Origin of the sequence: Colwellia sp. MB02u-10, assembly GCF_014077185.1 — a bacterium.
Lineage (GTDB): Bacteria > Pseudomonadota > Gammaproteobacteria > Enterobacterales > Alteromonadaceae > Cognaticolwellia.
In genome coordinates this window covers 1-57671 of the sequence record NZ_JACGVK010000132.1, presented here as the reverse complement: position 1 = coordinate 57671, position 57671 = coordinate 1, and the positions used below count along the sequence as shown (strand labels likewise).

Genomic DNA, 57671 nt, shown 5'->3' with positions numbered 1-57671 from the left:
ACACACATTTACCAAAGCCGATACGGTCCAGTATCCAGAAGAAAAACCTTATTTAGCACCCAGATACCGAGGTCGCATTGTGCTGACCCGAGACCCTGATGGCGAAGAGCGCTGCGTTGCCTGTAACCTTTGTGCGGTGGCTTGTCCGGTTGATTGTATTGCCTTGCAACAAGTGGTTGATGACGATGGCCGTAAACGTGCTGATTTTTTTCGTATTAATTTTTCACGTTGTATTTTATGCGGTTTTTGTGAAGAAGCTTGTCCGACCTATGCCATTCAGTTAACCCCTGATGTGGAATTGGCAGAATACGATAGGCAAAACTTAGTCTATGAAAAACAGCACCTACTGATTAATGGTCCAGGTAAATATCCAGATTATAGTTTTTATCAACAATCAGGTATTGCGATTGCAGGTAAAGGCAAGGGACAAGCGGAGCAGGAAAGGCCACCCATTGATATTAAAGGATTAATGCCATGAGTTGCGAACTCTTTATGTTACATAAAGCTAAAGATAGCGCTAAGGAGAGAGAAAATGTTAGCTAATTTAACCTCAATTGAAAGCTTATTTTATCTTGCTGGTTTGGTCGCTGTTATTGCTAGTTTAAAGGTGGTTACTGGTCATAATACCGTGCACGCTTTGTTGTATTTAGTGGTGTCGTTATTAGCTGTTGCGGTTTGCTTTTATTTAATGGGAGCACCCTTTGCTGCTGGCTTAGAAGTGATTGTTTATGCAGGTGCAATCTTAGTATTGTTTGTTTTTGCTGTACTGATGTTTGGCTTAGGTAAAGATGAAACAACAAACGCACCTAAAAATACAGGTTTAGCTAATATGCTGGGCGCGATCTTGTTGGCGCTTGCGCTGTTAGTAGAAATTATCGTTATTATCAATAATGCCGATATGCAGCAAAACTTACAAGCCACGGTTATTAATTCAAAAACGGTGGGAATTATGTTGTATGGCCCTTATTTACTTGCTGTTGAAATTGCTTCATTTCTGCTTTTATCAGGTTTACTCGCTGGTTATCATTATGCAAAACCTGATGTTACTGGGGGGTCATTATGACCACTATTCCCTTGTTTCATGTGCTTATTTTATCAAGTCTATTATTTGCCATTGGCTTTGTTGGTGTGGTGGCAAGAAAAAACACGTTATTTATCTTGATGAGCTTAGAAATTATGCTAAATGCTGTTGGCGTTGCCTTTATCGGTGCAGGCAGTGTTTGGCAACAAGCGGATGGGCAGGTGATGTTTATTTTAATTTTAACGCTTGCCGCTGCCGAGGTTGCCGTAGGGTTAGCGTTATTAATCCGTATGCAAAAAAAATATAACTCTTTAGATATTGATTTGTTAAATCAGATGAAGGGGTAATGATAGTGCTATTAGCGAGTTTACCTTTTTATCCCTTAGTGAGCTTCCTCGTGTTAATTGCTTTTGGCAAAAGACTGTCATGGCGGCTTGCGGCTACCGTTAGTGTCAGTAGCATGGCACTAACGGTATTAGTTAGCGCGATATTATTGTTTGAATTATCCATTAGCCAAAACCAAGTGCTAAGTGTCAATCTTTGGCATTGGTTTGATTTATCTAATCAAATGGGAACGGGTGAAGTTAACGTGCGCTTTTACCTTGATGGCTTATCCGCTGTTATGATCAGTGTTGTTAGCGGTGTGGGTTTTCTTATTCATTTATTTGCTGCTATTTACATGAAAGCTGATGCTAATTTCTCACGTTTTATGGCGTATATGAACCTATTTATTGTCGCTATGTTGATATTGGTCTTAGCGGATAATTTAGTGCTGCTATATTTGGGCTGGGAAGGTGTGGGTTTATGTAGCTTTTTATTGATTGGCTTTTGGTATCAAGAAAAAAACAATGTTTTAGCTGCGCGTAAAGCTTTTATTGTTACCCGTATCGGTGATACCTCGATGGCGATAGGCTTGCTGTTAATGTTTAATACCTTTGGCGAATTAAATATAGCCGCGGTAACAACACTAGCTCAACAAGCCAATATGGTTACTGACCCTAATTCTGTTTCTAGTGCAGAGCAAGCCAAAAATATTTATTGGATTGCCTTATTATTGCTTGGCGGCGCTGTGGGTAAATCAGCACAATTGCCACTGCAAACTTGGCTACCTGATGCTATGGCAGGGCCAACGCCAGTGAGCGCCCTAATACATGCTGCGACTATGGTCACGGCCGGGGTGTATTTAATTGCCCGTATGCATGGCATTTTTTTATTAGCACCTGAAGTAATGAATTATGTCGCTTGGTTGGGTGCACTGACCTTATTACTCGCCGGCGTTGCTGCACTCGCGCAAACTGATATTAAACGAGTTCTAGCCTATTCAACCATGAGCCAAATTGGTTATATGATGCTGGCGCTTGGAGCGGGTGCGTGGTCTGCTGGCGTTTTTCATTTAATGACGCATGCTTTTTTTAAAGCGCTGCTGTTCTTAACGGCAGGTGCGGTTATTTATGCGTTACATCATCAACAAAATCTTTTCAAAATGGGCGGTTTATGGAAGCAGCTACCTTTTGAAACGAGTTTATTTGTGGTGGGTTTAATTTGTTTAATGGCGCTACCTGGTACTTCTGGTTTTTTCTCTAAAGAAGCGATTATTGCCCAGCTTTGGTCGTCCAATACGGCAGGGCCGATGTTATGGTGGTGCGCTATTTTAGGGGCGTTATTAACCAGTATTTATAGTTGTCGGTTATTTTTTCTCGCTTTTCTGGGTACGGAACGCTGCAGTGAAAAACCCCAGGCTGAAAAAAATGTATTGCTGCGCAGTGCATTGATTATTTTGGCCTTGTTATCTTTATTTGGTGGGCTTATTCCGCTTGATCTTACCTTGGTGTTTTCAGCGGCTATTCAAAGACCTTTAGTACAGTTGATTGAGCCTACTTGGTTACATAGCCTTGCCATAATAACGCCATTTGTCGGCATACTATTTTCTTGGTTTTATTTCAAAAATTATCGTCTTTCGCCGCTTAAAGGTACTGAGCATCATATTGAGGCGAGTGAAGGTAAATTTGTGCTGTTCTGTCGTCAAGGATTAGGTTTTGATGCTTTTTATAATGCGCTGTTAGTTAAGCCTTATCAGTGGCTTGCCCAAGTAAATAAACGCGATATTTTTGACCAAATTATTATGCTCAATGCTTGGTATGTTGGGTTATGGCACGATAGCTTGATTCTGGTGCAAAATGGTAGTTTACGCTGGTATTTAGCGGCTTTTGGACTAGCGATAATCTTGCTATTAGGAGTGAGTTTCTTATGACAGTAACTTTAATTATGCTGGCATTAGTTATTGCGGGTGCATTGGCTTGGCGAGGTGAAACATACTGGCAAGGTAGTGCTAAATGGCTAGCGCTAATTAGCTTAGCGTTATTAGCCACAGTTTTTGCGGTCTTTGTTATCGACTACGCTATTAATCACAATAATGACTTTGCGCAGTTACAGGTATTGAGCCGAGTAAATTGGATTCAAACCTTTAATATTCAATATAGTATAGCCCTTGATCAGTTGAGTATTGTATTAATAGCGCTGACCTGGCTGTTAGCGATTATTTGTGTGTTAGTTTCTTGGCATGAAATTAAGCACCATGTTGGTTTTTACTATTTTAATTTACTGTTAACTATTGCGGGCATTATTGGGGTTTTTGTTGCGGTTGATATGTTTCTTTTCTTCTTTTTTTGGGAAGTTATGTTACTGCCGATGACCGCTATTATTGCTATTTGGGGCCATGAAAAAAGACATTTTGCTGCGTTAAAATTTTTCATTTTTACCCAAGTGAGTAGTTTATTGATGCTAGTGGCTATTATTGCCACTGGCTATTTTCATTTATTACAAACGGGGCAGTTAAGTTTTTATTACCTAGATTGGTTGATGTTGGATATACCGCTGTCCATGAGTCAATATTTAATGTTAGGTTTTTTTATTGCTTTTGCGGTTAAGTTACCTTCTGTGCCTTTGCACACTTGGCTACCTGACGCGCATACCCAAGCGCCAACAGCGGGCAGCGTATTACTTGCCGGCGTATTATTAAAAACGGGCGCTTATGGCTTAATTCGTTTTGTTATTTTTTTGTTCCCACAAGCCAGTACGCAATTTGCCCCTATTGCAGCGACATTGGCGGTGGTAAGTATTGTGTATGGTGCGAAAATGGCTTTTGCCCAACAAGATTTTAAACGTTTAGTGGCTTATAGCAGTATTAGCCATATGGGCTTTGTCATGTTGGCACTTTTTGCTTTTAATAGTGCGGCTTATCAAGGGGCTATTGTGACTATGGTTGCGCATGGTCTGAGTAGCGCTGCTTTATTCGCGCTCGCAGGCATGATTTATCAACGTATTCATAGTCGAGATTTGGCCGATATGGGCGGCTTTTGGCAAAGTGCACCTCGTATGGGGGGATTTGCTTTGGCCTTTGCGGGTGCTGCTTTTGGTTTACCGGGTTTAGCTAATTTTATCGGTGAATTTTTCAGTCTAGTGGGTGTTTTTCAAGTCTTGCCTGAATTTGCCATTATTGCTGCTCTTGGGCTTATTGGCTCAGCTATTTATGGCATGGTGCTGTTTCAATCAAGTTTTCAAGGTACGCCAACACAAGACATCATTGATCTACAGCCTAGGGAGCTGATTATTTGTGGCTCATTATTATTGATGCTATTAGCCATTGGTTTATATCCAAGGCTATTGCTTAAATTCTCATTTGGAGTCTAGTGATGATATCTATAGCAAATAACACTCAATCATTGCTAACCACGGCTATGGCAGGTGCAATTTTACCGCAACTGATTATTGCCTTTGGCGTAACATTAGCCTTGTTATTGGTGGCTTGGAAAAGATCGCAACGCACCATTGTACTATTTACCTTTTTTATACTTTTCGTTTCATTGATAGCCAATGTGAGTTTGCTATCAACTCAAGCAAGCCAAGCAACCCAAGTTACACAGCTGTTAAAAGTTGACGGTTACAGTATTTTTGCTTTTAGTTTGATACTGATTTCAGCCATGGTGGTTTTACGCATGAGCCATAGTTTCCTAAAAGTCCATATAGAAGTGCACGACGAGTATTACTTATTATTATTGCTCATGGTACTAGGGGCGGGGATTTTGGTTACTAGCGACCATTTTGCTAGCTTATTTTTGGGCTTTGAGCTGTTAAGCATTAGTTTAGTTGGCTTGGTAGGATATCATCGTGAAAGTAAGTATAGCGTGGAGAGTGGTTTTAAATACTTAGTATTAAGTGCCACAGCCTCGAGTTTTATGTTGTTAGGCATCGCTTTTATTTATAGCGTTACCGGTAATTTGAGTTTTAATGGCGCGATACCCAGCGAAATATATCATCAGCAAGGCTTAGGATTTTTTTTTCAGTTAGGGCTATTGTTATTTGTTTCTGGTATTGCCTTTAAATTATCAATCGCGCCTTTTCACTTCTGGACACCTGATGTTTATCAAGGTGCACCAACACCAGTTACGCTATTGATGGCAACTATTTCGAAAGTCGCTATGTTCGTGGTTTTTCTTAAATGCATTATCGCTCAGCGATATTTATTATTAGAAAATTTTCAAATGTTTTTGATGTCATTCGCCGTAATTTCAATGTTACTGGGCAATGTAATGGCGCTTAAGCAGCAAAACTTGAAGCGCTTGCTAGCTTATTCATCGATCGCCCATATGGGTTATCTACTGATTGTAGTCATTGTTACTTCTGAGCAAAGCTTGGCGTTTACTTGGCAAAGTAGCTTGTTTTATTTAGCGGCTTATACCGTCGCCAACCTGTCCATTTTTATCGTTATTGCCTTAATTCAACAGCAAAACACCCGTCTTTCTTATCAAGAAGATATTTCACTGAACGATTTACAAGGCTTATTTTGGCGAGCACCGAGTTATGCGGTGCTGATGATACTAGGCTTGTTGAGCTTAGCGGGTATTCCTCTAACTATGGGCTTTATTGGTAAGTTTTATATTTTAAGCCAAGCCACCATTGCCCATGCATGGTGGTTAATTACGATGCTTATTATTGGTAGTGGTATTGGTTTAGCTTACTATCTGCCAATGATCTTTAAAATTTTTGCCGATGCGCCTGCAGTTAACGGCAAAACTAATGAAGTCAGAAATCATGTTATAGAAATGGTATTAGTCTATAGCTTCATTACATCAGGCTTGATCTTTGGCATTTTTCCTGAGGTGATTAATCAACTTATCAGTTCTTAGTTATTAATTACGAATTCGCTAATTAATTGTTATTTTAACCAAAACATATCAACTCTGAGTATCTATATAAGAATACTTATTCTTAAATTACTAATAGTATTGTCTTTTATTTTTTGGCGCGATTTTTGATTGTATGGTGCATACAATTAAAATAATCGATAGTTTACCAGGAAATAGACCAATGAAATTAGCTCAAGTATTACTTTTTATATCAGGTGCAACCTTTTTAAGTGGTTGCATTGTTCTAGCAAGCCCTTCTCATGCTAATTACCATAGCCAACAAGAACTAATGATTGATGCCCAAATGCTCACCACATTAAATGTCGAAGCAGGTGCGGGCTCTTTGGTTATTTCGGGATCTGAACATGTGACAGAAATTACTGTGGTTGCTGATATATATGCAGAAGATCGTGATGCAGATGACTATCAATTAACCTTAACTCAGTCAGGCAAAAGTGCGACTTTAGTGGCTAAAATTAGCACTAGTGGTTTTTGGCAGGGTGATTCTCCACATATTGATATTAAAGTAACGATACCAAGCCACCTAATGTTGAAAGTTGATGATGGCTCTGGCGCTATAAACATCAGCAATATTAATGGCGCAGTTGCAGTGAAGGACGGTTCAGGTGAACTGACTATAAAAGGCATTCACAATGATCTTCATGTTAACGATGGTTCAGGTGACCTTTATATTAGTCAGGTAATTGGCAATGTAACTATTGTTGATGGCTCTGGAGAAATAGAGATTAATGACCTTAATGGCAATCTTGATATTGACGATGGCTCGGGTAGCATTTATGTAAAAGGTGTCTCAGGTAATGCTGTTTTTGAAGATGGCTCAGGTGACTTAACCCTGAGAAAAATAGATGGCATAATAACTATTGATGATGGCTCCGGCGATATTGATGTAGAGCAAGCTGGCGGTTTAAAAATACTTGAAAGTGGTTCAGGTGGCTTACGTGTGATAAAGGTAAAAGGTGGCTTTGAAATCGATAGTTAACTGAGAGCACTTAAGTGATCGATTTTCGTACAGAACAGTTTGGAGTGTCTATTATAGATGTTTTAAGCTGTTTTTAATGTTTAATAGCGTTTAACACACATTATAGCTTGTATAAATTAACTGTATCTGTATAATGCGCGCCTCTGTAATCGTCAATCAAAAAAGTTTCCAAGTGAAACTTAGCGAATTACAGAAGTTTAAAATGAGTGGGGTATATCCGCCCATAGACTTGCCCAGTTAACCTTTCAACGTTAACGTATGAATGTGCCTTAAGTCTTCCTGGTGGTTTCCTCGTATATGTACGTAGGAATTTTGGCGCATAGCCAGTTTCTACCATGAGAAGACAAAAATTATATGACTGATCTTAACAACGCCTCTGTAGGCTTTGACGCCCTTGGTTTGCCTGAAAACTTAGTATCTGCTGTAAAAGCACTAGGTTTTGAATCATCTACTGCAATTCAAGCGCAAACAATTCCCCCTTTACTTGCTGGTAAAGACGTCCTTGGTGAAGCGCAAACAGGTACCGGTAAAACGGCTGCATTTGGTTTGCCTGCACTAGCAAAAATTGATGTCACTATTCGTAAACCACAATTAATGGTTTTAGCGCCAACGCGTGAGTTAGCGATTCAAGTAGCAGAAGCAATTGAAACATTTGCACAACACATGAAAGGTTTACGTGTTGCTACTTTATATGGTGGTCAATCGTACCAGCCACAATTTCAACAACTAGAACGTGGTGCACAAGTTGTTGTTGGTACCCCTGGTCGTTTGATGGATCACTTACGTCGTAAGAGCCTTAAACTAGATAACTTATCATTTTGTGTGCTTGATGAAGCTGATGAAATGTTAAACATGGGCTTTTTAGAAGACATTGAGTGGATCCTTGAGCATTTACCAAAAGAAACACAAATGGCATTGTTTTCTGCAACTATGCCAGCGCAAATTCGCAAAGTAGCGAATCGCTTTTTGAAAAATCCTGAGCATATTAAAATTGCGGCAGTGAAAAAAGAAAAAGCCAATATTACTCAATATGCATGGAAAGTTAGCGGCATTAACAAAATGACAGCTTTGGAGCGTATTGCTGAAACTGTTGAATACGATGCGATGCTAATTTTTGTACGTACTCGTAATGATACTATTGACGTTGCTGAAAAATTAGAACGTGCAGGTTATGCTTCTGTTGCCTTAAACGGTGACATGAACCAAGCACAGCGTGAACGTACTGTTGACCAACTTAAATCAGGTGTGTCATCAATTCTTGTAGCAACTGATGTTGTGGCTCGTGGTCTTGATATTCCTCGTCTTTCATTAGTTATTAACTATGATTTACCGGGTGACAACGAAGCTTATGTTCACCGTATTGGTCGTACCGGCCGTGCAGGACGTAGTGGTACAGCAATTTCATTTGTTCGCCCACGTGAAATGTATTCTTTACGTCATTATGAACGTTTAACCTCTGGCACAATTGCTATGTACGACTTACCTAATATTCAAGAAATAGGTAAAGCACGTATTGAGCGCACTTCTACTGAGTTAGCGAGTATTGTTGCTGATAAAGAATTAACCGCAATGCGCGAAATTATTGAAACTATGGCGAGTGAGTCAGAACTTTCAATGACAGATTTAGCGGCAGCGTTACTTTATCACAAACAGTTAAAGCAGCCTCTACAGCCTAAAGAAGATCCAAAGCCTCGTCGTGATGCACGTGAAAGAAATGATCGTGACAGCAAAGGTGGTGAAAGTCGTGGTGCTCGTAATGACAGCCGTGGCGGTCGTAATGAAGCCCGTGGCGGTCGCAGTGAAGCCCGTGGTGATAGTCGTAATGAGAACCGTCCAGAACGCGCTCCTCGTAAAGCGAAAGTTGCACGTTCAGATGTCGATTGGCAGACTTACCGTCTAGAAGTAGGTAAAGAGCACGGTGCACGTCCTGGTGATATCGTTGGTGCTATTGCTAATGAAATTTCATTAGACAGCAGCTACATTGGCGCAATTAACTTACACGACAAACATAGTTATGTGCAATTACCTAAAGGTATGCCTGACAAGTCATTTACGCAATTAAAGCGTGTTCGTGTTCGTCGTCAAGCATTAGAGATTACGGTTTCTGATACTCAGACACCTGCAGCATCGTCTGAGCGTCCACGTAAAGAGCAACATACTAGCAGCTAGTTTATTTAAATAGCATGCTTAAAGCGCTAATTCTTCACTAGAATTGGCGTTTTTTTTGCCTGTAGAATTCAGCTCAAGCAGGGGATCTCTTAATAGCAGTTTCATTAATTATTGGGTCTACTTTATCGGCAGGTAAAACAGCCAAATACAGGCATTTATTTATTAAATAAATAACGCAGTAGTGGGTTGTTTTGATCAGGTGAAATGATCAGAAAATTAGTGAGATTGCTATAAAGAGTAGCTTAATTTCTTTAAGACTTTTTGACGGTTAACTGAACAAATTGTTGAGCCTTAAATTGACTGTAAATATATAGTTACATCTGTGGGTGTTGCTAGCTATAGCTTAGATCCCCATCACTAACAAATCATCTGTTTTGCACGTAAAAATAGATTTACGCCTCAAAAAATGTCAGTTTTTTCATTCACTTCCTCTGCGGTGAATTCGCGGTGATAATCGCTTCATTGCTACAATGAGAGAAACAACTATGACAGAATTAACAAAGACAGAATTAACAAACCCACTTAATTTACGAGGTATTGAATTTATTGAATATGCGTCACCAGATTCTGACTTTATGGAAAATGCGTTTTATGGTTTTGGCTTTTCAAAAACAAAAAAATTCAAAGGCCGTGATATCGATTATTTTAATCAGAACGATATTCATTTTTTATTAAATCATGAACAAGCGGGTTTTTCTAAAGAGTTTGCTAAAAGCCACGGTCCAGCAATTTGTTCAATGGGTTGGCGAGTAGAAGATGCCGAGTTTGCCTTTGAACAAGCCGTTGTTCGTGGTGCAAAGTCAGCGCAAGACGTTGATAATAAATTACCTTACCCCGCTATTTTTGGTATTGGTGATAGCTTAATTTACTTCATTGAGAAATTTGGCGCTAAAGGCTCAATATATAAAGATGATTTCGAAGATATTGCTGAACCCGTATTAGTAAAAGATAAAGGTTTTAAAGCCGTTGATCATTTAACTAATAACGTTTACCAAGGCACAATGGAGCATTGGGCTAATTTTTATAAAAACATCTTTGGTTTTACTGATATTCGCTACTTTGATATTAAAGGGGCAAAATCGGCTTTGGTTTCATACGCTTTACAATCGCCTTGTGGCACTTTCTGCATTCCTATTAATGAAGGGAAAGGTACCAGCAATAACCAAATAGATGAATATTTAAATGAGTATAATGGTCCAGGTGTACAACACTTAGCTTTTATTTCAGATGATTTATTGGGCTCTTTAGATCAATTAGATAAAAACATCATTGATACCTTAAATATCGTACCTGAATATTATGATGATGTGTTTGATCGTATTCCTTGGGTAAAAGAAGATCACCAGCGCATTCGTGATCATCAGGTATTAGTCGATAGCCAAAACGAAAATTCATACTTGTTACAGATATTCACTAAGAATATTTTTGGACCTATTTTTATTGAAATGATCCAACGTGTTGATGACCAAGGTTTTGGCGAAGGTAACTTCACCGCTTTATTCAAGTCAATCGAACTTAACCAGATAGAACGTGGCGTGCTTTAAGCTAATTTATAGCGCTATAATTTATCTAAAAAGCCAGCATTTGCTGGCTTTTTTATGTTCAGGCCGTTCTTGGCATTAGTACATGAGTGTACTAATGCTGGCATGGGTTATTTGTACCCAAGATAAGCTAAGTACCAACATCCGTGTTGGCGATATTACAGCCACAAAGCTGTTTTTTGCCATCGGTGTCTAGGCGTTGTTAGAGTTACTCTATAATGGCTCCTACATTAGTCTAATGAGCTGAATTCATCCATGAAAGTACCTGTTGATATGAAAGAGTCATTATTTTTAGGGCAGCACTCATTACTGGCTAAAACAACCCACTACTGCGTTATTTATTTAATAATTAGAACAACTAGTTATTAAAATAAATGCCTTATATTTGGCCATTTCTCCTACGTATAAAGTAGACCACCTAATTAATGAAATTGGTATAACTGAAATTGTAGAGCTAGATATATACATGCGGTAAATTATATTTTGCAGGTAAAAAAAAAGCGCCAATAGGCGCTTTTAGTCGTAATGTTTAATCTAAGTGTTTGATTACTTATTTAAGGCATTACCTAAATGAGGTCGAATATCTTTTAAAATTTCTTTTGCTAAGCGTGGGCTACTTGCGACAATATTGCCTGAATTACCGTGATTATGGCCACCAACAAAGTCAGTTACTAAACCACCTGCTTCAATGACCATTAATTCACCTGCGGCGCTATTCCAAGGTTTCAAACCAATTTCAAAGTAACCGTCAACACGTCCAGCAGCCACGTAAGCTAAATCTAGAGCGACACAGCCGGCATGACGCATATCAGATGTTTTACCAAAGAGTGTTTTAAACATTTGTAAATAGGCATCTGTGTGTTGCTTATGTTTAAAAGGGAAGCCGGTCGCTAAAATAGAACCATTAAGTTCTTTAGATTGTTTTACGCGGATTCTAAAGCCGTTTAATTGTGCACCTTTACCGCGACTTGCGGTAAATAGCTCACCACGGATTGGGTCATAGATAACTGATTGATCTAATTTCCCTTTCACTTTTAAAGCAATTGACACAGCAAAGTGTGGAATACCTTTAACAAAGTTTGCGGTGCCGTCAAGCGGGTCAATAATCCACTGATAGTCGTTGTCCTTACCTTCAATTAAACCACACTCTTCACCAATAATAGTGTGGTTAGGGTAAGATTTTTGAATTGTTTCAACAATAGCTAGTTCAGCACTTATGTCAACATTAGTAACGATATCGTTAGTACCCTTAGATTCAATTTCAATCTTATCTACTTGTTCAAAAGCGCGCAAAATTACTTTGCCCGCAGCACGCGCAGAGCGCACGGCAATATTTAGCATCGGATGCATTATCGACTACCCTATTTGTTGTAAAATGTCATAAACAGCTATGTAAAAGAACGAGGTTAATGTTGAAAGCCATACTGTAATAAAGCCCCAAAATTAAGCGCGCGAATTATAGCAAACTAATTATTACTTTGCGACACTCTTATTTATCATTAATGAACTGATATCAGTTAGGTTAGATAAAGTTATAACGAATAAGATAAAACTTACCGTATTTTCTTCACCTTATAGACAAAAGAGCTAGGCCATATTGATAAACACTATAAAACTAATATAAAAGCCGTGATTTTTTCTCAGTACAAGGATAATGTTCTGTGTTAACATTATCCGAAATTTTAGCCGTCTAGATAGGTAATGTTGTTAGCTAATTACAGTTATGTTAACTAATTATTACCCTCGAATTTAAGATAAGTGTAGATAATGTCAGATTCTTTATTAAGTAAGGTTCGTATCGTTCTTGTTAATACCTCAGATTGTCGTAATATCGGCTCAGCCGCTCGCGCCATGAAAACAATGGGCTTAACTGATCTCATTTTAGTTGATCCTATTGAAATGCCCAATGGTCAAGCACAGGCTTTAGCTGCTGGCGCAACCGATGTCTTAAAAAATGCCAGAGTAGTGGCAACACTCGAAGAAGCCATTAAAGATTGTGGTTTAGTGGTTGGTACAAGTGCTCGGTCGCGCACGTTACCTTGGCCCATGCTAGAGCCTAGAGGTTGTGGCGAAAAACTGATCACAGAAGCACAAGAATATCCAGTGGCATTAGTATTTGGCCGTGAGAGTAGTGGCTTAACGAATGAAGAACTTCAGTTATGTAACTTTCATGTGCAAATTCCAGCAAATCCAGAATATAGCTCATTGAATTTGGCTATGGCAGTACAAACCTTAAGTTATGAAGTGCGTACAAGCTTCCTAATCCATCAACAACAAGCCTTTACCTTGAGTGAAAGTGAAGAATATCCGCTTGCTGAGGAAACAGAACGCTTTTATCAACATTTTGAAAATGCACTAAAAGCAACGGGCTTTATTATGCCAAGTCACCCAGGTTTAGTGATGACTAAGCTGCGCCGTTTGTTTAACCGCGCACGGCCCGATGTAAAAGAATTGAAAATGATGCGTGGTATTTTAGCCTCAGTTGAACGCGCTGCAAAAGCCTCTAATACTGAAAAAAATAAAGATTAATTATAGCGTTAGTTAGTCACTTAACTCAGTGACTAACTCTGATTACAGCATAGAGAATTAAGGAACGTGGTATGTTTAACCGCATGAAAGAAGATATTAATAGTGTATTTGACCGAGATCCTGCCGCACGTAATGTTTTTGAAGTTTTAACAAATTATCCTGGCCTGCACGCCGTGTGGTTTCATCGTTTAAGTCATCGTTTGTGGAAATTTAATTGTAAATGGTTAGCGCGATCACTCTCAACATTTTCTCGTTGGTTAACGGGTATTGAGATCCACCCAGGTGCGACTATTGGTCGGCGATTTTTTATTGACCACGGTATGGGTGTTGTCATCGGTGGCACTGCTGAAATAGGTGATGATGTCACTTTATACCAAGGGGTTACGTTAGGCGGTACAAGTTGGAAAGAAGGCAAACGCCATCCAACCTTAATGAATAATGTTGTTATTGGTGCCGGAGCTAAAATTTTAGGTCCAATTACCATTGGTAAGAATGGCAAGGTAGGCTCCAACTCCGTTGTGGTAAAAGATGTGCCTGAAAACGGTACAGCTGTTGGCATTCCCGCTCGCATTATTAACGCTAAAAAGGATGATAGTGCCGCTGAAAAACGTGAGAAAGTGGCAAAGAAATATGGCTTTGATGCTTATGCGGTGGCTACTGATAATCCAGATCCCGTCGCTAAAGCGATAGGTCGTTTACTTGACCATATACATTTAATGGAAAATAAAGTTTCTGATTTATGTCGAGAGGTTAATCAGCTTGGTGGTCATGTTTGTCAAGAAGCGCTACCTGAATTAAGGGTGGGTGAGTTTGACGAAGATGAGAAAGCGGCAGCAAAACGTCGAGAAAGCGCAAAAGAATCTTTTGATCCAGCAATTTAGTTCCCGTTTATTTGCAGCTAGAGGTCATTTTGCTGTAAACAAGTATGTAGCTTAGCTATCGATACTAAATTTCCAGTCCAGCCTTACTTTCACTCCGAGGTTATTAAACATTAGAGCGATATAAACTTTAATGTTTCTTCCCTCGTATTGATTAATAATTAAAGGCGCGTAAAATACTTGAGTAAATCAGTCGGGTATTTAGTTGACTAATTTGTAGGGAGATGTAAAATTGCCAACTAATTGATAGGGGTAATATATGAAATTGACGTCTAAAGGCCGATACGCTGTAACAGCAATGCTCGATGTAGCTATTCATGCGATAACAGGACCTGTTCCACTGGCTGATATTTCTGAGCGCCAAGGTATCTCATTATCATATCTAGAGCAACTTTTTTCACGGCTTAGAAAATACGGACTCGTCAATAGTGTTCGTGGGCCAGGTGGCGGTTACCGGTTAGGACAATGTTCAGCGAAAATTACCATTGCTGATGTTATCAATGCTGTTGACGAAAGTATCAATGCCACTAAATGTGGTGGCACAGGTAATTGTCAAGATGGTCAGCAATGCTTAACGCATTATTTATGGACTGATTTAAGCGACAGAATTGAAGACTTTTTAAAAGGCATTTCACTTGCCGAGCTCGTCGAGCAACGAAATGTAAAAATAGTGTCACAACGACAAGATGAAGCTACAGCGAAAGCTCGCAAATCCCCTTCGTTAGAGACCTTAATTACTACTCGCAATATTATGAATGACTGGCATTAATAGCTGGTTCAACTGGAGATTATTAATTAATGAAGCTTCCCATTTATTTTGATTATTCATCGACAACACCGGTAGACAAACGTGTTGCTGAAAAAATGATGCAATATATGACTACTGATGGTTTTTTTGGAAACCCGGCATCACGTTCACACAAATTTGGTTGGCAAGCGGAAGAAGCGGTTGATATCGCTCGTAATCAAATTGCTGATTTGATTAACGCCGACCCACGCGAAATTGTTATTACCTCAGGTGCAACAGAGTCTAATAACCTAGGTATTAAAGGTGCCGCTAAGTTTTACAGTAAAAAAGGTAAGCATATTATTACCTGTAAAACAGAACATAAAGCCGTACTAGATACTTGTCGCGAGTTAGAGCGTCAAGGCTTCGAAGTAACTTACCTTGATCCTGAGAGCAATGGTTTAATTGATTTAGACAAATTAAAAGACGCCATGCGTGAAGACACTGTTCTCGTTAGTATCATGCACCTTAATAACGAAATTGGTGTGATTCAAGATATTGCGGCCATTGGCGAAATGTGTCGCGAACGTAAAATTATTTTTCATGTTGATGCTGCGCAAAGTGCCGGTAAAATTGAAATTGATTTACAAGTTTTAAAAGTGGATTTAATGTCATTTTCTGCCCATAAAATTTATGGTCCAAAAGGCATAGGTGCACTCTATGTTAGTCGTAAACCTCGTGTTCGTCTTGAATCACAAATGCACGGTGGCGGCCATGAACGTGGTATGCGTTCAGGTACACTAGCAACTCACCAAATTGTTGGTATGGGTGAAGCATTTAGAATTGGAAAAGAAGAACTAGTACAAGACGCAATACACGTGACTAAAATGCGTGATCGTTTATGGGCTGGTTTAAACGACATGGAACAAGTTTTTGTTAACGGCGATTTTGACCAACGTTATCCAGGTAACTTAAATGTCAGTTTCAATTTTGTTGAAGGTGAATCGCTTATCATGGCGTTAAAAGACTTAGCAGTATCTTCAGGTTCAGCCTGTACTTCCGCAAGTTTAGAGCCATCGTACGTACTTCGAGCTTTAGGGTTAAATGATGAAATGGCGCACAGCTCAATTCGTTTTAGTTTCGGTCGTTTTACTACAGAAGAAGAAATAGATTATGCCATTGACCTGATTAAAAAGGCAATTGGCCATTTACGTGACATGTCACCGCTTTGGGAAATGTTCAAAGACGGTATCGATTTAGACTCAATAGAATGGGCTGCTCACTAGAGCGCTAGGAGAAATATTATGGCTTATAGCGAAAAAGTAATTGATCATTATGAAAATCCACGCAACGTTGGTTCTTTTGATAAGAATGACACACAAGTTGCTACGGGTATGGTTGGCGCACCTGCATGTGGTGACGTAATGAAGTTACAACTTAAAATTTCAGCGGACGGCATTATTGAAGACGCGAAATTTAAAACTTACGGCTGTGGCTCTGCGATTGCCTCAAGCTCATTGGTAACAGAGTGGGTTAAAGGTAAGTCAATTGATGAAGCCGGCCAAATCAAAAATACGGCGATTGCTGAAGAACTTGCATTACCGCCAGTGAAAATTCACTGTTCAATCTTAGCGGAAGACGCAATTAAAGCGGCAATCGAAGATTACCGTAGTAAGCATAAAGGTTAAGCTGGAGACGTAATATGAGTGTAACGATGACACCTGCTGCATCTGACAGGATAAAATCGTTTATCGAAAACCGGGGCAAGGGCCTCGGTCTACGATTAGGTATTAAAACAACGGGTTGTTCTGGTTTAGCTTATGTACTTGAATTTGTAGATGATCTAAATGACGACGACTCAATGTTTTCAATTAATGATGTTAATATCATTATTGACGGTAAAAGCCTAGTTTATCTTGATGGTATCGAACTTGATTTTATTAAAGAAGGTTTGAACGAAGGCTTTAAATTCACCAACCCAAATGCCAAAGGCGCATGTGGTTGTGGTGAAAGTTTTAATGTTTAATGAGCGATTAATTTCACTGGAGTTGTTGTGAATTATTTTCAGTTATTTGGTTTAGAAATTCAGTTTACTATTGACCTGAATAAGCTTTCAACACTTTATCAAACATTACAAAAAAAAGTACATCCTGATCGCTTTGCACATGGTTCAAACCAAGAGCAAATGCTAGCCGTTAAAAAATCAACCTTGATTAACGATGCCTACCAAACGCTAAAAAAACCCCTAAAACGCGCGCAATATCTCTTAGAATTGCGCGGTATTAGCATGCCTAACGAGCAGGCTTCTTTTGGTGATGTGAGTTTTTTAATGCATCAAATGGAACTGCGAGAAATGCTAGACGAAGTTAAGCATGCTGATGATGTTGATGCAGCTGTGTTTGACGTTTCACAAGTGTTTGAAGCAGAATTCCAGCAACTCTTTAATCAGCTGCAAAGTCAATTGGCAGAAAATACGCTAGAATCCAATGGCTTAGCTTGCGATAACTTAAGAAAACTTAAGTTTTATCAAAAGCTTAATGTTGAGCTAGATAAGCTCGAAGAGTTATTGCTAGACGACTAAACTGTAAAATTAAGACGTTAACAACTACATTGATTTTTCTATGAAAAAACAATGTAGTTGTTAATACAAAATTCGTAAAACTATACCTAACGAGCTTTTACAATGGCATTATTACAAATCGCTGAACCAGGGCAGAGTACAGTTCCTCACGCCCACCGCCTTGCGGCGGGTATTGATCTTGGTACGACAAACTCTTTAATTGCTAGCGTAAAAAGTGGCCTAGCTGAAACTATTGTTGATGATAACGGGGCTGATATTTTACCGTCAGTGGTCAGTTATCAAAGCAAGGGTATACTTGTCGGTCATGACGCAAAAGCGTTAGCCGTGAGTGACCCTGAAAATACTATCGTATCAGCAAAGCGCCTAATTGGCCGCTCTAAAGCTGATATAACGACAAAATATGCCTCACTGCCGTATGCTTTTTCTGGTGATGAAAACCATCCCTCAATAGCAACTCGCACCGGAGAAGTGAATCCGGTACAAGTGTCAGCCGAAATACTTAAAACTTTAGTGAAACGAGCTGAATTATCGCTAGGCGGTGAACTAACGGGTGTAGTTATTACCGTGCCGGCTTATTTTGATGATGCACAACGTCATAGTACGAAAGACGCGGCAAAATTAGCCGGTGTTAATGTCTTACGTTTACTTAACGAACCTACAGCCGCCGCAGTTGCTTATGGTTTAGACACTGAACATCAAGGAAAACAAGAAGGCGTTGTTGCGGTTTATGATTTAGGCGGCGGCACCTTTGATATTTCTATATTACGTCTCAATAAAGGTGTATTTGAAGTGTTAGCTACCGGTGGTGATTCTGCGCTAGGTGGTGATGACTTTGATGGCATGCTGGTTGAACATCTGATCAATAAAGCGGGCTTAGTTCGCCCTTTGTCTACTTCAATGGAACGACAATTAACCCAGCAAGCTTGCTTTGTTAAAGAGCAATTGTCAGACAGTGACAGTGTTGAAATATCACTAACACTTGCCAATGAAAAAACTTGGACCAACATTTTTACCCGAGTTGAGTTTGAGCAGTTGATCGCGCCATTAGTAAAGAAAACACTGCGAGCATGTCGTCGAGCTGTTAAAGATGCAGAGCTAGACATTAGTGATATTATTGAAGTGGTAATGGTTGGTGGTTCCACCCGTGTACCCTTAGTGCGTCAAGAGGTTGAAGGTTTTTTCAAACGACAACCTTTAACTTCAATTGACCCTGATAAAGTTGTTGCTTTAGGTGCAGCTATTCAAGCTGATATTTTGGCGGGTAATAAGCCAGAGAGCGATATTTTGCTACTTGATGTTATTCCTTTATCATTAGGTTTAGAAACCATGGGTGGGCTAGTTGAGAAGGTTATTACGCGCAACACCACCATTCCAGTGGCTAAAGCGCAAGAATTTACCACCTTTAAAGATGGTCAAACGGCGATGGCTTTACATGTATTACAAGGTGAACGTGAGTTAGTTGATGATTGTCGTTCATTAGCACGATTTGAACTTCGTGGTATTCCGGCAATGACCGCTGGTGCTGCACATATTCGTGTCACCTTCAAAGTAGATGCAGACGGTTTGTTAGAAGTATCAGCGATGGAAAAATCAACCGGTGTTGAGTCGAGCATCACGGTCAAACCAAGTTTTGGTTTAGAAGCAGATGAAATCACTAACATGCTAAAAGACTCCATGGAAAATGCTGAGCAAGACATGCAAGTAAGGATGTTGAAAGAGCAGCAAGTTGAAGCGTCACAAGTGATTGAGTCGATTCAAGCGGCGCTTCTTGCGGATAGCGCTTTATTAAATACAGCGGAAATCAGCAAAATAGACAGCGCTATTTCTGCGCTGAAACAAATAAGCCAAACAGGTAATGCCGATGAAGTTGAAGCGGCAATAGCGATATTAAATAATAGCACCGCCACATTTGCTGAACGTAGGATGGATTCATCTATAAGAACAGCATTATCTGGCCATTCAGTAGACGAGGTTTAGTCAAATGCCACAAATTATATTTTTACCCAACGCAGATCTTTGCCCAGAAGGCGCAGTAGTAGAAGCCGAAAAAGGCGAGAGCGTATTAGACGTAGCACTGAGAAACGATATTGGTGTTGAGCATGCATGTGAGAAAGTGTGCGCTTGTACCACGTGTCACATGATCATTCGCGAAGGTTTTGACTCTATCAAAGAGGGCGATGAACTCGAAGAAGATATGCTTGATAAAGCTTGGGGTTTAGAGCCTGAATCACGCCTAGGTTGCCAAGCATTAGTGGGCGATGAAGACTTAGTGGTAGAAATTCCTAAGTACACCGTTAATATGGTCTCTGAAACGCACTAAATAATTCACTTTATAAATATTTAAGGGTAATAACCATGCGGTTATTACCCTTTTTTGATCGCATTAATCGCCCATTGTTACAAGATTGCACAACGAATGCTATTTAATAGACAGAGACTTTGGTTTGACTTTTTACTTTGATAGCTAATCGGCTCGTCAACTTTTTATTACCTAGATAAATAGACAGCTGATTAAAAGTTTGCTCTAATTAATGGAGATTTTCCTGTTGAAATAACTGAATACACAGGTATATATTTGTTAAATAACTTCTAGGCATCATAAAATTGTCAGTACTATCTAAATCACAAACGATAAAAAGTTTAATCATCACTAATCAGTTTGCTACTGATATTTTATTATTAAACACCCCAAATGAAGTTTGGCAGTATTTAGCACAAAATATTGTTGAAAAGCTCGGTTTTGACGATGCCGTTATTTACACTTTAGATGCTGGGGGGGAAACCTTAAGTCGCATGTCGGGCTTTGAAAAGAAAACCTCCTTCAACCGTGATAAAAGCAGTAATATTGAAATAAGAAACACTTCGTCTAACTCGATAGTTATTCCTTTTAATGAAGGTGTTATTGGCAAGGTTGCGGCAACTAAGCAACCAATATTAGTAAAAGATACTCGAGAATTTGACGGATATATTGTTGATGACGAAACCACGCTATCAGAGTTAGCGGTTCCTATTTTATTTAAAGAGCAATTATTAGGTGTTATTGACACCGAAAATGCAAAGGTTGGTTTTTACACTGAATATCACCTGAGAACACTGACCGCATTAGCTTCTCTTGCTGCAATGAAAATATCTCAAATCATCAAAGTTGATGGTTTGGAAGAGGTGATTGAAAATTTAGAATATGCCAATAAAATTCAAGATGCCCTATTTGAGATTACAGAACTTACCTTTACCACTAGAACTATGGGTGATTTTTATCGGAGTTTACATCAATGTATTGGACGTATTACTTTTGCAAAAAACTTTTTCGTTGCCTTACTCAAAGATAACGGTAAAACAATTGAATTTCCTTATGCGGTAGACGAACTTGACCAAGATATTGTTGACGAGTTAGATCAAGGAAAGATATTTGAACAAGTGGCTATTGATCCACAGCATTTAAGTATTACAGGTTATACCCTGTCAAAAGATAAACCTTTTCTATTATATGAAAAAGATATTCAAAGTATGCTTGATAATAAAGAGCTCTATATTTTAGGGAGCATACCCAAAGCATGGTTAGGTGTGCCTTTTGGCAAAGGCGATAACAAAGGTATTGTCGTTGTACAAAGTTATAGCACTGACTTTTTATTCCAAGAAAAAGATAAACAACTGTTATCTTTTGTCGCGAAACATATCCATAATGCCATTGACAGAATGGCAGCTAAGCAGAAGCTTCAGTTTTTAGCATTACATGACCCTTTGACAGACTTACCTAATAGATCGCTTTTTAAAGATAGAATTCAACATGCGTTTTTACATTGTCAGAATAATCGCCAAGACAATTTAGCCATACTGTTTATCGATGTAGATAGATTTAAGCAAGTTAACGACACTTATGGTCACCATGTTGGTGATAAGTTACTTATTGCTATTGTACAATCAATAACGACAACCTTAAGAAACACAGATACATTGGCACGTTTAGGTGGAGATGAATTTGCCATACTGCTTGATGGTAATATTGATTATGAGACTATTTGTCGGATAACTGAAAGTATTATCGAGGCGACATCAGGGGCTTTCACTATCGATGGTTTGAATATTTCTAGTAGTGTCAGTATTGGCATCGCAATTTATAGTGATGCGAGTAAGAGTGCTGATCAATTATTGATTGATGCTGATCATGCTATGTACCAAGCCAAGCTCAAAGGTCGTAATCAGTATGTCTTTTTTGAAGCATTTGAAGAAAAAAATAAATCAACCAATGTTAAAGTTGAGTACGATTTCGATCATGCAGTTAAAAATCTTGAGTTTATCGGCAATTATCAACCGCTAATTGATTTTGATACTGGTGATGTTATTGGAGCTGAAATTTTGGTACGTTGGCAGCATCCTAAATTAGGGCTTTTGTTTCCAGATATTTTTATTCCTATTTTAGAAAGATCAGGGCAAATAGTACAGCTTGATCTTTATATGCTGAAGCTGGCGGTGAGTAACCTAACGCTTTGGGCTGATTGGCTACCAGAAAAATTTAAGCTTAGTGTTAATGTGTCAACATCAGGTTTTGCGTCACAAGACTTTATTAACTATATGCAAACACAGCATCTAGAATGCGCAGAGATCATCGAGCGATTATGTGTAGAAATTACCGAAGAAAGTTTAATTCTGAACGTTGATGCAGTGAAAAAACATTTAGATATTTTGAAACGTCTTAATATTCCAGTAGCATTGGATGATTTTGGTACAGGTTTTTCATCGCTGAGTTATTTACATCAATTTTCTTTAGATTATTTGAAAATAGATAAAAGCTTTGTTGATGACATCAATGAAATGAGCAGTAAGATCTTGATATTAGACGCTGTGGTTAATTTAGCTAAAGCATTGAATATAAAAACCACAGCTGAAGGTATTGAAACGGCAGAGCAATATCAAAAACTTAAAGAAATTGGCTGTGATTTAGGGCAAGGCTATTATATTGCAAAACCGCTACTTGATACTGACTTTAAACGTTTCCTTTTAAACAGAGGATATTAATACCAATCTCACTAATTATCTGATCATTTTTACTGGTTAACATAACCAACTACTGCGTTATTTATTTAATAATTAGAGCAACTAGTTATTAAAATAAATATCTTATATTTGGCCATTTTTCCTGCGTATAAAGTAGACCACCTAATTAATGAAATTGGTATAACTTTAAATGGCTTAATGCCGATTGCCGATACGGCTAACTTAAGGTAATGCTAGGTAAGTATTGAGTTAGGCTATCAATATTTTTAAGCAACACCTTATAGTCATATCTTGAAGCAATATCTTGCAGAAATATCGTTAAGCAGTATTGAGCTTCACTACTTGTTTACCGGTAAAACCGCCGGCTAATTGTTTGTTTAGTGCCGCAGAAATATGCTCGGAATTAAATTCGATTAGGTTAACTTCTGGTACCACTAAATCACCTTTCGCTAAGCTCTCAAGCAGTAAATTACTCATAAAACTCATCCGTTGTTGTGCACATAAACTATTGGCTAACCATGCACCAGCAAGTGAGACAATACTAATGTTCGGCGACTTTCTAAACAGCAATTCATGCTCAAAATTTGGCAAAGGTTTTAAGCAGGCAATACGACCACAAAAACGCATTAATTCGATGTTACGAGCGGTAGTCTCACCGCCGATAGAATCTAATATCGCATCAAAACCTTGCGGACCTAATTCTCGACGAATTTTCTCGCAAAGTTTTTTATCTTTATAATCAAAGACAACATCAGCCCCTAAAGCCTTCACTAATTTATGATTACATTTTGCTGCTGTGGTAAATACATCAGCACCGCGTAGTTTGGCAAATTGAATCGCTATTTGGCCAACAGCACCTGCGCCCGCTTCAACTAATAACGTATCACCTTGAGCAATTTGTAATTTATCAAGTGAAATTAGTGCGGTCATGCCAGCGCAAGGCAGTGTTGCTGCTTGTTCTGGTCTTATATTGTCGGGTACTACCGATACCGCATAGTTGGGGGCTTTGGCGTATTCACTAAGTACACCATGCTCGCCCATACTGGCATGCCACATCACACGTGCACCAATATTAGGATAAAGCCCTTTTGGCGCGTCAACCACAATACCTACAGCATCTAAACCAAGCACATGCGGATATTGCCAATGACAAAATCCAGTTTTAGCGTATTGCGCATCCAAGGGATTAAGGCCAACATATTCAACTTTTATTAACAGTTCATTGTCACTACATTGAGGCACGCTTAGCTCAATATTCTCTAATCGAATATCTTCATTAGCTTCGGGTAGCACAATGGCTCGCATAGTTTTTGCGGCAATAGTTTTATCGACATTAGTTTTCGAGACAATGTTTTCACGTAAAATATCAGTGTTTGGCATTAATATAACTCGACTTATTTAGTATTGTTTAACGCATAGCTCCATTGCCCGTTAAATGACTGGTAGGCATTTACTTTAGCGAGCAAGGAGGAAATCGTTGAATCAACAGCATTTTCTTGCGCTATTAAAACACCCTGACGCGCATCTAACAACTCTAAGTAAGGTATTTGACCTTCTTCGTACATGGCTTGGGCTTGTAAAAATGCTTTATTAGCAAAGAGATAGCGTTCATCAGCAAAATATTTTTGCTGCGCTTGGTTGACCAATAATTGCAGAGAAAGTTCACTTTCACTCAGTGCACTTAGCACCACTTGTTGGTAATCACTATACGCCGCCTCAGTTAAAAATTGCTGTGCATCGCGCTGTGCTAACAAAGCCGGGTAACTCAGTAATGACCATTGTAATTGCGGCGCCACTTGCCATTGCTGTTGGGTATTACTAAAATCATTGCTACCTATGCTGATGACACCCACAAAGCTCGTTAAACTAATGTCAGGCAGTAGTGCTTTGCTAGCTGAAATACTTAAGCTATTTGCTTGGCTAAAGTCATAAAGTGCTCGGCTAATGTCTGGTCGTAGTGCAATCGCTTTATTAGGCTCATTTAATGCAACATTAAATTCATATTCTAAAATAGCTTGCTCGTTGCTTAACTTCAGCTCTTGCGCTAAACGGCCCGTTAAAACAGCGAGAGTCGATAAATCTCGATACTTAGCGTATTCAATTGCTGGCATTAATGCTTGTTGTTGTCTCAGTTGCGCCATGGTGCGGTTTAAGTCAAGATCGTTTGCAACACCTTCATCTACACGTGCTTGTAGCACATCGATGCTTTGCGTCAAGGCTTCTATTTGCAAGGTAAGAATACGTTGTTTCTCTACATTGCCTTGATAACTTACAAAACCTTTAACGACTGATGAAACTACTTCTATTTGTAATAAACGCACTTTTTCGGCTTGGCTCATGGCCGATGCATTTGCAGCATCAACCAAGGCAGTAATACGGCCAAATAAATTCAGTTGCCAATCTAGCGCAACATTCGCACTTGATTGACGACTATTTGTCTCACCTAAACCACTACGCTGAGCGCCAATTTCAACACCACCTTGCGGTAGATACTGTGCTTTTTGCTCACCTAATCGTGCTAAAGCACTTTTCAGCGTTAATTGGCTAGTGTGTAAGTTGTGGTTATTGACTAACGCATCAGTAACTAACTGGTTTAGTTGGCTTGAATCAAGCTTTTGCCACCAGTTTTTTTCATCCACGCCAGTTAAATTCGCATTGAGTTCGCCGCCAAAATCGCCTGCAATATTCGCTTTAGCGACAAACTCACTGACCAGGTTTTGCTCACTGGCAAGATCAATCTTACTTGCACAGCCGGATAAAAACGCTGCTACTAATATCGCCGTGGCAGTCAGGCTAGTGTTAAACTTTACTGATTTAACCGTTTTTACTAATTGCATAGGTTTTACTGATTTCACTGGTTTCAGTTTAGTCATGAGCTATTTCCTGCGCTTTCGCTTTCTTGCTAGTCACTAACATATAAAATACCGGTGTAAATAATAAGCCAAACACTGTGACACCAATCATGCCCGAAAATACTGCGTTACCCATGGCGTGACGCATTTCTGCACCAGCACCGGTGGCTAACACTAATGGCACAACACCCGCAGTAAAGGCAATTGAAGTCATTAAAATTGGACGTAAACGCATACGACAAGCTTCAAGTATTGCTTCTAAATGTGATAAGCCTGAGTCGTGTCTATCTTTAGCAAATTCCACCATCAATATCGCATTTTTCGAGGCCAAGGCCACCAGCACAATTAATGCTATTTGGGTGAATATATTGTTATCGGCACCGACAAACCAGACCCCAAGTAAGGCAGAAAATATGGTCATAGGTACAATTAATATAATCGCCAATGGTAAACGCAAGCTCTCGTATTGAGCGGCAAGCACCATAAATACTAATAAAACAACTAATGGGAAGATATAAACCATCGTATTACCGGCAAGTACTTGCTGATAGGTCACATCGGTCCATTCATATTCAATACCGGCTGGCAAATTGTCAGCAAGCACTTTTTCAATGGCCGCTTGTGCTTGGTCTGAGCTATAACCTGGCGCGGGGCTACCATTAAGCTCGGCACTTGGATAGCCGTTGTAATGCATAACACGGTCTGGACCAATAGTCGGTGTTACGGTTAATACTGAGCCTAATGGCACCATGTTACCGGCACGATTACGTACTTTTAGGTTTAATATTTGATCTGGGTCTAAACGAAAATCTGCATCGGCTTGGGCGTTTACTTGGTAAGTTCGGCCAAACAAGTTGAAGTCGTTTACATATACTGAGCCTAAGTAAATTTGCAGGGCGTCAAAGACTTCATTCAATGGAATACCTTGAATAAGCGCTTGTTCACGGTCAATATCAATATCCATTTGTGGTACTTGAATACGAAAACTTGAGTAAAGGCCCATTAATGCAGGGTCTTGTTGCGCTTTACCAATAACCTTTTGTAGACTGTTAAATAAGGCTTCAAAACCTTTATTAGCTCGGTCTTCAATTTGCAGTTTAAAACCACCTGTTGTGCCTAAACCTTGAATTGGCGGTGGCGGGAATACCGCAACAAATGCTTCATCAATGGCAGCAAAACGTTGATTCAATTGCGCTGCTATCGCCATAGCCGATTGGCTTGGGTCAGTACGTTTATCGAAGCTATCAAGCGGCGTAAATACAATGCCGCTGTTCGGACTGTTGGTAAAACCGTTTACTGATAAGCCAGGAAAAGCTACAGTATGTGCCACGCCTGGTACGTCTAAGGCAATTCTTTGCATTTGCGTCAGCACATCTTCAGTACGATCAAGACTGGCAGCATCAGGTAGTTGTGCAATGGCGACTAAATACTGTTTATCTTGTTGTGGAATAAAGCCACCCGGTACGGTATCAAATAACTTAATGGTTCCGCCCACTAAGGCGAAGTAAGCCACCATAACAACAACCGTCATTCGGATAAGCTTCTGTACTAGTTTTTCATAGCCTTTAGCGCCACGGTTAAACACACGGTTGAAGGGTTTAAATAACCAACGACCGAATAAGGTATTTAATAAGCGAGTGAATGCATCTGGTTTTGCATCATGTGGCTTTAATAATAGTGCCGCTAATGCTGGCGATAATGTCAGTGAGTTAAAGGCTGAAATTATGGTGGAAATAGTAATCGTCAGGGCAAATTGCTTATAAAATTGACCAGATAAACCGGTAATAAAAGCGGTTGGAATAAATACTGCACTTAATACCAAGGCAATCGCAATAATAGGACCCGTTACTTCGCTCATCGCAACACGGGTTGCTTCAAGCGGAGATAAACCTTTTTCGATGTTACGCTCAACGTTTTCAACGACCACAATGGCGTCATCTACCACAATCCCGATGGCGAGTACTAAACCAAATAAAGACAAGGTGTTAATTGATACGCCTAACCATTGCATTACCGCAAAGGTACCAATTAATGAAATAGGTACGGCAATTAATGGAATAATAGAGGCACGCCATGTTTGTAAAAATACAATCACCACGATAACAACTAAGGCAATCGCTTCTAATAAGGTGGTAATAACTGCGTCAATAGAGCCGCGAACAAATACCGTTGGGTCGTAAACAATGTCGTATTCAACACCAGTAGGGAAGTCTTTTGATAAGCGCGCCATGGTTTCACGTACTTGATCAGAAAGCTCAATGGCATTTGAACCTGGGCGTTGGAAAATAGGCATCGCTAATGCAGGTTGGTTATCAAGCTCAGCTCGAAGCGAGTATGAGTCTTGACCTAATTCAACGCGAGCAATATCAGACAAACGTGTTAACTGGCCTTGATCACCCACTTTAACAATGACTTGTTCAAATTCTGCAATACTATTTAAGCGACCCTTAACGTTCAACAGTATTTGAAATTGACTGTCGTTAGAAATGGGTTGGGCGCCTAAGCTACCAGCAGCGACTTGTTGGTTTTGAACACGTAATGCTGTTACCACATCAGTGGCTGTTAATTCACGAGCGGCAAGCGCATCTGGGTTAAGCCATACGCGCATTGCGTATTTACCGCCACCAAATAAGCGAATGTCACCAACGCCAGATAAACGGGCAATTTCATCTTTAATATGTAAATCAGCATAGTTAGATAAATAGGCAGTATCGTGGCTTTTTTCAGGTGAATATAAATGCACCACCATGGTTAAATTAGGTGATGATTTTTCTGCAACCACACCAAGGCGTTGTACTTCCTCTGGTAAACGCGGCAAGGCGCTGTTTACTCGATTTTGTACTTGGACTTGTGCACGGTCTAAATCAGTACCCAAGGCAAAAGTCACCGTTAGTGTCATGCGGCCATCGCTAGTACCTTGTGAAAACATATAAAGCATGTTTTCAGTACCATTAATTTCTTGTTCAAGCGGCGTTGCTACTGTTTGGGCGATTACTGTTGGGTTTGCACCCGGGTAACTAGCTGTTACCACAACCGTTGGTGGTACAACTTCTGGGTATTCACTGATCGGCAGTTGGAATAATGAAATACCACCAGCGAGCAAAATAATGAGTGACAATACGCCCGCGAAAATGGGGCGTTGAATAAAAAAGTGAGAAAAATTCATGATAAGCTCTTAGTATTTAGCGACAAGGCTAACATCGTCAGTTGCAGACAAGGTAAATGCGATATCTGTAGTATCAATCGTTACCGTTGTCGGGTTAACTGGCATACCAGGACCTACACGAGCAGGGCCGTTAACAGCAATAACATCGCCTTTATTTAAACCAGAAGTAATAGCACGGAGTTTTCCGTAACGCTCACCAGTTTCAACTAGCTTGTATACCAGCACGTTGTTCTCATCAACGGTCAGTACAAAGCGATTTTTCAGATCTGTACCTATAGCGCGTTCAGGAATAATAATCTGTTTGGTAATGGCATTAGCCGCTAACTTGATACGGGCAAAAGAGCCAGAACGTAACTGTTCGCCATCTTCAAAAATAGCACGTACACGTAAGGTACCCGTTGAAGCGTTAATACGGTTATCAATAAAGTTAATGTAGCCGTCATGTGCGAAGTTTTGTTGTCCTACTTTTTGCATAACAACTTGTTGTTTGCTTGCTGCCGTCACATCAGAAAATGAGCTATTCCACGTGCGTTCATCAATATCGAAATAAGCATACATTTCATGATTTGAAACAATTGACGTTAAAACACTTTGACCAGCTAACACATTGTTACCACGAGTAATATTTGCTCGTGAAATAACACCATTGATAGGTGAACGAATAGCGGTAAATTCTAAGTCAAGTTGAGCAGAAGTTAGTTGTGCTTGTAATGCAACTAACTGTGCTTGGCGTTGATGTAAAATCGAGGTACGAGACTCAGCTTGCTCTGTTGAGATGGCATTGCGCTCAGTTAAGCGAATAGCACGTTTAGCTTCACTTTTCGCTTGACCTAATGCGGCCTTTGCACTGAGAATTTGTGCTTCTAAGCTAGCAACAACTGCGGCAAAAGGGCGGTCATCAAGTTGAAATAGTAAATCATCTTGCTTTACTTCATCACCTTCTTTAAAAGCGATGCGATCAATAACACCTGAAACACGTGGCATTAAAGCAACTTCTTCAGGAGATTCTAAGCGGCTAGTGTATACATGCCAGCTTTGTACCGGTTTAATTAAAACTTCCGCTACGTCGATTGGTTGTAATGGCTGCTGTGCAGCTGTTTGCGCAGGTTCATCAGCACAACCCGCTATCGCTAAGCTGAGGGTAATGATGGCGGCAATAATAATGTTTTTACTCATATTGATACTCTATTTGCTGGCAATAATACTAATTAAGTTTATGGTCGGCATGATACGGAACTAACTTGTGGATAAAAAGTATAGATTTTTAAATACATTAGTGCCAAAATTGCACCAATGGGTGTGGTACGGAATAAATAATGGATACAACAAGCCGGTTATTAATGTTGTTAGATGTGGTCGAATTGGGCTCATTTACCAGCGCAGCGCAAAGCAGGAACATTGACCGCTCGGTTATTTCAAAACAAATTAGCCGACTTGAAGATGATTTGGGTGTCAGGCTATTAAATAGAACAACCCGGTCTTTTTCACTGACTGCTGCGGGTGCTGAAATGATAAAAAAATCTCGGGAGCTGCGTGAGTTACTTGGACAAACCGTTAGGTTGGCGGAAAATTATCATCAAGAACCACGAGGGGTATTAAAAATTACCTCGCCAACCATCATAGCTAAGCGATACTTACAACCTGTGATCAATGATTTTCAAAAACGTTTTCCGCAAGTTGAAGTTGAACTACGTTTAGATGATCGTGTGATGGATATTGTTGCAGAAGGTTTTGACTTGGCTTTTCGTATTGGCGAACCTAAAGACTCGACCTTGATTGCCCGAAAACTGGCCCGTAATCGCATGATTATTTTGGCGTCACCCGAATTTATCGAAACCTATGGCATGCCGAAAACTATCGATGAACTCGCACTATTGCCGGCGGCAAGCTATACCAGTAATTCGCTACGAGTCACGAGTATTAGCACGATTGATCAACATGGCGATAGGCGTGAAAAAACTATAAAAAGTATCTTTCGAGCGAATGATGCCGAGGTATTGTTATTAAAAGCGCTGTCTGGCACTGCATTTGTGGTAGTGCCAGCGTTGACCGTTGGCAATGAAGTTGCTGATGGACAGTTAGTCCCTCTGCTGACAGATATAAAATTGTCAGATTATAGCGCCATGTATGCGATATATCCTCATCGAGATCTGCCAGTAAGAACGCGACTATTCTTTGATGCGGTTCGAGAATATATTGGTAAAAGCACACCTATTTGGGAAAGTAACATTCCAAATTTTGAGCATTTATATCAAGGCTAATTGAAAATAATTTACATAAATAAAAAAGGTTAATTTTATAGCTTAATCATTGTTGGGTGTGTGGCATATCAACTAACCCTATAGTGATAAAGGTGGCTCGACGCTAATCACCTGCATGGGAGTCGTCAGAACTTGATAGGCATGAAGCATTAACCCGCGTGTTTTCGGTCGTTTGATGGTCTATCTATAAACATGGTTCAGCTTAGGCGGCAATAGATAATCTTTCTTGGCGAGGTGTGGGGTATCATCAACCTCATATTATTTTCACGTATGATTGACGAATTGAGACTTTTCAACTTGATGAAGTGCTTCAAGTGGTCCTGAAAAACATCTACCATTTGGAGTATAAATAGCAAACATAACTCATGTTTGCTTGAAAAGTATCGAATTTATCTTGTTCATAACAAGGTGTTGTGAACAAGATCTGCTGTTGAATTAACGCAATATCAATAGTGCTAGCAAGGAAAATCAGCAATCAGCGTTTCAAATATCACCTGTTTGAGTTGCTTATGAGCTAATTGATTAATATCCATAGATTTAGCAATCGATGAAGCAATTTCTTTTCTGTCATACTCACGTGGAATACAAAATTGGTACGCCTCTTCATTACTCAACATGGAAGATGTTGTTAACACGCGTGTTCGATAAGCGCGCTTTAAAAAATCGCTTTGCTGAGGAGCTGTGCGCTCAATCATTGCCTTGGGCTTTACCACACCACCATCGTTGAGTAATGACGAGTCAATAAAGCCATCTATATATAGCTTACAGGCATTGATTTCACTTTTGTCCTCACCTTGTTGGTAAGCCTTACAAGAACTGATAATGTCAGACTTAAAGTCAGCCTTTACTGCGGTAGACATAGCCAATAGCCCGATTGCAGCCATATTAAGTATTAGAAGTTTTAAATTTTTCATTTTTTTGTCCTTTAGTTACGGTTAATTTGTTTGAAGATCTACTTATTAACCAAGCACCAGCAACGGCTGATATTAATGAACCCACTAACACGCCAACTTTTACTTGGGTTTGATAAGCCAAACCCTGCTCTTCAAAGGCGAGTGAGCCAATAAATAAACTCATCGTAAAGCCTACGCCACAAAGTAAACATACGCCGTATAATTGTGTCCAAGTGGCGTCTTTGGGCAAGCGACATAGTTTTAGTTTCACGGCAATAACACAAGCCGCGAATATACCTAATTGTTTACCAATAAATAATCCACCAATAATACCTATGGATATGGGTGTGAAAAGTTCATTAACTGAAACCCCTGTTAAGCCCACACCCGCATTGGCAAAGGCAAAAAGTGGCAGCACAAAAAACGCTATCCATGGATGTAAGCCATGTTCAATTTGATATGACATAGACTGTGACTTTTCACGGGCGATAGGAATAAACCAAGCTACGGCAAAACCGGCTAAAGTCGCATGTACACCTGATTTTAATACCGCAGCCCAAACGATAATGGACAGTAATATATAAGGCGCTTTGTTCTCTAATTTAAGTCGGTTAAAAATAAAGAGTGTCACTAAACCTATACCCGCGATAATAAGCGAGTTGGTGGCTAGCTCTTGTGAGTAAAATATGGCGATAATAATAATTGCACCAATATCGTCAATAATAGCAACAGATAACAGAAACAGCTTTAAACTAGGGGGTAAGTATTTGCCAAATAAAATAAAAATTCCTAAGGCAAAAGCGATATCTGTTGCTGAAGGAATCGCCCAACCATTCATAGCAACCGCATCTTGATAATTAAAAGCCACATAAATTAATGCTGGGCAAATAATACCGGCAATAGCGGCCAAAAATGGCAATACCACCTGATCAGGACGTGACAACTGACCGTAAAATAATTCACGCTTAATCTCTAAACCAACAACAAAGAAAAATAACGCCATTAAGCCATCGTTGACCCATAACACTAAAGGTTTACTGATAGCAAAAGTGCCTAAAGTAATGCTAACGGGAAACTCAAGGAAGTCATTGTAACTCTGACTAAAAAAACTGTTGGCCATTATCAATGCCAGTACTGCGGCTAAGACTAAAATAATGCCAGAACTCGCATCAGTTTGGATAAACTGTTTCCAACGTTGAACAATAATGTTTTCTGCCATAAAATCTCCTTTGATCTAGCTCATACCCATGTCACTAATTTTCTGCTCATTTCACCTGGTTAAAACAAGCCATTCCTGCGTTATTTAATAATTATCGTTGCATGTATGCAACTTATTAGACCATGCAGGAGCCTATTGTCCTGAACAACGAGTTATTAAAATATATGCCTTGTATTTGGTCATTTTTCCTAGGTATATTCCCCCTAGGTGTAAAGTAGACCCGCAAATTAATTAAACTTGTATTACCCATTTATAGCTAATAATTCAACGCAATGAAAGTCGACTGTAGCTGTGTTTTTATCAACAAAAAGTTGCTAAGGTATAGTGTTAGAAGGCTAAACGGTGACAGGGAAATTAAAGAGGTTATATGGCTAAGCTTAATTATCATCACTTACAGTATTTTCATGCAATAGCAACACATGGCAGTATTGCTCAGGCGGCAAAAATTATGCATATCACACCACAAACGCTGAGCGCTCAACTCAATTTATTAGAAGAACAATTAGGCTACAGCTTATTTGAACGTAAAGGTAAGCGTTTGGTCCTTAATGACATGGGGCGTATTTCTTTTCGTTATACCCAGGAGATATTTAGTTTAGGCGATGAACTGCTGCATTCATTAAAAAATCATTCAACTGACTTTTCTTTTCGTTTTTCCATTGGCGTCACCGATGTTATCGCGAAAGTTTTTTCATTTAATTTATTGAAATCTATCTATGACATAGACAATTCTATCAAGCTAGTGTGTAAAGAAACTAGCTTAGATGTTTTACTTGGAGAGCTTGCGATGAATAAATTGGACGCGGTATTAAGTGATACTCCACTGCCAACAGGTTCACCATTAAAAGCCTATAGTCACTTGATAGGTAAATGTGGCTTAAGCTTTTTTGCTGACAAAAAATTAGCGCAATCATTAAAAGGTGATTTTCCCATGTCACTTGATGGTATGCCTTTTTTTACCGCTGGCGAAGGCTCAAACCAACATTTAAACGTCTTGTCTTGGTTTAATGAATTAGATATTTCACCCAAGGTAATTGGCGAGTTTGATGATTCAGTGTTAACTAAATATTTTGGCCAGGCGGGATACGGTATTTTTTGTGCGCCCACTATGATTGAAAATCATGTTGTTGAGCAGTTTGACGTTAAAATTATTGGTAGAACTAACGATATTATCGAGCATTACTACTTAATATCCCCTGAACGGAAAGTAAAACATCCAGGGGTGCAATATTTATTAACCGAAGGTAAAAAATTATTCAAAAAGCCTATGTCGTAAAAGCTTATGTGGTAAATATTTAGGTTATAAAAGTTAACTTGTTAAGGTTAAAAGATATTGTTAAGCGATGACGAGCGATAATAGATTTTTAAAAGTAATAGCCAAAAAATCATCACTATTAGAAGCATAATTTAATCAATGCCATATGCTTTTACTTCTTCTTGACTGAAATTAATAAAAGGACTTTTTTAGTATTTCACTACAGCGATTCCGCTAATAAGGGTTTGAGCTTGGTTGTTTATTGTGCAAATATGACAGGGTAAGAATGGTCTAGGTATGATAAAAATAATAGAATTAAAAAGGAGTTTGTTTTGAATTATTCAATTAAAAATATAATAAAGCCTATATCAATCATAGGATTATTTTCAATATTATCAGCATGTGGAGGTGGTGACTACACCTATATTGGTACGCCAGAACCTGAAACACCAGAGCCGATTACACCGCCATTTGTCGTTACACCTGTACCCTCATTTGATGGCGATGGCGTATTATCAGCAAATATTCGTTGGACAGATTATGGTGTACCGCACATTACCGCCGACAATTTAGAAAGCATGTCGTATGGTGTGGGTTATGCTTTTGCTAAAGATAATATCTGTATGCTTGCCGATCAAATCCTAAAATATAACTCACAACGGGCAAAGTATTACGGTCCTGATATCGTGCCTAGTTCAGGTGACTCAGCGCATTTAATTAATGACTTTGGTTTTTTAACCTTAGGAATTAGAGCGCATGCAGCACAAAATATAAAGTCACTTTCAAGCAATAGCCAAGCTTTATTGTCAGGCTATGCACAAGGTTATAATAAATACTTAGCCGATACGGGTGTTGCTAATATTGATGGCTCATGTGCCAACATGCCTTGGGTACAGCCGATTAGTGATATTGATATGCTGACTTACACACTAGGTATTGCTTTGTTACCAGGAGCCGCAAACTTTCTTGGCCCGATGTTTTTAGCCGCTCCTCCAGGAGAAAGTTTCGCACCTTACCCACAAAGCGCTGATGTTAATCACTATAAAGTTAATTCAACTCCGGTTGTTACACTCCCTAAAAAGAACCCAAGTGATTTGGGTTCAAACGGTTGGGGCTTAGGTAAGGATAAAACTGAAAACGGTAAAGGCATGGTGTTAGCGAATCCACACTTTCCACATACGGGAAATTTACGCTTTTGGCAATTCCATATCACTATTCCTGAGCATTTGAATGTCATGGGGAGTTCACTCACTGGCATGCCAGGGGTAGTAAACATTGGGTTTAATGAAAATGTGGCTTGGACCCATACTTTTTCATCAGCTGAGCACTTTGTGGTTTATCAGTTGACATTGAATCCAAACGATCCAGCACAAATGTCGCAAGTGATTGACGGAGCAAACCGTTTAATCACAGGTAAAGAAATCGCCATTGATGTTGCTGTGGGGCCAGGTCAGACGATTAAACTCGCGAAAATGACTTACTCAACCCATCATGGCCCTATGGTTGTTGTACCGGGAAATTTTGCATGGGGCCCTGGTGGCAGTGCCTTTGCAATAAAAGATGCTAACCTGGGTAATGTTGATATTATCGACCATTGGTTAGCGATGAATTTAGCGGGTAATATCGCTGAATTTAAACAAGCCTTTGTTGATTATGATGGGGTGATTTTTAACAATACTATGTCAGCAGATAGTGATGGCAATGTTTTCTATATTGATGACTCAACGGTGCCAAATTTAAGCGCTACAGCCATTAATGAAATGACCACAAATCCATTGCTTGTTGGTGCTAAGCAAGCTGCGGGCTTTACTGTTTTACCGGGATTTTTATCCGCATTTGATTTTGACCGCGCTGTACCCTATGAAAACGCACCTCAATACTCTGGCACCGACTCTGTCCAAAATTCAAATGATAGCTATTGGCTTACCAATATTAATGCGCCTATAACAGGTATTTCACCTTTATATGGTGCGGTAGATAATCAGCAGTCTCTACGTTCTCGTCTGGCACAGAAATTATTGGTAGATAGTGCCGGCAGCGATGGTTTATTTAATCCGGCAGAGGTCGAGCAAGCCTTATTGAGTAATCGCAGCTATTTGGCTGAAAATATACTGACTGATCTTTTAAGTATTTGCCAAGCACAAGGCAGTACAGTAGTTAGCCTTGAAACACAGGACGTTGATATCAGTGACGGTTGTGCGGCATTAGCGCTTTGGGATGGTACTTTTAATAGCAATAGTAGTGCGGCACATTTATTTCGAGAGTTTGCCTTTTTATTTGATAAAAAACCACAGTGGCAACAAAGTTTTTCTAAAGATAATGTGTTGACCACACCTAGTGGCTTAATGAATAATGCCACAACATTGGAACAGTTTGCCCAAGCTCAGCTTAATGTTGAATCAGCGGGGTTAGCATTAGATGCTACATTAGGTTCAGTGCAGTTTGTTGAGCGTAGTTTAGCCGATGGTAGTGCCTCAGGTATCAAAATACCTTGGGCAGGCTCTCACAATATAGAAGGTGGCTTTAATGTCTTTGATACGCGCACAGGTAATGACGGTTCATTGTTGCCTCGCCATGTTTACCCAGCACAAAATAGCGATTCTATACTAAGTGCTGAAGGTGGTGGTTATCATATTAATTATGGTAGCAGCTGGATGACAGTAGTGAACTTTACCGATGATGGCCCAGTTGCTAGAGGTTTGCTGAGTTATTCTCAATCTCATGAATATGGCAGCGACCACAGCATAGACCAAACCTTGCTCTATTCACAACAACCGCAACTTAGACCTTTGCGCTTTACCCAAGCGGATATTGAAGCTAATAAAGTCTTTGAAATGACGATTAGTTCTGCTCCAGAGTAAACATTTAGTGCGTTGTAAACAAAAAAGCCAGCAGTAACCTTAAAGGTTATGCTGGCTTTTTATTAGCGGTAATAGGATTAATTATCAAAGTTAGTTGGTGATTGAAGCAAGCTCTAAGGTCACTTGATCTAAGCCTAAATCTGATATTCTACGATTAATTTCAGATTGTTTGCTACTAATTAACGATATACCTTCAACAATCATATCGTAGGCTTTCCACTCTTGCGACTTTGTGTCTTTGCGCATTTGAAAGGTAATATTTATATCTGGCTTGCCGGTGTCGATAATTTTAACATCTACAGAAGCTGATTTCACATTCGCCCTTAGTTGACTTTCTGGTTCAAATAACACTTTCTGATTACTGTATTGCGTTAAAGCGCTAGCATAAGTGCGAACCAAATAAGCGCGCATGGCAGCAATAAATTTTACTCTTTGCTCTGATGTTGTTTGTCGCAAATGTTTACCTAAAATTTTAAACGCAGCATATTGATAATCAATAGATGGCATTAATTCTTCTTCAACAATATCTCGCATCAGATCTGGAAATTTTTTCAAAGCATCTTGATTGTTCGCAATTTTAGTAAATAGGTTATTACCTGTTACAGCGATGACTTGATAAGGAGAAACTGATGGCGTAGCTTCAACTGCCATACTGTTTTGGACAAAACTAGTGAATAACACCAACAGCATTAAGATCTTTTTCATGATGACCCTGTAAGATATAGTTAATTTTAATTGCAGCCATTATACATACCGACCGTGCGGTATGTAAATGCTTTTTAGGCTTAAGATAGAAGATAAAGTGTTAAGAAATGTTAACTCGGTGAAGCGTTAATTTAGCATTAACGTTTTAATTGGCCCATGTATCGGCAAAGCTCTTTGATGACTTTGTCAAACAGCTCTTTGTTTAATGAGCTTTTACTTAAACTTGAAGAGCCGTGAAAGGTTGAGACAATAAAGTAAGCGACCTGGCTAAAATCAAGGCCTGGTTGTAACTGGCTGCTAACCCGCGATAGGTTAGTGGCAATTAATAAGTTTAACTGTTGTTGCATCGCCAGTATGCGAATACGAAAGCCTTCATCAACGCCTGACATTTCCTGACAGAGATTGTTTAAAGGGCATCCACAGACTAGTTCATCACAACTCATTTTTTTAGACATTGAACTGAAAAAATCAGATAAGCCTTGAATGGGATCTTCAGCCTCTACGGGCGGTTGCCAAAACGCAATAAAAGCGGGGGCATAAACTTCCTCAAATACCGCATAGCCAAGTTCCATTTTATTGGAAAAATGATGATATAACGCCCCTTTAGATATTTCACAGCGTGCTAAAATACAAGATAAGCTAGTAGCGTTGAAACCCTTTCGATGAATTTCATCAGCGCTAACTTCTAATATTTTTTGCCGGGTTTGCTCTGGATCTCTCATGGGCTTACCTTAAAATCTATTACAACATAATAGCCATAGTTTAACCGACCGGCAGGTCGGTTGCAAAGATAAAGTATGAAAACCATGTATTGTAATGGTTGCTAGGTATATTGGTAGAATAAAAGCTAAAGCGTTTGCAGCTGAATTAACTTTCCAATTGGATCGTCCAACGATACTGGCGGCATAGTAAACCATTGTGGGCCATTTTTGGTCAGGTAAATACAGTCTTCAAGTCGCACACCAAATTCACCTTGAATATAAATACCTGGCTCATTAGAAAAGCACATGCCTGGTTTTAAACGTTCAGTTTCGCCATGGACAAAGTTGACACTTTCATGTCCTTCCATGCCGATACCGTGCCCGGTTCTGTGCGACAATCCGGGCAATTTGTAGCCAGGACCAAAACCTTTGCTTTGATAAAACTTACGCACGGCATCGTCAACTAAGCCCGCTTGTGTACCAATTTTTGCTTGTTCAAAAGCAATTTCTTGACCTTGTCTAACTGTTTGCCAAACTTCACGCTGGCGCTTACTTGCTTCACCAAAAACAAAAGTACGACTGATATCAGATTGATAACCATGAACATTGCAGCCGCAATCCATTAATACCACCGAACCTTCAGTTAGTATTTGCTTTTGTTTAGTGCCATGCGGGTAAGCACTGGCTTGATTAAATAGCGCCATATTCCATGCACCTTTGCCGCCTAATTGCCCTTGGGCTGTATGCATTAATGATTTTACATCGCTTTGGCTCATGCCTATTTTTAGCTGAGCGAAAACATTAGCGTAGGCAAGTAAAGTCACTTCATTAGCTTTGTGCATTAACTCAAGCTCATGTTGGCTTTTATACATACGACAACCAAGGGTTATAGGCTCGGCACTGACATGCTCCATACTAGAAAGTTGGGCCATAACGCCACTCATCACAAAATAACGCACTGAATTTTCAAAGGCGACTTTGCCTTTATTTAATCCTGAGTCTTTTAATATTTGTTTAATTAAAACGAATGGACTTTCATGCTCTTGCCAAACACGAATGTCATCACCAACCGTTAAACTCTCGCGCACACTTGGCGCTTCAAAAAAAGGACAAACAACAGAAATTTTACCTTCACGTGGGATAATAACCGCTGTTACGCGTTCGCTGCGTCGCCATTGTATACCTGAAAAATAATCCATCGCGGCGCCGGGTTCAAGGATCAAGGCTGATATTTCAAGTTGTTGCATTAATTTTTGTGCTTTGGCTATGCGCTCAAATCGCTCGACTGGATTAATGCCTGTTACCGTACCTGTAATCGATTTAAGTGCTGCCCTTTGGTTTTTATTTTCGCCTTTACTTTGGCTTTTGATATCAGGCTGACTATTTACGGTAGTGGCAAGGGCAGATGACGTCAGGGTTTGCCCGGCAATAGACAGGGTGGCAATGCTTGCACCACTGGCTTTTAAAAAAGTTCTTTTACTGATATTCATGTCTTGTTCCTGTCTATAACCCAGTATAAAAATGCTATCTAGGGTTGAAAGTTATATTAAAGGGTAAAATAATATTGATACTTTACGCTAGCGTTTATTTCCTGAATGAGCAAGCGCTTACTGATAAAAGCCATTGAGCCGTTTTAGTTTAATGTTTGAGGTTATTCAGCCTTGAGGGTAGGTGCAAATAATGATGATTTATTTTGGGGTTAATCTACAAACCGCGAGCGATGGCAAGCGAAGGCTGTACTTTTGTACTCTTTACTCTGGTCCAATTGAGTTAGCTTAAGTTAATGGGGATTGACCGGAATAAGAGGGCATTGATTTGACATCTGCTATTTATCTGTAAGTCGCTTGATACAAACGGCTATTAGGTAATTATGTGGCGCAGGTATAAAACAGGCTCATTTCTGTTATGGTGAGCTAACTAGCTTATTAAGTTTAGATAGTAGCTTTTTATTGTTATAAAATATAACCATTAGCATGAAATATTCATGTGATTTACAGACTAAAAATGACTAAGTACGCTGACATAATTTATGGCAAAACCGAATAAAAAAGGCCCAACAAAAACCATCGATATTTTTTGTGTGGGCTGCAATACCTTGTTATTTAAATACCGAAAGGGCGGCAAAGGAGCTTTAGTCAAAAGTTTTAAAGAAAGGATCAGCCAAGATTATACGGTTGAACCTTGCCTTTGCCCAAAATGCTATAAACCTTTTGCCCGAGATACTTTGATCCGCGGTTTACCTGCTTATAAATTTATTGGTGGCAAAGTTTGGTTTAAATAACTCAGACATCAGGGTAACCACTAACGCGTATTGTGCTGGTTATTATTGCGCGAAAGTGAGGAAGGCAGCGAGTGTTTAGATAAGACTTTGGCGTATTTTAAATACTTGTTAGCACATGATTGATCTCAGGTATTCGAGATTTAGCTCAAGCATTGATGTGTTTAACTATTGTTTAACTATTGTCCAGATAAATTTCAGTTCTATTTCTACCTCGCGATTTCGCTTTATATACCGCATTATCCGCTTGAGTAAATAAATCGATAAATGATATTTGCTCATCACAAATGCTCACGCCAATACTTACGCTTAGCGAACTGTCGCCGACTTTAATTTCAGCGATTAATTTATGTAGTCTACGACAGAGTAATAAGGTATCACTTTGGGTGGTATCAGGTAACATGATCAAAAATTCTTCGCCACCAAAACGAGAGATAAGATCTGTTTTTCGGCCAAAATCTTTTAATAACTGTCCGAGTTTTTTCAGTACTCGGTCACCTTCTAAATGGCCCATGGTGTCATTTATTTTTTTAAAATGATCGACATCTAGCATTAATAAACTTACGGAGTAATGAGATCTTGCTGCTTGCTCCAGCATTAAGCTACTTCGGTATTTCATTTCTCTTCTATTTAATAACTCGGTTAACTCATCAGTTGAGGCCAGTAATTTCAATTTCTCAGCTTGTATCTCAAGTGTTTCTCTGGTTTTTATCAGCTCCTCATAGAGTTTATCTCGTTTAGAAGCATTGAATAAACTCCAAGAAATACCACCATCAGCCCTCAAACTAGCATTCACGGTTATAGGAATACGTCGTCCATCGGCATGAAATATAATGAGCTGCATTTCCTCACACACTTTTTCGTGTAAAAGTGTCGGAATTAAATAACTTTGAAAAAATATTCTTGAGGATAGGGTAAACAGAACATCGACACTTTTACCAATAAGATCATTAGGCTGCCACAATAGTTGCTTGGTAAAGTATGAATTAATATAGGTAATAACTCTTGCGGAATTAGTGACTAAAGCACCACATGGAAAGCTATCAAGAGAGTAATTTACTACCTTGTTATGCTCAATGTTATTTTCCTCCACCTTAATCATTTCGCATATTCTATTATCGAATTCATAATAGCTTCAGGGTGAGTCATGTGTAGACAATGGCCATCAGCGGCTATCACTTTAAGTTTACTGTCAGGCATTTCACGAGCCATGAACTCACCAACAGAGATTGCAGCCAGTGAGTCATTTTCACTTTGTAAAATTAATGATGGCTGTTTAATCGCTTTTAAAAGATAGCGATAATCAGAGTAAAATGTTACTTCAGCAAAATTTCTGGCAATAACCGGGTCGGTAGAACAAAAGCTGCCGGATAGCTCGCCTATAAGATCATCTGAATTAGTTGTGCCCATCACTAATGGCGCTAAATAATTAGCCCAGCCAATATAGTTTTTATCCATAAGGTTTAATAATTCTTTTAGATCTTCTTTGTCAAAACCACCAAAATATTCAGGAGGAAAATTTAAAAAACAGGGCGTAGGGCAAATCATTATTAGCTTAGAGAATAACTCAGGTTTTTGGATGGCAACAATGGCACCAATCATACAACTGACTGAGTGTCCGATGAAAGTAGCGTCAGATAGCGCTAAAATGTCACAAATTTCAATGATATCGTCAGCATATCCTTCAAGTTTACTGTAACGTTTTTTACTGTATTGAGATATGTCAGAAGCACCTGAGCCAACATAATCAAATAATACAATAGTGAAGTGCTTGGACAGTTCTGGCGTTAAAAAGCGCCACATATTTTGATCGCAGCCAAATCCATGGGCAAGAAACAGGGTTTTACTGCCTTGGCCAATTAATTTAACATTATTTCTAATGAGTACATTATTTGTATCTAGCAAGCGTATTTAATCCTTATTCATGAGGTTAACAACAATTAGTGCTGATCGATTTACCTTAGTAAATTTAATTGAATCACTCGAGTTTAGCAAAGTATTTAAAATTAATTCGACATTATACTGAGGTTAATGAGTCAGATAGTAACAAAGGCTATCCTGGTGTATGGCAAGTTGATTGAGAGCACAGCAAGCATGCTGTATTTTATCCCAAATAAGCGAACAATAACTTAATAAAATGCTATAAGTTGTGCTAAATAAGCGAATTTTTAACAAGTTGGATAACAAACGGGATTGTTCAAATGAGCGCTGAAGTGAATCATTAAGTTATCAGTTAGGTAATGCCATCAGTAAATAAGCACACTCAAATTAACCAACCCACTATATTAAATGGCCTAAGTAATTTGAGTGACTTAACGTTAAAGACTATAAATCACAATTTATAAATTTCAGTTATCTTCAGGTAGAACTTTAATCGCCATATAATAGCTAGCTTCTAGTTCATCATTGATACAGTTTAATAAGTAACTGTTCATGTCTGATGTAGTAATTTCATCTTCTACAGCATCATTTTTGCATTCTGCTAAAAGGCTGACGACATATTCTGAAGGGGCTGCCATTAATTCGGTTTCATCTTCTTGGCCAAATGCTGCAGTTGACGTTAATGCTAGTACAGCGAATGCTAAAATTAATTTTTTCATATTGAATCTCGTTGATGTTTCATTACATGTCCCAATAGTCACTTAAAGAATTAAGCTCTCTATCAAGAAATCTTTTTTCATTTAATGAATCTAACCTTTGCCTGATTTGATAATTTTGTTTCGCTGTTTTTCTAATTGCTTTTTTATTGGTTGAGCCAGAGTCAATTTCAAAACTAGCAATACCCGTATCAAAATTTGAATCATCATCAACATCTATATCAGTGTCTGCATATGTATCAATGTTCATTTTTTTACCTTATAAAAAATCATATTTGTGTTTTCAAAGTGATAATGGGCCGATAATTTAAAATTGGAAAGTGAATTATTTTGTGGTTATTAATCAAATTTTTTTATCAAATTAATTTAACAGTTAAAATCTTGATCAGCATGATTGAGAGAAAAATTAGACGTAATAGTTAACAGAAGATATAAGCTTATAAATTGTTATAAAACAATGGATTAATGATTTTTATGTTTTGTTTTTTCTTGTTTAATGAAAGGTGTGTTTAATCATGTTTTGTTTTATTGGCAGTAGGCAGGGGGACTATGCGATGCTAATTATTTTAAGTCTACACTGTTCGTTATCAAGTCGTTATCAAGTTTAACGGACTATTAGCTCTAAAAATAAAGTGGAGGCTAGATAAGCGTAAGCTTTTGGCAAATTAATTTATCAGTCACGGGTTAACCATATATTACGGCCATAACTTTAGCTTAACCTTTGTCTGGTCAACTTCTTTATGGTGATCATTAAGCAGTTGATACGCGAAAATTTCAACGGCAATGAGATTTTTTTAAAGGCTTTAGCCTTAAACTCAGCGTAAATTATTAAAGCTTTTTGGCTAATAACTCGAGTTTTTCTTCTAATTTGATTAGCTTTTCAGTGATGGCGGTATTTTGAGTAATAATTTGAGCATTTTGCATTCTTAGCTCTCTATTTTTAATGTTGGTATCGGCAAAACCAAATATTTTGTTGATAAACATCGCACCCATAGCACCCAGTATACCTACGCCGAGTATAAACATAATAAAAACAGACGCTCGACCAATAAAAGTGATGGGGTAAACGTCACCAAAACCAATCGTGGTTGAAGACATCACCATTAGCCAAATAGCATCGGTATAGCTTTTTATGTTTGAGGCTTCAAGCCCATACTCAGCCAGATAGGTAACATAGCCCAAGGATAAGTTTAAGCTTAAAAATAAGAGGAAAGAGGCAATGCCAATAAAGCCGTAGTTGTAATTTTTTATGCCGAAGTCATCGACACGGTATAAATTAGTTTTCTCCATTGCTTTTTGAACGACTATCATTTTATTCTCTTACATTATCTATGGGCTTTTATGAAACGAGTTAATCGGGGTAAACTTAGCTCGGCTTTAATCAATAAGGCTATTATTGACATAGTTAATTAAATCATCCATTAATTTTTTCTTAATTTCAAGTTGTTGTTCTGATGATAAAGCATATTTTTCAGCCAGTAAGGCATAATCGTCAGCTGACAAGCTTACGGTTAATCTTGGACGTTTAGGGCGCTTATTTATCGGTAGGCCCAGAATATCTCGAATTTGCTCTGACGGGCTGATACCAGCCTCTAACGCTTGCTTTCTAATCGCGAGTTGAATTTTCTCATCCATATCAAAAGCAACTTGCACTGCTTTGACCGCTTTTACGGATGATTGCCATTTGTCGGGAATTCTTCGTGACACAATTAACTCCCAGGATACATATCAACAATATCTGTGGTGGGTTTAAATAAGGTTAAAAATACTTCGGTATCACCGTCTTGCCATACTTCAATATCGACGCCTTTATCTTGATCTTCATCAAATAGCGAATAAAGTTCAAATTGCTCACCACTGTCTTTGCCTTCGTAAGCTGAGAGTTCATCTTTTCGATAATCTTTGCGATGAAAGTAACCTACTTGGGCATAACTGCTTTGTTGATATATTTCGCTGCTCCAGCCTGACGTGGTGCTACTGTCTGCTATGCGCTCTAATTGCGCTTGACCCGGCTCATCGAAAACTTCAGCAAATTGCTCAAGATCAAACAGTGTTTCAACATCTTGATGCAATATTTTCAGGGAAAATTTTAGATAGGTTTTATCATCAACGTCCAACGTTAAATACAACTCTGTATTGTCACCGCCCTGCAAAACCCATTCTGCTTGAGTTTTATTTTCAAATTCATAGCTGTTAACGGCCGTTACTTGAAATTCTTGCGCTCTTAGTGCTGCGGGCAAACCAAAACTGTCTGATAGCACAATGATGTCACCTAGGGTGAGTTCTTTAACATTATTGAGTTTACGTTCTGGCGTTGGTTTCTTAAATATATTTTTAAAAAAGCTCACTATTTGCTCCGAATATCAATGGCTAAAATGGCATTTAATTAAACTAAAAAACCGCTTTGCATCATGGATACAAAGCGGTGGTAGTAATTTTTTAGTTACTTCTTTTTAGCTTTTAAACGCTCTAATACTGAATTTGCGTTGTTGTCACTAGCGCCAATTCCGGCTTCTTTTAGCTTAGCTTCAAGTGAGTTATCTGAGTTTTCTGACTCAAGTACTTCAGCGGCTTTCATGCGATCATCAAATTTCTGTTGCTTAGCTTTAATGCGCTCTAATGAGTCTTTAGCACTTAATAGCTTAGAGTTACTTGATGAGAAGTTATCGGTAATTGCTGAGGTTGCTTTTTGCACGCTTTCTGTGGTTTTCACCATAGACAATTGACGTTTGTATTCAGCTACGTGACGTTCACTCTTTTTTACTAACTCTTTCAAGCGTTCAGCACTACCTTGAAAGCTATCAAGAGATTGTTGCTGCGAGGCGAGTTCATTTTCAAGTGCTGATATCTTTTCAGCAACGGCTAAAGCAAGTTCGTCGTCACCTTTTTCTATGGCTTGAACGGCATAACCTTCATGCTCAGCAACTTCACGCTTAATGCGCTCAACGTCACGGCTAGACGACATTTGTTGTGCCATAACACCGGTTAGGTCACGTTTAGCTTTAGTGAGGTGATTTTCTGCGTCACGAATTTCTTGTTCAAAAATACGGGTTGCATTTGAGTCAATAATGTTTTCACCAACTTCAGTTGCGCCACCGCGAATAGCGGTCATAATTTTTTTAAAAATACTCATCATAATACTCCTAAGGTGGTTGCTTAAATTAAGTAATCACTCATGTCATCAATAATTTCTAGCGCATTATTGCTCAATACCGCTAGTTCGTGTTCGATATCATCAAATGTTGAGCTAATCGCTAGCGCACCAAAAATGACATATTTATCACCAATTTTTGAAAATGAAGATAATGGCATAGGTATGTTCATTTCTAACATACTGACATGCATCTCATTTATCTTGTTTGATTTAACTTCTTCTTCACCCCAGAGGTAGGTGATACAAAGAATTTGATCATCCGTTACCGACACAAAAATAGGTAACTCTTCACGGCCGAATACCGAAATTTGTAATACATCGACTTCACCTGAAATGGGTTGGCAATCAAACACCATCCCAGTATCTGAATCATCAGCCAAGGTATTTAGGTAGTCAGCTATTTTATGAATATTCATGTTATTCCTCATGCTCGAATAAGTAGCGTAAAATCAGTGATACTGTTTTACTTAACGACATAATATGTCGTATTGGGTTAATTTAGCATCATGACATATTATGTCAAGTGCTTATTTCATTTTTCTTATTTTATCTTAGCTTAAGCTATATCAAACGTCTTGGTGTTAAATAAATGATCTATAGTGCAGTTTATCTGTATTCATTGTTCTCATTGTAAATGAGCATTGTTCAAGCCTTGTTGATCTTGCCATGCTTTTTGATGTAATTGATAAATTGCATGACTGCCAAGATAATTAATCGGTACGGTTTCACTATCTTGATAAAAATCTCGAGAAAACTCAAAGGCATTAGTGACCATAGGTAAGGTTAGCCAATGGTGAGCAACAGGCAGTTGAGGCAAGCGTTTTAATCTTGTTAAAGGTGCTGCGCCCATTTTACTGGCAATAGTCCAACCCCATTCGCCGAAACTAGGTACGTTGTCATGATATTGCTGAACCGTTGAATATCCGGCGGCTTCCACCGTTTTACCAATAGCAATAAAGGCGTCTTTGGCATGATAAGGACTGGCCGACTGAATGCCAATTAAGCCATCGCCCGCCAGTAGTTGCTTTAATCTGGCATAAAAATTAACTGAATAAAGTTTATTTAAATCTGGATGGCTAGGGTCGGGTAGGTCAACAATAATCGCGTCAAAGGTTTGATGGCTCTGCAATAGTTTGTCGATAGCGATAAAAGCATCAGCGGCGATAATTTCAACGCGCTCATCACGTAAACTTGCTGCGTTTAAGTCTTCAATGGCATTAGCCAGCCTCAGAGGTAACTTCTCATGTGGATTTTTAAATAATTCAATGAGTTGTGTATCTAAATCCACTAAGGTGACCTTTTTAGGTTGCCAGTGTAAAACATCTCGCAATGCTAGGCCATCACCGCCACCAATAATGAGAATGTTGTCATGGCGTGCTGAGCCTGCTAATACTGGGCTAACAAGATAACTGTGGTAAATAAACTCATCTGAGGATGAAAACTGTAAGCGGCCATTTAAATAAAAGTTAATAATGTTGCCTTCTTCAGGGCCCATATTTCTTTTGGTAAAAGTCAGTTGTTGAAAACGCGTTTTGTCACTATAAACAACTTTGTCGAGATAAAGTAAGTTACTCATTTGATTTAGCCAGCCATTACCAAATTGGTAAATTGCCATGATCATCACTAATAAAATGCCATGCGCCGTTATTAAGGTTTTTCGCCAGGTCAACTTTTGCCAATAATATAAGATAAATACAATGCCAGCGGTTAGATTTAACGCGGCAGTTAATGCACTCGCTTTGCTGATGTCTATAGATAAAAGAAATATTACCCAAATGGCAGCGCCAATACCGGCGCCAATATAATCAGCGCCGTAAATGGTGCCAAGATTATTTTTAAGATGCTTTTGATGTATTTCTTCGCGAATGCGTGCAATAAGGGGGATTTCCATACCAATAAAAAAGCCCAGAATTAGACCGAAAAAATAGGGACTATTAAAGGCAATAAAGCTCAGTTGTTTAAATAAACCACCTCGCGGGTAGGCGTCAGGAGGCAAGTTAAACATCGAGCCTAATATGTCAGGAAAAGTTTGTGTGATGGCGATCAGTCCGCCAATAATGAGTATTGAGGTACTACCCAGAAAAGCAATCATTAGCTCTAACCATACAAAGCCATTAAAGGCGCATTGAATTTTTCGCGCCGCAAAAGCACCTAAACCCATAGCGACAATCATCAGGCCAATCATGGCGTAAATAGTACTTTCCATAATACCCAGTACGCGGCCAGCGTAATGTGATAATAGATATTCGTATATCAGGCCACAACCCGCTAGAACAGCCATTGTTAAAATCAGGAGCACATCATCCCATAGCCGATTTCTATTGCTTGTCATGGTTATTCCTAGCTTGAGTTAAATGAGTGTTTAATAAAACGGGGGGAATAACCAAGCGTAATAGTTTACGCTTGGTTATTTTAATAGCAAAATATTGATAAAACTATGACATTAACGCCGTTAAAATAAGCGCAATTGAAATGCTAATCGCCATCTCAACACTGGCGACACCAATATTGTGTTGATGGTCTACTTCTTCAACTAAGTTGATACCCATCAGCACTAGGCGTTTAGCAATAGAAGTAAGAATAGCGACTAATATGGTCATAATCATACCAAAGATAAACCAGCCAACTATATTAGCTAATAAGGTCTCTGGGCTATAAGTTAAAAAGTGGCTGGCAGCTGTTACCGCTAGGGCCGTGCTAATAACTTGACCCGCATAACGAATGGCGAGAGCAACTTGACCTTCAGCAAAGGCATTTTGCATGCAGCTATTTTGATTGTTTTTAGCATATTGGCGTTCTTTAATACGGGTAACTAACACTAACATGGCTTGTGAGACTATAAAGCCAGCGATAATAGCGATAAAGGTGTTGATATCTAAACCGTAAACCCACAGTAATACCGCGCGAATAATAATGGCGGTGGCAATAGCACCTGAAGCATCGACAATACCAACTGATATATTATGGGCTTTAATTTGCGCATTTTTATCTATTTGGTTTAAAGCAAAACGGTCATGAAAAACCCGGCCTACTTTAATTAAGATCAAACCTAAAATGCCATAGCTTGCCATGCCGACAATTTCCATTAAATAACTTTCGGCATTTTCACCGGTAATGGCACCCGTTAGTACAATACCCAAGGCGGCAACACTACCCGCAACACTAACACCAAAAGCAAAGTTATCTTCTTTGGCAAGTTCGTCGGTAGAGTTAACTTTTGCGGATAAACCACTAATAAAGCGCATGGCGCAAAGTAATATAATGGCAATCGTTATATCGATAGCTAAGAAAATTAATAACTCTATATTTAAACCAGTTATTTCAATAAATGTATTCATACTTATCCCTACTTTCCACGTCTAAAGCTTCGTGACGTTGTACTCTTACTGTTTCTAAAGCTAGCATTTTTTCCACTTGTGCTTGATCTTGCATAAGCGCTTTTATTGGCTGTTTTGCTAGCAAATCGATTGGCACTGGTTTGTGCGCTTTTACTCTGGCTAGAAATACTTGACGCGCCAGTTCTATTTTTGCTGTAAGTACTGGTGTATTTTTGGCCGCGGCTTTGAAATGATTTTTTGGTGCGAGCATCTAAATCAGTTTGTTTACTTAGTTGATTTGGCGAGCTGTAGCGTTTGCGGCCATAATCATTGTAATAACTATAATTTCGGTTACGGCCCCAATCATTATAACTCGTCCGGCGAGAGCCAAATACATCACCCATCATTGAGTACATACCGTACCAAGCCCAAAACGACATGCCATTTGAGCCAGTAGTCCAGTTACCGTAAGACGGATTGCCAATAAGCTGCTCACCTGTGCCAAAATCTTGTGCTTTATTGGCTGCTAAGCTTTGTTCTTTTGACATCGCATTAACGCGCGGTAAAGTGCCATCAGACATATCAGCCAAGACATTAAGCGGATCGCTTAAGGCATCAGAATATAGAACGGGATCGGCTGCTTGATACAGGTTTAATAACTCATCATAAATCGCTTGAGAACTCTCAAACATTTGTGGTTGTTTTTTTACTGTATTTAGTCGGTCAACTAAGGCAACAAACATCGGGCCTTTTGTGCCAGTATCTTTTAAAAACTCGTCAATTAAGGGTTTATAATTTGGTTTACTTTGTAGTAATCTCTCCCCGTATTGGGTAATTAAATTAGCATTACGAACTTGCCCGTTAGCAAGTGCTTGAGCAAGTAATTCAATACGTTGTTCAGTGAGTGGAATTTGTTGAGTGATTTGCCCTTTTATTGGATCTCCACAAGCGGAGAGCAATAACGTTAGCAAGAGTATCATTGATTTTAGCGGCTGCATTCCTGCCATAGTGTCCTCAAAAATGCTATGGTTATCATTCATTAGTATCACTTCTGACATATTATGTCTATTTTTTTAAGTATATTAGTGAAATTAATTTGTTACTGATTGTTATTAATTATTACTTACCTTACTCATTTTCATTTTCATTTTAGCTTTTATCGAGGATAACGTGTCTAATTCATCGTCTTTGTCATTTCCGCCATTACTTGCCAGCCAACAAGCTGATAGTTGGCTAGAGTTTTCTCAACAATATCCGAATGTTACCGATACTTTATCACCAGAGCGTTTAGCGCTATTTAAAAGGGCATTAGGGCTAAGTGACTTTATTTTGCGTAGTGCCATACAAGCCCCCGAGTTACTGGTTGAGCTTTTTAATAGCGAGCAGTTATTGTCGAGTGAAACACCGCAATATAGCGTAATGCTCGCTGACAGTATTGATAAATGCTCCACAGAAGAACAACTGCAAAAGTGCCTGCGATTGTTTCGTTTAAAGCAAATGGTACATATTGCTGTTGGTGATTTCTTGTTGGATATAACGCTTGATGAATCGTTAAAACGACTGTCTTCATTAGCTGATAGTTTGATTATTGCGGCTAATGCTTGGTTAACAAAGTTTTGTGAAAGCAAGTGGGGTGTACCGGTCAACAGTGCCAATGAAACCCAAAATTTACTGGTATATGGCATGGGTAAATTAGGCGGACAAGAGCTTAACTTTTCTTCTGATATTGATTTGATTTTTGTCTACCCTGAAGCGGGAGCAACGCAAGGGCTTAGGCGAAGTATCGATAATCAGTTATTTTTTACTCGTTTAGGGCAAAAATTAATTACCGCGTTAAATCAACATACTGCTGACGGTTTTGTTTATCGTGTTGATATGCGCTTACGCCCTTTTGGTGAAAGTGGGCCATTAGTTTTATCGTTTAATGCCATGGAAGATTATTATCAAGATCAAGGGCGTGATTGGGAGCGTTATGCGATGTTAAAGGCGCGGTTGGTCGGAGAAGGCAAGTATCATGACCAATTGTCTAACATGTTGCGACCTTTTGTTTATCGACGCTACATTGATTTTAGCGTTATCGACAGTTTGCGACGCATGAAAGCTATGATTGCCCAAGAGGTTAGGCGCAAGCAACTCAATAATAATATCAAGCTGGGTGCGGGTGGTATTCGCGAAGTTGAATTTATTGTGCAAGTTTTTCAAATGATCCGAGGTGGCCGTGTTAGTGATTTACAGCATCGTAACTTACTCACAGTACTACCTTTATTGGTAGCACACGATGTACTTACACAACCCAGTGCAGAGGTGCTAACGGCTAGTTATCGATTTTTGCGTCGGGTTGAAAATGTTATTCAAGCGTTAAATGATCAACAAACTCAAACCTTACCTGACAATGAATTAGACCAGCAGCGCTTAGTCAGCATTCTTGCCGACGAAAAGTGTACAAACTGGCCAACTTTTCTGGCACAGCTTGCTACTCATATGCAGGGCGTTCATCAACAATTTAGTGAACTTATTGGTGAGGAAAGTCCAAACCGTCAGGCAGTTGATCAATATTGGACCACACTTTGGGACAGTGAATGGAGCGATGAGGAGGCGATTGCTTGGATTGATCAGTCTCCGCAATTGCTAGAGACAAAAGCTGGTGTTGAGTTTTCTCACAGTGAAACTATATGGCAAGCGCTGAGGGATTTTCGCGCTGAAATGATCAAACGTAGCATGGGCAGCCGTGGCCGCCAAGTGCTAGATAAATTGATCCCAACCCTGCTGTGGCACCTTGCTGATTTAAGACTAACCGATCAGACATTAGCACGAGTATTAGGGGTGCTAAAAACGGTAGCAACACGTACCGCCTATCTGGAATTATTATTTGAGAATGAAGGGGCATTAAAGCAATTAATTCATTTGTGTCGCAACAGTAGTTGGGTGGCAGAGCACATTGCTAAATTCCCCATATTACTTGATGAACTCATTGATCCTAAATTATTTTATCAGCCACCACTGTTATCTTCTTATGTCGCGGAACTACGTGAAACTATGTTACGGGTACCTGAAGACGATCAAGAAGCGCAAATGATCACCTTACGTGAGTTTAAACAAGCTAAACAATTACGTATCGCCGCTGCGGATATTAGTGATATTTTACCGATTACCAAAGTCAGTGATCATTTAACTGCATTGGCAGAAGCCCTAGTCGAAGAAGTAGCAAACTTAGCGTGGCAACAAATGGCACTGCGTTTTGGTGTGCCAACCAGTAAATTAGACGGCCAAGACAAAGGTTTTGCTGTTATTGGTTATGGAAAGTTAGGCGGGATTGAACTCGGTTATAGCTCTGATTTAGATTTAGTGTTTGTCCATGATGCTGACTTGGCAGAAATGACCTCAGGAGAAAAATCAATATCTGCTGGGCAATTTTACTTAAAGCTTGCTCAACGTATGATGCACTTATTCAATACTCGTATGGCAAACGGTATTTTATATGAACTCGACATGCGATTAAGGCCTTCGGGTAATGCTGGTCTTTTAATGGTGCACATTGATACCTTTGCCCATTACCAGTCCAGTGACGCTTGGACCTGGGAGCATCAAGCGTTAGTCCGTACCAGAGTAATTTATGGTCACGCCAGATTAGCCGACAGGTTTAAAGAAATTAAACGCAATGTTTTAATGAGAACTCGTGATAAAAAAGTGCTACGTGAAGACGTGATAAAAATGCGTAATAGAATGCGCCAACACTTGGATAAGTCATCAAAGACTGAAGTCGATATTAAGCAGGGGCTAGGTGGTTTAGTCGATATTGAGTTTCTTGTACAGTATTTGGTTTTGGCACACAGTGCTGAGCATCCTAACTTGAGCGATTATTCAGACAATATTAATCTACTGGAATATTTAGCGAACATAGGCGTTATAGCAAAACAACAACAGCAGGCATTAGTGGATAATTACTGCAAGTTACGTGACATTAGCCACCATGCAACCCTGCAAAACAGCGCAGCCATGATCCCGGCTACTGAATTTAGCGCTGAGTATAGTCAAGTTATGGTACTGGTTGAACAGTTGTTGCAGTAGCTAATAGCCGGTAAAATCAGCTTTGTGATATTAGTGACGCCTGTTCGGTAACAGCAGGCATTCTTTCTCCAAGTAACCCGTGCCATGCTCGATGACAACAATAGTACGTTGCTGATAACAAAAGTAAATTGAAAGGCCACTTTCAAAATGGCCTTGAATAGCTTTGCCGACTTGATAGGCGGTAGTGACAATATCTTTATTAATTCTAAAGGCGTTTTTAACGACAAAGTCACGATTAAGCCACCAAATTACTTGTAGATTATTATCTCCCGCATACTCTGATAATTTACCAAATAAGGTTTCGCCAAGACGAAATGGATGGTTATCAGTTTCGCCGATCCAATTTTTTGGTAAGGGTCGAGTGATTAAAGCTCGTGCGGTTAATATTTTCTCTAAATCACCTTTTGGCTCTGGTAAATAGACAATGTTATTACGAATTTGCGGGCCATCTCCAGTCATGTCACCACGTATGCTAGCATAATAGTTAGAAAGCCCGTCAGCAGCGGCATTGGTACTTTTTTCAGCATCAAGGGTTTCTTCTTGCGCTGAGGATTCAGCTTGCTCTGCCTGATAAGTGTCAACCTTTGTGGCAACCACTTTATCGGCTGGCTCTTGGCTGTCGGAAAATAAGGGCTCTGTGTTGAGCAATAATGCTGTTGCTAAGCCAATTAGGATCAAACCTAAAATAGTACTTCCTAACCAAAATTTCATAAATCACTTAAAATTAAATTCATATTTTCCTGATACAATAGCTAATTTTAGCTATTTATACAATGACGGATCATCTTCACTCTGGCGAGTTTTAAAGCGGCGGTGCAACCACATATATTGTTAAGGCTTCACCATGATTTCTTTTTCTAACTCTTGATTTATTCTTAACACGCCTGCTGTGTCATCACCGGTTGGGAAACTCTCCAGCATAGGCTTTATCTCTAAGGTGTAGCCACTGCCATCATCATTACGAGTAGGAATTAACATATGTGTTTGGCAATTTTTTTGCCGAGAAAATATTAATGTACCCGTGGTTGAGGCGGCTTCTGGTACCGAGAAAAAGGGCACAAAAACACTGCGATTACGACCATAATCTTGATCAGGCAAGTAATACCAACCTCACTAATTATCTGATCATTTTTACTGGTTAAAATAACCCACTACTGCGTTATTCATTTAATAATTAGCACAACTAGTTATTAAAATAAATGCCTTATATTTGGCCATTTTTCCTGCGTATAAAGTAGACCACCTAATTAATGAAACTGTTATAAACACAGGCTTCGCCCTCTTTTAGTGCTCGAAGTAAGCCTTTAACATCACGCTTGCTGAGCATATATTTATTTGAGCGGCCACGAAACTGAAAATATTCCATTAAGTCATTGCTATGAGGTCGATAAAATACCACCATAGGATGTCCGTAACCTATGCCTCGGCAATTAATTTTGGCACTAAGGTAATGAATGGCTAGTAATAATATACCTTTACCTTGCTTTTGTGCTGCTTCAATATGCTCAAGGCCAATAATTTTTGTGTGACGTTTTACCCGCCGATTTGGCCACCACCAACCCATACCGGTTTCCAACAAGGCAATACCGGTATTTTCAAAATTGCGTTTGAGCATAATTTGGCGTTCGGCATCTGACATCTTAGGAAAACAAAGCTCTAAATTTCGTGAGGCAACTTTTTTGCGGCTTGAGCCTATTTTGTATAGTAAGCGGCCAATAATTTTGCCAAGAAAAAGCTGAAATCGATAAGGTAACCAAGAAATAGTGTAAAGAATAAATACCCCAATCCAAGTTGGCCAATATTTAGGTAACAGGAAAGATATTTTAAAACTGGGTTGTAAAACTTTGTTTTACTCACAGGATGATTTCAACTCATTGAATTGCTTGTGTTACAATATCGTTTATTATGTCTGTTATAGGATACAGGATGAAAGTAGATATTCCCGCTTTTGAAAAAGCACGTGTTTTAGTCGTTGGTGATATCATGTTAGATCGCTATTGGTCTGGTCCAACACAACGTATTTCACCCGAGGCACCTGTGCCGATTGTTAAAATACTTCAAGACGAAGATCGCCCAGGAGGCGCAGCTAACGTCGCTTTGAATATTGCGTCACTAAATGGTCAGGTTACTTTACTGGGTATTACTGGTAAAGATGAAGCATCGACAACATTGCAAACTCAGCTGTCAGCAATGAATATAAATTGTCAATTTATTCAATCGCAAGCTCACCCAACGATCACCAAATTGCGTATTCTAAGTCGTAATCAACAATTATTGCGCTTAGACTTTGAAGAATCATTTGCTGAACTTGATAAACAGCCGCTGATTGAGCAAACCCAAGCCTTAATTGCTCAGCATGATCTTTTGCTGTTGTCAGATTATAACAAAGGCACCTTGTCAGAAGTTCAAGCCCTGATCAAAGTGGCGAAAGCACAAAACATTCCTGTGTTAGTTGACCCAAAAGGCACTGATTTTTCACGCTATCGCGGTGCTACGTTAATTACGCCTAATCTCGCAGAGTTTGAAGCGGTAGTTGGACACTGTAAAAGCGAGGCAGACATCGTTAGTAAAGGCCAAGCATTACTTAAATCATTAGATTTAACGGCCATGCTAGTCACTCGAAGTGAGCAAGGCATGACCTTGTTACGCCATGATCAAGAAGAATTTCATTTACCCACGCAAGCGAAAGAAGTTTATGACGTAACTGGCGCGGGAGATACCGTTATTGCAACACTTGCCCTCGCGATAGCCGCCAAAGCTGAATTTACCCAAGCCAGTGCTTTAGCCAATATTGCGGCGGGCATTGTTGTGGGTAAACTAGGTACGTCGACCGTAAGCGAAGCGGAATTAAGTGCAGAATTATCATCGGGTCAAGAAAGTGGTTTTGGTGTGATGTCTGAAGAACAGTTAAAAATTGCCGTTGAATTAGCGCAAGCACGTGGTGAAAGTATTGTGATGACCAATGGTTGTTTTGATATTCTGCATGCTGGTCATGTTTCTTATTTGACCACGGCAAACACGCTAGGTAGCCGCCTAATTGTTGCGGTAAATGATGACGCTTCTGTGACGCGACTAAAAGGCCCAGGTCGCCCCGTTAATCCGGTGGATCGCCGAATGGCGGTACTAGCAGGTCTAGGCGCTGTTGATTGGGTAGTAGCCTTTAGTGAAGATACCCCGCAACGCTTAATTGCCAATATATTACCCAACACCTTAGTTAAAGGTGGCGATTATAAAGTAGCAGATATTGCTGGAGGCAAGGAAGTTATTGCGGCGGGTGGTGAAGTGAAAGTACTTAATTTTGAAGATGGTATTTCGACAACTAAAATTATTAACGCGATAAAACAAGAGAATTAGTCAGGTAAATTTCTTCTGGCATCGTCGTTCTTTCATATTGATATCGATAAATGTACCAATGCCATGCAGCCATGTATGGCTAAGAAAGGCTAAGTGACCACGAGATTGCTGACATAGATGCAAGTACTTAGGTTATGCCTGGAACTGATAATCTGTGCTTATACGGCAGTGAGTACTTAGTTTTTGTTGGAACAAAAAACTGACTGTTTGTCCTAAATATAAAAAAGCAGCATTAATGCTAATGCCGATCATTTAAGCTAAAACAGATCGGTTGAACGATCATCTAGACCCTGTATAAAGGCTTCTAAGTTTACTTAGAAGCCTTTATTTTTATGCAAGTATCACAAGCCCTAGACATTATTA

At 39.2% G+C, this 57671-nt stretch carries 49 protein-coding genes and 1 pseudogene (1 of these 50 running past the window's edge); 25 read left to right on the top strand and 25 right to left on the bottom strand.

The features are described 5' to 3' along the window. From nuoI to hppD, 9 genes are all read left to right on the top strand, one after another. Nucleotides 1–478, top strand: the 3' portion of a protein-coding gene (gene nuoI, locus H4J59_RS13745; RefSeq protein WP_182138316.1) for an NADH-quinone oxidoreductase subunit NuoI. It extends 38 nt beyond the left edge of the window; the window shows 478 of its 516 coding nt (coding positions 39–516); its start codon lies off the left edge, out of view; its stop codon occupies nucleotides 476–478. Between the two features lie 54 nt (nucleotides 479–532). Continuing rightward, nucleotides 533–1063, top strand: a complete 531-nt coding sequence (gene nuoJ, locus H4J59_RS13740; RefSeq protein ID WP_220469826.1) for an NADH-quinone oxidoreductase subunit J — start codon at nucleotides 533–535, stop codon at nucleotides 1061–1063. Continuing rightward, nucleotides 1060–1368, top strand: a complete 309-nt coding sequence (nuoK, locus tag H4J59_RS13735) for an NADH-quinone oxidoreductase subunit NuoK (protein WP_182240248.1) — start codon at nucleotides 1060–1062, stop codon at nucleotides 1366–1368. Before nuoJ ends, nuoK begins: the two co-directional genes overlap by 4 nt. Further along, a complete protein-coding gene (gene nuoL, locus H4J59_RS13730) occupies nucleotides 1368–3272 on the top strand; it encodes an NADH-quinone oxidoreductase subunit L (RefSeq protein WP_182240246.1) in 1905 nt (634 codons plus the stop codon). The genes nuoK and nuoL overlap by 1 nt, the downstream gene beginning before the upstream one ends. After that, entirely contained in the window at nucleotides 3269–4711 is a 1443-nt protein-coding gene (locus H4J59_RS13725; RefSeq protein ID WP_182240244.1) for a NuoM family protein, read from the top strand. The genes nuoL and H4J59_RS13725 overlap by 4 nt, the downstream gene beginning before the upstream one ends. A gap of 2 nt (nucleotides 4712–4713) precedes the next feature. After that, the gene (locus H4J59_RS13720) at nucleotides 4714–6207 is read left to right on the top strand and encodes an NADH-quinone oxidoreductase subunit N (RefSeq protein ID WP_182240242.1); all 1494 of its coding nucleotides are present in this window, start codon (nucleotides 4714–4716) and stop codon (nucleotides 6205–6207) included. A 181-nt stretch (nucleotides 6208–6388) separates the two neighbouring features. Next, nucleotides 6389–7207: a hypothetical protein gene (locus H4J59_RS13715; protein WP_182240240.1), complete on the top strand. Its 819-nt coding sequence runs from the start codon at nucleotides 6389–6391 to the stop codon at nucleotides 7205–7207. A gap of 354 nt (nucleotides 7208–7561) precedes the next feature. Further along, complete coding sequence (locus tag H4J59_RS13710) at nucleotides 7562–9376, top strand: DEAD/DEAH box helicase (protein ID WP_182240238.1); 1815 nt, start codon at nucleotides 7562–7564, stop codon at nucleotides 9374–9376. Between the two features lie 485 nt (nucleotides 9377–9861). Next, entirely contained in the window at nucleotides 9862–10920 is a 1059-nt protein-coding gene (gene hppD, locus H4J59_RS13705) for a 4-hydroxyphenylpyruvate dioxygenase (protein WP_182240236.1), read from the top strand. A gap of 543 nt (nucleotides 10921–11463) precedes the next feature. Here hppD and suhB read toward each other — a convergent pair. Further along, complete coding sequence (gene suhB / locus H4J59_RS13700; RefSeq protein WP_182240234.1) at nucleotides 11464–12267, bottom strand: inositol-1-monophosphatase; 804 nt, start codon at nucleotides 12265–12267, stop codon at nucleotides 11464–11466. A 417-nt stretch (nucleotides 12268–12684) separates the two neighbouring features. Between suhB and trmJ the strand changes: the two genes are divergently transcribed. From trmJ to H4J59_RS13650, 10 genes are all read left to right on the top strand, one after another. Next, the gene (gene trmJ, locus H4J59_RS13695) at nucleotides 12685–13446 is read left to right on the top strand and encodes a tRNA (cytosine(32)/uridine(32)-2'-O)-methyltransferase TrmJ (protein ID WP_182190763.1); all 762 of its coding nucleotides are present in this window, start codon (nucleotides 12685–12687) and stop codon (nucleotides 13444–13446) included. A 71-nt stretch (nucleotides 13447–13517) separates the two neighbouring features. Continuing rightward, nucleotides 13518–14327, top strand: coding sequence for a serine O-acetyltransferase (gene cysE, locus H4J59_RS13690; RefSeq protein WP_182233516.1), 810 nt, complete (start codon nucleotides 13518–13520; stop codon nucleotides 14325–14327). Nucleotides 14328–14583: 256 nt separating this feature from the next. After that, a complete protein-coding gene (iscR, locus tag H4J59_RS13685; RefSeq protein WP_182233517.1) occupies nucleotides 14584–15093 on the top strand; it encodes a Fe-S cluster assembly transcriptional regulator IscR in 510 nt (169 codons plus the stop codon). A 29-nt stretch (nucleotides 15094–15122) separates the two neighbouring features. Further along, nucleotides 15123–16337, top strand: coding sequence for an IscS subfamily cysteine desulfurase (locus tag H4J59_RS13680; RefSeq protein ID WP_182190766.1), 1215 nt, complete (start codon nucleotides 15123–15125; stop codon nucleotides 16335–16337). Between the two features lie 18 nt (nucleotides 16338–16355). Further along, nucleotides 16356–16739: a Fe-S cluster assembly scaffold IscU gene (gene iscU, locus H4J59_RS13675; RefSeq protein ID WP_182233519.1), complete on the top strand. Its 384-nt coding sequence runs from the start codon at nucleotides 16356–16358 to the stop codon at nucleotides 16737–16739. A gap of 14 nt (nucleotides 16740–16753) precedes the next feature. Then, nucleotides 16754–17077 carry an iron-sulfur cluster assembly protein IscA gene (iscA, locus tag H4J59_RS13670; protein WP_182233520.1) on the top strand — a complete coding sequence of 108 codons (324 nt, stop codon included), beginning with the start codon at nucleotides 16754–16756 and terminating at the stop codon, nucleotides 17075–17077. A gap of 27 nt (nucleotides 17078–17104) precedes the next feature. After that, the gene (gene hscB, locus H4J59_RS13665; RefSeq protein WP_182240232.1) at nucleotides 17105–17632 is read left to right on the top strand and encodes a co-chaperone HscB; all 528 of its coding nucleotides are present in this window, start codon (nucleotides 17105–17107) and stop codon (nucleotides 17630–17632) included. Nucleotides 17633–17734: 102 nt separating this feature from the next. Further along, nucleotides 17735–19609, top strand: a complete 1875-nt coding sequence (gene hscA / locus H4J59_RS13660) for a Fe-S protein assembly chaperone HscA (protein ID WP_182240230.1) — start codon at nucleotides 17735–17737, stop codon at nucleotides 19607–19609. A 4-nt stretch (nucleotides 19610–19613) separates the two neighbouring features. Continuing rightward, a complete protein-coding gene (gene fdx / locus H4J59_RS13655) occupies nucleotides 19614–19952 on the top strand; it encodes an ISC system 2Fe-2S type ferredoxin (RefSeq protein WP_182138331.1) in 339 nt (112 codons plus the stop codon). Nucleotides 19953–20236: 284 nt separating this feature from the next. Further along, a complete protein-coding gene (locus H4J59_RS13650) occupies nucleotides 20237–22648 on the top strand; it encodes an EAL domain-containing protein (RefSeq protein ID WP_182240228.1) in 2412 nt (803 codons plus the stop codon). 297 nt (nucleotides 22649–22945) lie between these two features. Here H4J59_RS13650 and H4J59_RS13645 read toward each other — a convergent pair whose 3' ends face one another. From H4J59_RS13645 to H4J59_RS13630, 4 genes are read right to left on the bottom strand one after another with little or no spacing between them, the layout of a single operon-like run. Then, on the bottom strand, nucleotides 22946–24007 hold the full coding sequence (locus H4J59_RS13645; RefSeq protein ID WP_182240226.1) for a zinc-binding dehydrogenase: 1062 nt from the start codon (nucleotides 24005–24007) through the stop codon (nucleotides 22946–22948). A gap of 14 nt (nucleotides 24008–24021) precedes the next feature. After that, nucleotides 24022–25464 (bottom strand): TolC family protein, encoded by a 1443-nt coding sequence (locus H4J59_RS13640; protein WP_182240649.1) that lies wholly within the window; start codon nucleotides 25462–25464, stop codon nucleotides 24022–24024. Between the two features lie 28 nt (nucleotides 25465–25492). Continuing rightward, nucleotides 25493–28645 carry an efflux RND transporter permease subunit gene (locus H4J59_RS13635; RefSeq protein ID WP_182240224.1) on the bottom strand — a complete coding sequence of 1051 codons (3153 nt, stop codon included), beginning with the start codon at nucleotides 28643–28645 and terminating at the stop codon, nucleotides 25493–25495. A 9-nt stretch (nucleotides 28646–28654) separates the two neighbouring features. Next, a complete protein-coding gene (locus H4J59_RS13630) occupies nucleotides 28655–29821 on the bottom strand; it encodes an efflux RND transporter periplasmic adaptor subunit (protein WP_182240222.1) in 1167 nt (388 codons plus the stop codon). Nucleotides 29822–29961: 140 nt separating this feature from the next. Here H4J59_RS13630 and H4J59_RS13625 point away from each other — a divergent pair, with 140 nt between their 5' ends. Next, nucleotides 29962–30906 carry a LysR family transcriptional regulator gene (locus tag H4J59_RS13625; protein ID WP_182240220.1) on the top strand — a complete coding sequence of 315 codons (945 nt, stop codon included), beginning with the start codon at nucleotides 29962–29964 and terminating at the stop codon, nucleotides 30904–30906. Between the two features lie 455 nt (nucleotides 30907–31361). Here the strand turns inward: H4J59_RS13625 and H4J59_RS13620 are convergent, their stop codons facing one another. Then, on the bottom strand, nucleotides 31362–31820 hold the full coding sequence (locus H4J59_RS13620; protein WP_182240218.1) for a Rap1a/Tai family immunity protein: 459 nt from the start codon (nucleotides 31818–31820) through the stop codon (nucleotides 31362–31364). Beyond that, nucleotides 31792–33018, bottom strand: a complete 1227-nt coding sequence (nhaA, locus tag H4J59_RS13615; protein ID WP_182240216.1) for a Na+/H+ antiporter NhaA — start codon at nucleotides 33016–33018, stop codon at nucleotides 31792–31794. The genes H4J59_RS13620 and nhaA overlap by 29 nt, the downstream gene beginning before the upstream one ends. Nucleotides 33019–33385: 367 nt before the next feature. Here nhaA and nhaR point away from each other — a divergent pair, with 367 nt between their 5' ends. Continuing rightward, nucleotides 33386–34294 carry a transcriptional activator NhaR gene (nhaR, locus tag H4J59_RS13610; protein WP_182240214.1) on the top strand — a complete coding sequence of 303 codons (909 nt, stop codon included), beginning with the start codon at nucleotides 33386–33388 and terminating at the stop codon, nucleotides 34292–34294. A gap of 311 nt (nucleotides 34295–34605) precedes the next feature. Further along, nucleotides 34606–37134: an acylase gene (locus H4J59_RS13605; protein ID WP_182240212.1), complete on the top strand. Its 2529-nt coding sequence runs from the start codon at nucleotides 34606–34608 to the stop codon at nucleotides 37132–37134. A gap of 90 nt (nucleotides 37135–37224) precedes the next feature. On the opposite strand, the gene H4J59_RS13600 is transcribed toward H4J59_RS13605, so the two are convergent. The 3 genes from H4J59_RS13600 to H4J59_RS13590 all read right to left on the bottom strand — a co-directional run bounded on the left by H4J59_RS13600 (nucleotide 37225) and on the right by H4J59_RS13590 (nucleotide 40030). Beyond that, nucleotides 37225–37839 carry a phospholipid-binding protein MlaC gene (locus H4J59_RS13600; protein WP_182240210.1) on the bottom strand — a complete coding sequence of 205 codons (615 nt, stop codon included), beginning with the start codon at nucleotides 37837–37839 and terminating at the stop codon, nucleotides 37225–37227. Between the two features lie 137 nt (nucleotides 37840–37976). Beyond that, nucleotides 37977–38561 carry a TetR/AcrR family transcriptional regulator gene (locus tag H4J59_RS13595; RefSeq protein ID WP_182240208.1) on the bottom strand — a complete coding sequence of 195 codons (585 nt, stop codon included), beginning with the start codon at nucleotides 38559–38561 and terminating at the stop codon, nucleotides 37977–37979. Between the two features lie 125 nt (nucleotides 38562–38686). After that, a complete protein-coding gene (locus tag H4J59_RS13590; RefSeq protein ID WP_182240206.1) occupies nucleotides 38687–40030 on the bottom strand; it encodes a Xaa-Pro peptidase family protein in 1344 nt (447 codons plus the stop codon). A gap of 539 nt (nucleotides 40031–40569) precedes the next feature. On the opposite strand from H4J59_RS13590, the gene H4J59_RS13585 reads away from it, so the two are divergent. Then, nucleotides 40570–40821, top strand: coding sequence for a hypothetical protein (locus H4J59_RS13585; protein ID WP_182138344.1), 252 nt, complete (start codon nucleotides 40570–40572; stop codon nucleotides 40819–40821). 172 nt (nucleotides 40822–40993) lie between these two features. On the opposite strand, the gene H4J59_RS13580 is transcribed toward H4J59_RS13585, so the two are convergent. The 12 genes from H4J59_RS13580 to H4J59_RS13525 form a co-directional block, all read right to left on the bottom strand. Beyond that, entirely contained in the window at nucleotides 40994–41920 is a 927-nt protein-coding gene (locus H4J59_RS13580) for a diguanylate cyclase (RefSeq protein ID WP_182240204.1), read from the bottom strand. After that, entirely contained in the window at nucleotides 41917–42723 is an 807-nt protein-coding gene (locus tag H4J59_RS13575; protein ID WP_182240202.1) for an alpha/beta fold hydrolase, read from the bottom strand. Before H4J59_RS13575 ends, H4J59_RS13580 begins: the two co-directional genes overlap by 4 nt. 443 nt (nucleotides 42724–43166) lie before the next feature. Continuing rightward, nucleotides 43167–43418, bottom strand: a complete 252-nt coding sequence (locus H4J59_RS13570; protein ID WP_182240200.1) for a hypothetical protein — start codon at nucleotides 43416–43418, stop codon at nucleotides 43167–43169. Between the two features lie 22 nt (nucleotides 43419–43440). After that, nucleotides 43441–43665, bottom strand: coding sequence for a hypothetical protein (locus H4J59_RS13565; RefSeq protein WP_182138348.1), 225 nt, complete (start codon nucleotides 43663–43665; stop codon nucleotides 43441–43443). A gap of 578 nt (nucleotides 43666–44243) precedes the next feature. Next, nucleotides 44244–44726 carry a potassium channel family protein gene (locus tag H4J59_RS13560; RefSeq protein WP_259369534.1) on the bottom strand — a complete coding sequence of 161 codons (483 nt, stop codon included), beginning with the start codon at nucleotides 44724–44726 and terminating at the stop codon, nucleotides 44244–44246. 66 nt (nucleotides 44727–44792) lie between these two features. After that, nucleotides 44793–45122 carry a hypothetical protein gene (locus H4J59_RS13555; protein WP_182240198.1) on the bottom strand — a complete coding sequence of 110 codons (330 nt, stop codon included), beginning with the start codon at nucleotides 45120–45122 and terminating at the stop codon, nucleotides 44793–44795. Between the two features lie 2 nt (nucleotides 45123–45124). After that, entirely contained in the window at nucleotides 45125–45763 is a 639-nt protein-coding gene (locus tag H4J59_RS13550; protein WP_182240196.1) for a hypothetical protein, read from the bottom strand. Between the two features lie 95 nt (nucleotides 45764–45858). Continuing rightward, nucleotides 45859–46548 (bottom strand): PspA/IM30 family protein, encoded by a 690-nt coding sequence (locus tag H4J59_RS13545; protein ID WP_182240644.1) that lies wholly within the window; start codon nucleotides 46546–46548, stop codon nucleotides 45859–45861. Between the two features lie 23 nt (nucleotides 46549–46571). After that, on the bottom strand, nucleotides 46572–46985 hold the full coding sequence (locus H4J59_RS13540; RefSeq protein ID WP_182240194.1) for a YjfI family protein: 414 nt from the start codon (nucleotides 46983–46985) through the stop codon (nucleotides 46572–46574). Between the two features lie 209 nt (nucleotides 46986–47194). After that, nucleotides 47195–48901, bottom strand: coding sequence for a polyamine aminopropyltransferase (locus H4J59_RS13535; RefSeq protein WP_182240192.1), 1707 nt, complete (start codon nucleotides 48899–48901; stop codon nucleotides 47195–47197). Nucleotides 48902–49004: 103 nt separating this feature from the next. After that, complete coding sequence (locus tag H4J59_RS13530; protein WP_182190788.1) at nucleotides 49005–49907, bottom strand: DUF350 domain-containing protein; 903 nt, start codon at nucleotides 49905–49907, stop codon at nucleotides 49005–49007. Nucleotides 49908–49915: 8 nt separating this feature from the next. Next, nucleotides 49916–50926 carry a hypothetical protein gene (locus H4J59_RS13525; RefSeq protein ID WP_310733194.1) on the bottom strand — a complete coding sequence of 337 codons (1011 nt, stop codon included), beginning with the start codon at nucleotides 50924–50926 and terminating at the stop codon, nucleotides 49916–49918. A gap of 130 nt (nucleotides 50927–51056) precedes the next feature. Here H4J59_RS13525 and glnE point away from each other — a divergent pair, with 130 nt between their 5' ends. Beyond that, a complete protein-coding gene (gene glnE / locus H4J59_RS13520; protein WP_182240190.1) occupies nucleotides 51057–53954 on the top strand; it encodes a bifunctional [glutamate--ammonia ligase]-adenylyl-L-tyrosine phosphorylase/[glutamate--ammonia-ligase] adenylyltransferase in 2898 nt (965 codons plus the stop codon). Nucleotides 53955–53984: 30 nt separating this feature from the next. Here the strand turns inward: glnE and H4J59_RS13515 are convergent, their stop codons facing one another. The 3 genes and pseudogenes from H4J59_RS13515 to H4J59_RS13505 all read right to left on the bottom strand — a co-directional run bounded on the left by H4J59_RS13515 (nucleotide 53985) and on the right by H4J59_RS13505 (nucleotide 55776). After that, the gene (locus H4J59_RS13515) at nucleotides 53985–54665 is read right to left on the bottom strand and encodes a TcpQ domain-containing protein (RefSeq protein ID WP_182240188.1); all 681 of its coding nucleotides are present in this window, start codon (nucleotides 54663–54665) and stop codon (nucleotides 53985–53987) included. 51 nt (nucleotides 54666–54716) lie between these two features. Continuing rightward, nucleotides 54717–55058 (bottom strand): annotated as a pseudogene (locus H4J59_RS13510) (lipid A biosynthesis lauroyl acyltransferase); the annotation flags it as partial. Nucleotides 55059–55197: 139 nt separating this feature from the next. Further along, nucleotides 55198–55776, bottom strand: a complete 579-nt coding sequence (locus tag H4J59_RS13505; RefSeq protein ID WP_182240640.1) for a hypothetical protein — start codon at nucleotides 55774–55776, stop codon at nucleotides 55198–55200. A gap of 104 nt (nucleotides 55777–55880) precedes the next feature. On the opposite strand from H4J59_RS13505, the gene hldE reads away from it, so the two are divergent. Next, nucleotides 55881–57308, top strand: a complete 1428-nt coding sequence (gene hldE / locus H4J59_RS13500; RefSeq protein ID WP_182240186.1) for a bifunctional D-glycero-beta-D-manno-heptose-7-phosphate kinase/D-glycero-beta-D-manno-heptose 1-phosphate adenylyltransferase HldE — start codon at nucleotides 55881–55883, stop codon at nucleotides 57306–57308. The last annotated feature ends 363 nt before the right edge of the window (nucleotides 57309–57671 follow it).

Coding starts and splice junctions, on each gene's coding strand:
- H4J59_RS13570 (WP_182240200.1), bottom strand. CDS start 43,418: ATGAAAAAATTAATTTTAGCATTCGCTGTACTAGCATTAACGTCAACT.
- H4J59_RS13625 (WP_182240220.1), top strand. CDS start 29,962: ATGGATACAACAAGCCGGTTATTAATGTTGTTAGATGTGGTCGAATTG.
- trmJ (WP_182190763.1), top strand. CDS start 12,685: ATGTCAGATTCTTTATTAAGTAAGGTTCGTATCGTTCTTGTTAATACC.
- suhB (WP_182240234.1), bottom strand. CDS start 12,267: ATGCATCCGATGCTAAATATTGCCGTGCGCTCTGCGCGTGCTGCGGGC.
- nuoL (WP_182240246.1), top strand. CDS start 1,368: ATGATAGTGCTATTAGCGAGTTTACCTTTTTATCCCTTAGTGAGCTTC.
- H4J59_RS13680 (WP_182190766.1), top strand. CDS start 15,123: ATGAAGCTTCCCATTTATTTTGATTATTCATCGACAACACCGGTAGAC.
- H4J59_RS13525 (WP_310733194.1), bottom strand. CDS start 50,926: ATGAATGATAACCATAGCATTTTTGAGGACACTATGGCAGGAATGCAG.
- cysE (WP_182233516.1), top strand. CDS start 13,518: ATGTTTAACCGCATGAAAGAAGATATTAATAGTGTATTTGACCGAGAT.
- nuoK (WP_182240248.1), top strand. CDS start 1,060: ATGACCACTATTCCCTTGTTTCATGTGCTTATTTTATCAAGTCTATTA.
- H4J59_RS13580 (WP_182240204.1), bottom strand. CDS start 41,920: ATGATTAAGGTGGAGGAAAATAACATTGAGCATAACAAGGTAGTAAAT.
- nuoJ (WP_220469826.1), top strand. CDS start 533: ATGTTAGCTAATTTAACCTCAATTGAAAGCTTATTTTATCTTGCTGGT.
- H4J59_RS13560 (WP_259369534.1), bottom strand. CDS start 44,726: ATGATAGTCGTTCAAAAAGCAATGGAGAAAACTAATTTATACCGTGTC.
- H4J59_RS13545 (WP_182240644.1), bottom strand. CDS start 46,548: ATGAGTATTTTTAAAAAAATTATGACCGCTATTCGCGGTGGCGCAACT.
- nhaA (WP_182240216.1), bottom strand. CDS start 33,018: ATGGCAGAAAACATTATTGTTCAACGTTGGAAACAGTTTATCCAAACT.
- hppD (WP_182240236.1), top strand. CDS start 9,862: ATGACAGAATTAACAAAGACAGAATTAACAAACCCACTTAATTTACGA.
- fdx (WP_182138331.1), top strand. CDS start 19,614: ATGCCACAAATTATATTTTTACCCAACGCAGATCTTTGCCCAGAAGGC.
- H4J59_RS13585 (WP_182138344.1), top strand. CDS start 40,570: ATGGCAAAACCGAATAAAAAAGGCCCAACAAAAACCATCGATATTTTT.
- hscA (WP_182240230.1), top strand. CDS start 17,735: ATGGCATTATTACAAATCGCTGAACCAGGGCAGAGTACAGTTCCTCAC.
- hldE (WP_182240186.1), top strand. CDS start 55,881: ATGAAAGTAGATATTCCCGCTTTTGAAAAAGCACGTGTTTTAGTCGTT.
- H4J59_RS13640 (WP_182240649.1), bottom strand. CDS start 25,464: ATGCAATTAGTAAAAACGGTTAAATCAGTAAAGTTTAACACTAGCCTG.
- iscR (WP_182233517.1), top strand. CDS start 14,584: ATGAAATTGACGTCTAAAGGCCGATACGCTGTAACAGCAATGCTCGAT.
- H4J59_RS13590 (WP_182240206.1), bottom strand. CDS start 40,030: ATGAATATCAGTAAAAGAACTTTTTTAAAAGCCAGTGGTGCAAGCATT.
- H4J59_RS13630 (WP_182240222.1), bottom strand. CDS start 29,821: ATGAGTAAAAACATTATTATTGCCGCCATCATTACCCTCAGCTTAGCG.
- H4J59_RS13530 (WP_182190788.1), bottom strand. CDS start 49,907: ATGAATACATTTATTGAAATAACTGGTTTAAATATAGAGTTATTAATT.
- H4J59_RS13515 (WP_182240188.1), bottom strand. CDS start 54,665: ATGAAATTTTGGTTAGGAAGTACTATTTTAGGTTTGATCCTAATTGGC.
- H4J59_RS13645 (WP_182240226.1), bottom strand. CDS start 24,007: ATGCCAAACACTGATATTTTACGTGAAAACATTGTCTCGAAAACTAAT.
- H4J59_RS13725 (WP_182240244.1), top strand. CDS start 3,269: ATGACAGTAACTTTAATTATGCTGGCATTAGTTATTGCGGGTGCATTG.
- H4J59_RS13600 (WP_182240210.1), bottom strand. CDS start 37,839: ATGAAAAAGATCTTAATGCTGTTGGTGTTATTCACTAGTTTTGTCCAA.
- H4J59_RS13620 (WP_182240218.1), bottom strand. CDS start 31,820: ATGAAAAATTTAAAACTTCTAATACTTAATATGGCTGCAATCGGGCTA.
- iscU (WP_182233519.1), top strand. CDS start 16,356: ATGGCTTATAGCGAAAAAGTAATTGATCATTATGAAAATCCACGCAAC.
- H4J59_RS13565 (WP_182138348.1), bottom strand. CDS start 43,665: ATGAACATTGATACATATGCAGACACTGATATAGATGTTGATGATGAT.
- H4J59_RS13715 (WP_182240240.1), top strand. CDS start 6,389: ATGAAATTAGCTCAAGTATTACTTTTTATATCAGGTGCAACCTTTTTA.
- H4J59_RS13710 (WP_182240238.1), top strand. CDS start 7,562: ATGACTGATCTTAACAACGCCTCTGTAGGCTTTGACGCCCTTGGTTTG.
- H4J59_RS13720 (WP_182240242.1), top strand. CDS start 4,714: ATGATATCTATAGCAAATAACACTCAATCATTGCTAACCACGGCTATG.
- nhaR (WP_182240214.1), top strand. CDS start 33,386: ATGGCTAAGCTTAATTATCATCACTTACAGTATTTTCATGCAATAGCA.
- iscA (WP_182233520.1), top strand. CDS start 16,754: ATGAGTGTAACGATGACACCTGCTGCATCTGACAGGATAAAATCGTTT.
- H4J59_RS13635 (WP_182240224.1), bottom strand. CDS start 28,645: ATGAATTTTTCTCACTTTTTTATTCAACGCCCCATTTTCGCGGGCGTA.
- H4J59_RS13540 (WP_182240194.1), bottom strand. CDS start 46,985: ATGAATATTCATAAAATAGCTGACTACCTAAATACCTTGGCTGATGAT.
- H4J59_RS13595 (WP_182240208.1), bottom strand. CDS start 38,561: ATGAGAGATCCAGAGCAAACCCGGCAAAAAATATTAGAAGTTAGCGCT.
- H4J59_RS13535 (WP_182240192.1), bottom strand. CDS start 48,901: ATGACAAGCAATAGAAATCGGCTATGGGATGATGTGCTCCTGATTTTA.